Origin of the sequence: Mycobacterium sp. B14F4, assembly GCF_039871645.1 — a bacterium.
Lineage (GTDB): Bacteria > Actinomycetota > Actinomycetes > Mycobacteriales > Mycobacteriaceae > Mycobacterium.
On the sequence record NZ_JBDPMF010000002.1, the window covers coordinates 618624 to 674799 of the forward strand.

A 56176-nucleotide genomic window follows, 5' to 3' on the forward strand; every position below is an offset into this window, starting at 1 on the left:
CGTTGATCACCCCGATCGCGGTGTCCGACAGCGCCAGGTCGGTCTTGATCGGCTCGGCCAGGACCGCGGGCAAGAACCGGTCGGCGTAGTTGAGGGTGCCGACGATCGCGAGCAGCGCGACGGCAGCCCAGGCCCGTCGCGGAGGGTGGGTGTCGTCGGTCACCGGATCCAGTGCGGTAGCCATATCGAGTGGACAGCTTCGCAAACTTGTCCCAAATCTGGGATTGATTCGGTCACGAGCGGGTAACTATGCAGCATGCCCGAACGACACGAAGCCACTGCCATCGCCGTCTGCGGAGGTTGCGGCTACCCGACACTCGGGCCGAACCTGTGCTTCTACTGCCAGGCGGTCGCCGACCCGACCGCCGCCTGACGTCGGCTAATTGACCGGCGCACCGAGGAGCGGGTGCTCGGCGTAAGCGTCCGGTGCGTCGAAGTGCCACCACTCGCCCTGATAGACGCGAAGCCCGCCTAGCGCCATCGCATCGCGCAACCGGGCCCGGTTGGCCTGCGCGGCGGGGCCGACCCCTTCGGTGGCGTAGGCGTTGGCGCGCGGGGTGAACTCGTCGAAGCCTGTGCCCATGTCGACGAGCGCGCCGTCGCGGGCCAGCGTCACGTCGACCGACAGACCGGCCTCGTGGCTGCGGGCGTGGTCGGTCGGGCGCGACACCCAGCCCGGCTCGGACACCGCGTCATACATCCGTACCTGAACCTCGTGGGGCCGGTAGCAGTCCCAGAACACCAGCACGTCGCCGCTGGTCCCGAGCGCATCGGCCGCGGCGGCCAAACCCGGCCCGATCGACTCGTGCACCAGGCAGCGCGCGTCGGCCGGGTACATCTGCTCGCCGACGAAGTTGTCCGCGGTGGCGTAGCGCAGATCGATGACCGCGTCGGGCACGACGGTGCGGACGTCGACCAGGCCCGCGGCGGCCGCCGTATCCGATACCGGCGGCACCGGCTCGTCCGGCGTCGCGGCCGCCGGCCACGCCAACCATGCCGCGGCGCAGGCCAGCAGGGCGGCCAGGACGTTGCGCATCTCTCGTTTCCTCTGCGTCGGAGTAGTGGCCCTACGCTAGTCCGCGTTCTCGCCTTGGGCCGACCGCCTGCGGCAGGGCGGTCGCCACGTTCGTGGTCGTCCCGCCCAGCCCCGCGGCGCGGCGGATCTCGGCGAAGGCCCCGATGAAGGCCTCGGTCGCTTCGTGGACGTCGTCGAAGGCCCGGTCGTCGCACAGCACGGAGATGTTGAGCTGGTCGACGTAGCTCCACACGGTCACGTTCATCGCGGACCCGGCGGCCAGCGGGCCCACCGAGTAGATCTCGGTGACGACCGCTCCGGCGATGCGGCCGCGGTGACGCGGGCCCGGCACGTTGGAGACGATCACGTTGAACAACTGATTCGGCCCGTGCCGCCGCGATGTCCAGTTGAATGTCAGGCGCACCGCCGCCGCCGGTACGTACTGCAGGAACCTGCTCACCGTCTCGGGGCCGAGAAGTTCGTTGTCTTCCTTGGCGATTCGAGTCGCCGTCTGGATCAGCCGGACACGCGCCAACGGATCGTCGAGCTGGACCGGCAGCGAGACCAGCATCGTGCTCAGTTTGTTGCCCGCGATGCGGTCGGGCGAGATATCGGTCGCCGCAGGCACTTCGGCGATCAGCGCCTCGTCGGCGTGTCCGTCGCGATCGAGGAGCAGCCGGCGCAGACCGCCCGCGGCGATCGCCAGCACGAGGTCGTTGATCGTCACGGCGAGGCACCTGCTCGCGGCCTTGACCTCGTCGAGCGACAACGTCGCGGTCGCGAACGCCCTTCCGGCGGAGATCCTTCGGTTGAGGAACGTGGGCGGGGGCTTGAACGGCCTGGCGAGGTCGGGGTCACGCAAACGATGGCGAGCGTGCCACTGGAGCCGATAGATGCCCGCGACGCCATCCCGGACGGCGGCGGGCAATTCCCTGAGCTGCCGCAGATGGTCTCGACCCGCGTTGCGCAGAAGCTCCACCGCGCCGGGCGGGGCGACCGCCCTGGGAACGGCGTGCTCGGGATGCGCGACGTCCGGCCATTCCATCGCCCGCGCCATCAGGTTGGCCGAGGCGATGCCGTCGGCCAGCGCGTGGTGCACCTTCCCGATCACCGCGACCCTGTCGTCGGCGAGGCCTTCGGCGTAGTACAGCCGCCACAGCGGCCGACGGTGGTCCAGCGGCGTGCCTGCGATCTCGCCGACCAGCGCGTCCAGCCCGGCCCGCCCGCCGGGCGCAGGGACGGTCACCCGTCGTAAGTGGTAATCGAGGTCGATCTCGGCGTCTTCCCGCCACATCGGCCGGTGCAGGCGGAGCGGTACGTCGACGAGTTCGTACCGCAGCGGGTCGAGGATCCACAGCCGCGAGCGGAACGTCTCGCGGAACGCGTCGAACGTCGGCGGGCCCTCGAACTGCGCCGTGTCGACCACCGCGATCTTGAGCGTGTGCTGGTGCACGTTCGGGGTCTCGCTGTACAGCAGGAACGCATCCCAGCCGGTAAGTCGCTTCACATCGGCTAGCCGCCCTGGGCGCGCTGCAACCGGTGTTGCGGAAGACGGTCGTGCACGGACCGGATCGCCGACCGCAGTCCGGCGACGAACTTCTCGGAAGCGAAGGTGCAGCCCGCGTGCCCGGCTTCCACCTCGACGGTTTCGGCGTCGGGTATCCGGCTGGCCAGCCAACGCTGTCGCTGCACGCCGAATGCGCGGTCGCGCGTGGTCACCAGCACCGCCGTCGGCACGTCGACCTGATGAACCCACGTCGTGGAGTCGAACCGGATGACCTCGGCCACGGCCCGGGTGATGGCGCCGGGCGACGTACTGCGGACCTGCCCGAGGATCCACTGGTGGTCGCGCAGCCGACCGGGCGCCACCGCCGCGGCGGGTTCGAGTCGCCGGGCCGGCGGACTGAGCGACTCGAGCAGCGCGGCGAACAGCCCGGTCGCGATCTTCTCGTAACTCGCGCGGTTGACCGCCGCGGCGGCGGCGCACAACACCAGGCCGTCCACCCGGTCCCGGTGCCGCTGCCAGACCAGCTGCGCGATCAGCGATCCCATCGAGTACCCGACGGGCACGAACGTGTCGATATCCAGCACATCGGCGAGGGCCGCGACATCGTCGGCGCAGTCCTCGAGAAGAAAGCGCGGCGTGGTGACACCCTGGCCGTGACCGCGTTGGTCGAGGACGACGACCCGGCCGAACTCCTGCAGATGTGTCAGCGCGGGATACCAGGTCATCACGCCCGTGCACGCCACCGAGTGCAGCAGTACGAAGGTCGGGCCGTCGTGCGGTCCGGAGTCGACGATGTAGGTGGTGCCGCGGCCGGGCAGCTCGACCACCCGGCCGGCCGGGATGTCTGCGACCGAGGCCAACGCGGGCAACGACGGTAACCGCGGGATCATCAGGTGTTGGGGCCAGTACCAAGCGATACCGCCATTACAGCACGAGGATGCGCGCGGGCACGCCCTTTCCGGCCGCTGAGCGCCTGCACAGCGCGGCGGGCATACACTGCCAGCGTGCGCGACGTGCTCGACGAGTTGCTGTCGGTGTGGCGGGCCGGCGGCACGGCCGGTGTGGCCACCGTCGTGCGCACGATCCGCTCGGCGCCGCGCCAGCCCGGCGCGACGATGGTGGTCTCCCCCGACGGCACGGTCGCCGGCTCGGTGTCGGGCGGGTGCGTCGAGGCCGCGGTCTACGAGCTGGCGCACGAGGTGGTCACGGCGGGCCGTCCGGAACTGCAGCGCTACGGCGTCAGCGACGACGACGCCTTCGCCGTCGGGCTCACCTGCGGCGGCATCATCGACATCTTCGCCGAGCCGATGTCGCGTGACACGTTCCCGCAGTTGGAGGCGATCGCCGACGACATCGCCGCGCACCGGCCGACGGCCATCGCGACGGTCATCGCGCACCCCGAAGCGCAGCGCGTCGGGCGCCGGCTGGTGATCGGGCCCCACTCGGTGTCCGGGTCGCTCGGATCGGCGCGCTCGGACGCCGCGGTCACCGACGACGCGCGTGGTCTGCTGGCCGCGGGCCGCACGGCCGTGCTGTCCTACGGCCCCGACGGTCAGCGCCAGGAGTCCGGCATGGAGGTGTTCGTCGCCAGCCATGCGCCGCGCCCACGGATGCTGGTGTTCGGCGCGATCGACTTCGCGAGCGCCCTGACGCGGCAGGCCGCGCTGCTCGGCTACCGGGTCACGGTGTGCGACGCCCGGCCGGTGTTCGCCACACCCGCCCGGTTCCCCGGCGCCGAGGAGGTGGTCGTGATGTGGCCGGACCGCTATCTGGCCGAGCAGGCCGACCGGGGCCTCATCGACTCGCGCACCGCGATCTGCGTGCTGACCCACGACCCGAAGTTCGACGTGCCCGTGCTGGCGGTCGCGCTGCGTCTCGACGTCGGCTACATCGGGGTGATGGGCTCGCGGCGTACGCACGACGACCGGATGGCGCGGCTGCGCGAGGCGGGGTTGACCGATGCCGAACTCTCGCGGCTGGCGAGCCCGATCGGGCTCGATCTGGGCGCGCGCACACCCGAGGAAACCGCGGTGTCGATCGCCGCGGAGATCATCGCGCGCAGGTGGGGCGGCGGCGGCCGGCCGCTGACCGACACGGCCGGCCGGATCCACCACGACGGATGAGACAACGAAGGCTTAACGGGTTGATCGCATGCGTCTGATGCGGGCAATCCACCCGTCAAGCGCCGCAGGCACCGGCACACTGCGACCGATGAGACATCGGGTGTGGAAATGTCGTTCTCGAATGCGATAACGTCACTCTTAAGGTCGATCGGAAAGGCGACGAGGTGACTTCAGCTTCTGGGGGGACGGTTGCGACCCGCTACGCGGGCACTCGCGTTCCCCGCGTCGAGGACAACCGCCTGCTGACCGGTCACGGCACGTTCGTCGACGACGTCGTGCGCCCCGGCATGCTGCACGCCTGCTTCGTCCGCAGCCCCTTCGCCCGCGCCGGGATCAGGGGTATCGACGCGTCGGCCGCGCTGGGCATGCCCGGCGTGCACGCCGTGTTCACCGCCGAGGATCTCAATCCCGACGTCAAGGAGGCCTGGCACGCGGTCGCGGGTAAGGACATCGCGGACACCCCGCGCCCGCCGCTGGCCGAGGGTGAGGTGAAGTTCGTCGGCGACCCCGTCGCGCTCGTCATCGCCGACAGCCGATACATCGCCGAGGACGCGGTCGACGCGGTGGAGGTCGACTACGAACCGCTGCCCGCCGTCGCCGATTTCACCCAAGCCGTCGGTTCCGATGTCGTCGTGCACGAGGCCTACCCGGACAACGTCGCGGGCGGCATGGGCGGCGCCCCGCCGGACGAGGACACCTTCGCCAACGCGGCCTGCGTCGCCTCGGCCAACGTCTATCAGCAGATCTACGCGCCGGTGCCGATCGAGTGCCGCGGCATGGTCGTCGAGTGGACGCCGGCAACCGAGGAGCTGACCATGTGGGCGTCGACGCAGACGCCGCACGAGTTGCGCGCCTTCTGCGCAAGGCTGTTGGGCATTCCCGCCCACAACGTCCGGGTCATCATGCGCGACACCGGCGGCGGGTTCGGCCAGAAGGTCGTGCCGATGCGCGAGGACATGTGCATCATGCTCGCCGCGCGCAAGGTGCCGTCCGCGGCGTCGAACGCGCTATCGGGCGTAGCGCTGAAGTGGATCGAGGACCGGCGCGAGAACCTGATGTCGGCCGGGCAGGCCCGCCACGTCGACGGCACCGCCCGCATGGCTCTTGATGAGGACGGCACCATCCTCGCGGTCGACATCGACTTCGCCTACGACATCGGCGCGTATCCGACGCCGTACCCGGTGCTCACGACGGCGGCGGTGGGCATGTTCTTCCCCGGTCCCTACCGGGTGCCCAAGGCCAGCTTCAACTACAAGACGGTGTTCTCCAACACGGCGGGCCTGGCCGCCTACCGCGGCCCGTGGCAGTACGAAACCCTCGCTCGCGAGGTGCTTTTCGACATCGCGGCCCGCAAGCTGGACATGGATCCGGTCGAGTTGCGCCGCCGCAACATCCTGCGCGGCGACGAGATGCCGTACTTCAACCCCAACGGCATGCCGTACGATCACGTCGCCCCGGCCGACACCTTCGAGCAGGCCGTGAAGATCCTCGACCACGAGGGTTTCCGCAAGGAGCAGGCCGACGCACTGGCCGAGGGCCGCTACCTCGGGCTGGGCTTCTCGGCCTACATCGAGCCGACGGGCGCGGCGACGGGCCACCTGGGCACCGAGGGCTGCACCATCCGGATGGAGCCCACCGGCAAGATCAACGTCTACGTCAACGGCGGGTCGACCGGAAACAGCATCGAGACCACCGTTGTTCAGCTGACGGCGGACGCGCTCGGTGCCGTCATCGGCGACGTCTCGACGATCCAGGGCGACACCGCGGTGACGCCCTACGGTGCGGGAACACAGGGCAGCCGCAGCGGCCCGATGACCGCGGGTGCGGTGGCCGAGGCGGGCGCGATGCTGCGCAAGCAGATCGTGGCGATGGCGGCACCGCGGCTGGAGGTCGACGAGGCCGAGGTCGAGCTGGCGGGGTCGCGGGCGATCGCACGCGGAAATCCCGACAAGAGCGTGAGTTTCGCCGACCTTGCGTTCCGCGCGCACTACGAGCCGCAGCAGTTGCCGCCCGGCGTCTCCTCGTCGCTGGAGGCGACCGCACGGTTCGCCTCGCCGCCCGAAGCAATGATCCACTGGGCCAACGCCACTCACGCGTGCACCTGTGAGGTCGATCCGGAGACCGGGCATGTCACGCTGACCCGCTACATCGTCAGCGAGGACGTCGGCCCGATGATCAACCCGAACGTGGTCGAGGGTCAGATCGCCGGCGGCACCGTGCAGGGCATCGGCGGGGCGCTGCTGGAGGACATGGTTTACGACGCGGACGGCAACCCGTTGTCGTCGACGTTCGTCGACTACCTGCTGCCGACGGCCACCGAGGTGCCGGACATCGAGTACGGGCACGTGGAGATCCCGGGGCCGGGGGTCGGCGGCTACAAGGGCGTCGGCGAGGGCGGCGCAATCGGTTCGACGCCTGCCGTGATCAACGCGATCAACGACGCCCTGGCGCCGCTCGGCGTCACGATCACCCGCCTGCCCGCCAGCCCTGCCGCGATCGTCGAGGCGATCGAGCAAGCCAAGAAGTGAGGGAACAACCTGTGGATGAAAAATGGAGTTGAACAACGAGTTCCAGGTCGCCGTGCCCGCCGCGAAGACCTGGGAGGTGCTGACCGACGTCGAGCGGGTCGCGCCGTGCCTGCCCGGCGCCACGCTGCTATCGGTGGACGGCGACGAGTTCACCGGCGCGGTTAAGGTCAAAGTCGGCCCGATCACGGTGTCCTACAAGGGAGTTGCGGCCTTCCAGGAGAAGGACGCGGCCGCGCAGCGGGTTGTGCTCAAGGCCGAGGGCAAGGAGACGCGAGGCAACGGCAACGCCGCAGCGATCGTCACCGCGCAACTCAAGGACGAGGGCGACTCCACCAGCGTGGTCATCAACACCGACCTGACGATCTCCGGCAAGGCCGCGCAGTTCGGCCGGGGGGTGCTCGCCGATGTGGCGTCTAACCTGATCGGCCAGTTCGCCAAGTCGCTGGAGGCCAGCGTTCTCGGGGACGCGGCACCGGCGACCACAGCGCCGACCACGGAGGCGGCCGCGGCCGCCGCCCAACCGGACGCCGGTGACAGCATCGACATGCTGAAAGTCGTTGCGGTGCCGATGGCCAAGCGTGCGGCACCGGTGGCGGTCGGACTGGCTGCCGGCCTGGCGGTCGGGTTCCTGCTCGGTCGGCGACGCAAGAAGGCGCCCGCGGCGATGCTGGCCGATGATCTGCAGGCGGCGCTTCTGCGATTGTTGTCATGAAGGCCGCCCCGTTCGCCTATCACCGTCCCGACTCTGCGAAAGAGGCGGTGGACATGCTCGCGGAGTTCGGCGAGGACGCGAAGATCCTCGCCGGCGGGCAGAGCCTGGTGCCGATGCTCGCGATGCGGCTGACACACTTCGAGAACCTCGTCGACATCTCGCGGATCGAGGAACTGCGCAGCATCGATCCGGTCGACGGCGCGGTGCTGGTGGCCGCGGGTACGCCGCACTCGTACGTCGGCATGGACGACGAGGTGGCCGAGTCGGTTCCGCTGCTGACGCTGGCCACCCCCTATATCGGGCACTTCCAGATCCGCACCCGGGGAACGCTGGGCGGCGCGATCGCGCACGCCGATCCGGCCGCGGAGTACGCGGCGGTCGCGCTGGCGCTCGACGCGCAGATGCATGTGCTGTCGTCGACGGGGTCGCGCCGGATCGAGGCGAAAGACTTCTTCACCGGCCTGTGGGAGACGTCGCTGCAGCCCGGTGAGATGCTGACCGCCGTGCACTTCCCGGTGTGGGGCGGGCGTTCCGGCTTCGGGCTCGACGAGTTCGCGCGCCGCCACGGTGATTTCGCGATCGCCGGCGCGGCCGTGGCGGTCGAGCTGGACGACGACGACCGCGTGAAGCGTTGCGGTATCGGGCTTCTGGGTCTCGGATCGACGCCGCTGCGCGGTACCGGGGCCGAGGAGGCGGTGACCGGCCGGCCGGTGAGCGACATCAGCGCGGAGGAGGTCGGGCGGCTCGCGCTGTCCGGGCTCGACGACATTCCGTCCGACCTGCAGGGGTCGGCCGCCTACCGGGCCAAGGTGGGGGCGACCATGGTCGCCCGCGCGTGGTCTTCAGCCATCACGGAGGCAACCGATGCATGAGACCCCGGTCGAGATGACCGTCAACGGGCGCGCGTACCGGGCGACCGTCGAACCGCGGATGACGCTGGCGGACTTCCTGCGCGAGAAGTGCGGGTTGACCGGGACGCATCTGGGCTGTGAACACGGGGCGTGCGGCGCGTGCACCGTGCTGCTCGACGGCGACGCGGTGCGCGCCTGCCTGCTCTTCGCGGTGCAGGCCGAGGGTATGGAGGTCACGACGGTCGAGGGCATCGCGGGACCGGACGGGGAGCTGTCGCCGGTGCAGGCCGCGATGCGCGAATGCCACGGCCTGCAGTGCGGTTTCTGCACACCGGGTTTCGTCACCACCATCACCGCGCTGCTGCGCGACAACCCCAAGCCCACCGACGAGGAGATCCGCGAGGGGCTGAGCGGAAACTTCTGCCGCTGCACCGGCTACCAGGGAATCGTGAATGCCGTACACCGTGCGGCCGAGATGACCTAGGCTTCTCGGTCGCCGGGGGGAGGCTAGTGGGGAGCACATGGGTACGAAGCGGTTCTTCGGCGCGGCCGCGATCGTGGTCGCGCTCGCGACGGCGTTCGCGACACCTGTCTTCGCGCAGACGCAGGAGCAGATCGATCAGGCGTTTCTGACCGCGCTGCGCGATCGTGGCGTGCCGGTCAAGGACGATGCCGAGGCGCTCGAGTTGGCGCACGCGACATGCGATCTTCTCAACGACGGCGGCAGCCTCGACGGAGCCCTGCAACTCATCCGCAGCACCGAGAAGAAGTGGTCGCAGGAGGACGCCGTGAACTTCGGCGGCCTGGCCGTCTACGCCTACTGCCGGGAGCACCTGCCGGAGTAGCGCCTCCGGAACGCGAGCACGCGTCGTACATATCGGGGCAGCCTCGACGTCGGGTAGCGCCTCGGCCAGTCGTCGGACCGAAGACAGGCGTCGGTGCCACCGTCGACGAAGATGACGCTGCCGCAGAGGAACTCCGCGGCGTCGGACATCATGAACACCATCCAATCGGCCAAGTGCCCCGGATCGCCGAAACCGCCTGTCGGCACCGGGAAAGACCGGATCGCACGCGCCGTGCGGGGGTCGGCGAGCTGCTTCTGCAGCAACGGCGTATCGATGGCTCCGGGCGCGAGGACGTTCATCCGGATCCCGGCGTCCGCCCACTGCGGTGCCACCGCGTGCCGTCGCACCCAGCGGGTCAACGCGATCTTCGACGCCGCGTAGGCCAGTGGTGGTGCGAGCGGACCGAATCCGCGCAAGGCACGAGTCGCCTTCGTCGCGTCGTGTGCCAACAGCGCACGCACCGCCCGGCGCGGCACCAACGGTGTCGTCGTCGCCGAATTGCTGCCGATCACGACGACTTTGGCGGTTCCGGCGGTGGCCAGTGCGGGGCGCCAGGTGTCGAGCAACTCGATTGCACCGAAGAAGTTGATCTCGAAGATCGAGCGGCACTGTCCGGCACCGGAGCGCGGGCCGATCCCGGCGGCGAGCACGGCCCCATCGAGTCGGCCGTCGCACCGCGACAGCACCTCGGCGGCCGCCGCTTCTCGTCCGGGCCGGGTGGAGAGGTCCGCGATGACCTCCGCGTCCCCGAGGTCGACGCCGATGACGGAGTGCCCCGCCCGGCGCAGTCGCTCGGCGGCCTCGTGCCCCATGCCGGAGGCCGACCCGGTGACCGCGTATGTGCCCATGGTCGGTCCTAGTCCTGGTGTCGCAACACGCACCGCGTGCCGTCGTAGATGGTGGCCATGCATTTCGTGCAGTGCACACACAGCCCTTCGCGGGCGCTACCCGCACGGAACTTGTTGACCAGCTCCGGTTCTCGCAGCAGGGCACGCGCCATGGCCACGAACTCGAACCCGTCGGCGAGCGCGTTCGACACGGTCGACATCGTGTTGACACCGCCGAGCAGGATCAGCGGCATCGACAGCGCTTCGCGGAACTGACGGGCCAGCGGGAGGAAGAACGCCTCCTCGAACGGGTAGGTGCGAAACATCCGGCGCCCGACGACCCGCAGCCCCAGGCCGACGACGGCCGGCTGGGAGGCGATGAACTCGGCCATCGGTACCTCACCGCGGAAGTAGTACATCGGATTGAGCAGCGAACTGCCGCCGGTCAACTCCAATGCATCGACATGGCCGTCGGATTCGATGAGACGTGCCGTCGGCAGGCTGTCGGTCAGCCAGAGGCCGCCCCGGACACCGTCGTCCATGTTGAATTTCGCGGTGACCGCCACGGAGTCACCGGCCCGGGCGCGTACCCGTTCGAGGACTCGGCGCGCCAGCTCGGCCCGCCGGACCGTGTCACCGCCGAAGCGGTCCCTGCGCTTGTTGAGGTTCGGGCTCATGAACGAGCTGAGCAGATAGCCGTGGCCGAGGTGCACTTCGATGGCGTCGAAGCCCGCATCGACGGCGTTGCGGGCCGCCTCGCCGAAGTCGTCGAGCACGCGGTCGAGTTGTCCGGTCGTGGCCGCTCGCACCAATCCCATTGCGGGCGCGCTGAACCGGGTCGACGGCGCCAGCGTCGGCATCCGGTTCGACCGGGTGTTCGCGACCAGACCTGCGTGACCGATCTGTGCGCACACCAACGCGTCGTGAGCGTGAACGGCATCGGTCAGGCGACGCAGCGCTGCGGCGCGTCGCGCGTCGCGCACCATGGTGTCGCGGTGCACGCGTCCGTCGGGTGAAACCGCGCAGTACGCGACCGTCGTCATCGCGGCGCCGCCGCAGGCCACCTCGGTATGGAATTCGACGAGCTCGTCGGTGACCTCACCGCGTGGCATCCGGCCCTCGAAGGTCGCCGCCTTGATGAAGCGGTTCTTCAGCGTCAGGGGGCCCAGCGCCATGGGGGTGAAGGCTGCCGTCGATTTCGATACCATTGGCACCGTAATATAGCAGCCTCGGGTCACGGGAGAGGGGAAACCATGCGGATCGCCGTCACCGGAGGAATCGGCTACGTCGGCGCCCACTGTGTGCGGGCGATGCTTGCCCGCGGCCACCGGGTGCGGCTGTTGGTCCCCCCGGACGCGCAGGACGCGGACGTGCCGGCGCGTCTCGCCGAGCTCGGCGAGGTGGAGGTGGTGCTCGGGGACGTCAGGGAGACCGCCGCGGTCGACCTCCTGCTCGGCGGCTGCGACGCGGTGCTGCACGCCGCAGGCGTGGTCGGCACCGACAAGCGCCGCAGCGAGCTGATGTGGCAGATCAACGCCTACGCGACGGAGTCGGTGCTGACCCGCGCGAGCGAGGCCGGGCTCGACCCGGTCGTGTCGGTGAGCAGCTACAGCGCGTTGTTCCCGCCTCCGGACGGTGTCATCGGACCGGATACTCCCACTGCGACCGGTCGCAGCCCCTATGCGCAGACCAAGGCCTACGCCGATCGCGCCGCGCGGCGACTGCAGAGCCGCGGCGCGCCCGTCGTCGTCACCTATCCCTCGAGCGTCGTGGGGCCCGCGTTTCACACCGCACCGGGCGTCACGGAGCGGGGCTGGGCGCCGATCGTGCGGTGGGGCGTCGCCCCCAGACTGCGTGGGGGTATGCAGATGATCGACGTCCGCGACGTCGCCGACGTGCATGCGGCGCTGATGACACCGGGCCGCGGGCCGCGGCGCTATGTCTGTGGCGGCACGCTGATCACCTTCGACGACATGATCGCCGCACTGGAGCGCGGCGCCGGGCGGCGCTTCAAGCGGATACCGCTGCCCCAGAATGTGTTTCGTGGCCTCAGCCGAATCAGCGAGGCGATGTCGGGCGTCGTCGACCTGGGGGACGGCCTGTCCTACGAGGCGGCGCTGCTGCTCACCGCGGCCACCCCCACCGACGACTCGGCCACGCTCGCGGACCTCGGCGTGGTCTGGCGCTCGCCGGTCGAGGCCATCGTCGCCTCACTCTCGACCCACCGCATCGCCGAGGATGCCGGCGATCCGGCGGTGTAGTTCGTCGGTGTCATCCTCGACAGCGACGGTGGTCAAGAAGAGGGCGGCGCCGGCAGCCATCGCGATGACGGCCCTGGCGTCGCGGTCCGCATCGGCCGAATCGGGAACTTCGGCGGTGAACAGCGCAACCGCCGGACCACTGAAATCGGCCCACAGCCGGCGACGCAAGTCCTGGTTCTCCGCCATCGCCAACAGGAGGCCGGGAGCCGCGGCCCGCACTTCCGGGCGCGCGAACAGCTGACGGCTGCCGCGGGCGACCCAGTCGACCCAGCCGAGCCGGTCGGTGTTGGCGAACGGAGCGAGATCCGGTGTCGCCCCGAGGATCGCGTGCAGCACCAGTTCGGCCTTGGACGACCAGCGGCGGTTCAGGCTCGAACGGCTGACACCCGACCGTGCAGCGATCAACCGCAGGCTGAGCTCGTCCCACCCGATCTCGACGAGCAGTTGACGCGTCACCGCGAAGACCCGCGTGTCGATCGATGCGTCGCGGGGGCGTCCTGCCGACTTGGCGTCGTCCACGTCAGCAATTGAACCTCAGGCCACCCGGCTAGCCCACTCGAGCGCTGTGCAGTCCATAGGGAACGGCGGCCACGATCGTGACGGAAAGCTCTGCACCGCTGGGCAGGCGGAAGGTGCGTTGCTCACCCGACCGTGCGCCGAGAACGGCGGCGCCCAACGGGGAGTTGATGGAGTAGACCTCCAGGTCGCCGTGCTCGGTGCCACGCACGCCGAGAAGGAATGTCTCGGTCTCGCCGGTGTCGTCGTAGCGGACCGTGACGACCATGCCCGGTTCGGCGATCCCGTCGTCCGGCGGATCCTCGCCCACGACAGCGTTGATCAGTAGGTCGTGGATCTGCTGGATGCGGGTCTGGCGCGCCCGCTGGATGGCGGTCGCGTTCTCGTCGGCAATGCCGTCGCCGGACGCTGTCGCGCACAACTGGCGCAGGGTGGCGAGTTCGTGTTGCAGCCGTGCGTGGGCATCCGGTGAGATCCAGGCGCGTTGTGTGCTTGTCATTACTTGCCTTCCATTGTTCGGTGGGACCCGATGCCCCTCGACGAGAGGGGTTGCCGTCAGGGGCGGGCCAGCCGGGCAGCTCCGCCCCTGACGACTCGCGGCGCCCGTGCGGGCGGGAGTCTGTGGCGGTTACGCGATCGCGCGGCGCAGCGGATCGAAAGGCTGCAGCGCTTCGGGTTGCTTGCCGGTGGTGATCTGCTCGGCCAGCAGGCGGCCGGTCACCGGACCATGGGCCAGGCCCCACATGCCGTGCCCTCCGGCGACATACACATTGCGTGCCATCTCCCCGACGAGCGCTCGGCCGTCGGTGGTGACGGGACGCGAACCGACCCAGATGTCGGTGCGCTCGGCCCACCGGACTCCGTCCAGGAGCGGGCCGGCCGATGCGGATCGCCCCGACCCGTTCGGCGAACACCGGATCGTGTGGCTCGCGGAACTCCATCGTGCCCGCCACGCGCAGGGCTCCGCGGTGGGGCGTACACGCCACCCGCACGTCGGGTAGGTAGATGGGCCCCGGAATCGAGCGGTCAACGGGAACGGTGAACGAGTAACCCCGCCCGGCTCGAACTGGCACCGAAACCCGGCGGCCTGCCAACCGTGACAACCACGCGCCGGTGGCGATGGCTGCCACATCGGCGGTCAGCGGTTCGCCGGCCGAGGGCTGCACCATCGCACCGTTGCCGTGACTGAAGACGCCCCGCACATCCTCAGTGAGCAGGGTGGCTCCCCGCCGTTCGACCGCGTCCCCCAGGGCCTGCACGAAACGGCCCGGATCGACGAACCGCTGGCCGTTGACGCTGATTCCCGCGGTGATCACCGGTGAGGCGAGCGGCACCTGTTCACGAAGGGCCTCACCGGAGTGCCCGGTGACGGAAAGGCTCTGCCCTGCCTCCTCGAGCGCGCGAAGCTCACGCATCATGGCCTCGGCGTCACCGGTGTCGCGGAACAGCGCGGTGATCGGGGTATCGGTCACGGGCGCGTCGACCCCGTTGCCGACGAGCACGTCGAAGGCCTCGACGCACTCCTCGTTGAGGGGCAGGTTGGCACGCACCGCGCGGTGCCACGACGACCGGCGGCAGTTGGCGGCGAATTGGGCGAGGAACAGCCACAGCGAACTGTCGGCGGTCAGCGGGATGTGCAGCGGGGCGTTGCGATCACGCAGCGCGCGCAGCCCGTGGCGCACCACCTTCGGCGAGTTCAGCGGCAGAGTCAGGGCCGGCGAGATCCATCCCGCGTTGCCCGAGGAGGCGCCGGCCGCCACGCCGCTGCGGTCCACCACCGTGACGTCGACACCACGCTCCTGCAGGAACCACGCCGTCGACAACCCGACGATGCCGGCGCCGACCACGACCGCAGACCGGGGTCCACCGCCGATACGCTCGTCGCCGACCATGAGTACACCTCCGCTGTTGACACCTGCACTGACAACCCCATGGTCGTGCGCCGGGTGGCGGGCGCGGTTGCCCTGGCGGAACAACTCGTGGCGGCGCCGTTGGGGCGATCCGACAACGGCGACAGGGCCGCCGCGGGTTCGGGACCTACCGGTCGGTGTCGCCGGCCGCGAGTTCGATCATCATCGCCAGCCGCTTCTGCGCATCGCCCAGTTGAAGGTCGGTGATCTCGCTCATCTTGCGCAGCCGGTACCTGACGGTGTTCTCGTGCACCCCCAGGCGCGTGCCCGCCTCGGCCGGGTCGCCCAGAGCCTCCAGCCAGGCCCTCAGCGTCGACACATAGTCGGTGTTGTTGGCGCGGTCGTGGCGTCGCAACTCGGCGACCGGTCCCCGGTCCGGGGTTCGGCCCGACTGCGCCGCTGTCCGAAGACGCTGCAGCAGGATCTCGTCCCACGACTCGTCGTAGGCGGGAGGCACGGCCGAGGCCTTGACTTCGTGTAGCGCCAGACACTCGTCGGCTTCCTGACGCGCCGCGGGCAGATCCGTTGCCATCGCTGGCTTGCTGATACCTGCCAATACTGTCACCTGATCGGGCAGAGCCGCTTGCAGGGCTGCGATCCATCGTCGGGCCGCGACCGGTTCCTCGCCGGGCAGTAACGTGTAGACCGTATTGCCCGCCAACGCGCTCCGGCCGGGGCGCGACCATCCGAAGCCGGTGGTCGCCCGCTCGAATGCCAGCAGCAGAGCCGCGTCACGGTCCGCACCGATCGACGCCTGGAGGGCGATGACCCGCATCATTTTGTGCGGCAGGCCGAGCCGACTCGCGGAGGCCGCGGCGTCGGCGCTGCCTTCGAGCAGTCGGATCACCAGTTCGGATTCGACCTGGCGTTCCAGATCCGCACTGGCCCGGGACCGCAAGAGGTGCAGGGCCACGGTGCGGGCGCCGTCGGCCAACGCCGTGCGCTCCGATCCGGTCAGCGGTCTCGCGCAGGACACCCACACCGATCCCATCAGTTCCCGCCCGGACCGCACGGCGACGACCATACGTCCGGCGAATCCCTGGTCGGGGTCCGAGTCGACGAACAGTGGCTCGTCGGATGCGGCAAGATGCGCGAAGACGCTGCGGGATTCGAAGAATGCGCGCAAGCGCTCCGGCGCCTGCCTGCCCATGATCGTCGCGACACGTGCCGGGTCGGCATTCTCTTGCATCGTGGAGTAGGCGAGCACCCTCGACAACGGGTCCTCGATGGTCACGGCGCCGCCGGTAGACTCGGCCAGACTGTCGGCGAGCGCGAAGAGATCCGTTGGCCCACGGCCTGATTCGGTCTCGCGACCTTCCAGCACCAACCCGTAGACGACTGCGGCGAGCTCGCTCCAGGACACCATTGAATCGACGGCCATCACGGCAACACCCTCGGCCATTCCCGCGAACGTCGTCCCATCCTCGCCGTCGCGAAGAAGTACCACCGCCGCACGCGCAGACACCGCCCACTGCAAGGCCTCGTCGACCGAGCGGGCTCCGATGGCCAGAAGCACGTCCCCGGTTACGGTGCGATCGGCGGTTACCTCATGCATGACGACGCTGCCCAGTTCTCTGGAACGGGGTATCGGGCAGAAACGCAAGCGGACGCCATAGCTTCCGAGCACGTTCACGAGCCGGTCTAGTGTGACCACACGCCGCGCCCGATACGTGCGAATGTTGTTGCGGCCATGACGGCTGCGTCGTGCCACACGGGGCTAGATACTCCCCGGCATTCCGGGCATGCCGCTACCCGTCGACGGCGCCATGGGCGGAGGAGGCGGCGCGGGTGGAGCCGATGGGAGGGCGTACGGGCCACCCTGGCATTCGAGTGCCCAGTGCATCGCCGCGCATCTCGGATCGTTCGGACCGGTGGGAGTGTCGGAGCCAGAGCTCTGGAGTGGAACGGGCGTACCGGAAGCTCCTGCGAATCCGGGCGCCGCGCTCGCCAGCGTCGCTGCAGCCATTACGAGGAGTGCTTCGGCGACAGCCAGTTTCGCGATCGCACTGCGGCCGCGCGAAGCCATCACCCGAGTCATCCACCACCCCTTACGTGCATAGCTCGCCACGAGCGTCGCCGCCATCGTCGCATGCCACGTCGGCGTACGGGCCTGAACAGAAGACGCAGAGACTCGCCTCACGATGCCCATCCCGGCCCATCCCGAGTTTTCAGAAGAACGCAGAGACCTCTGCGGCATGCGACCAGCGCGCCGCGCCTCGCAAGGGTTGCACTGCGGCCTTCAGGTCACGATCGATAGCCGGGATTGATCCGATCGAGTCGCCGCAAGAGACCGGGCCACGCGAGGCCACCACCCGCGCCTTTGAGCACGGCGGTCACGTTGTCTTTCACGCCGGAGAGGATCGACTTGTCCACCGAGACGAGCGCGCCGCGGCCGGACTGCGCGAGGAGTTGAATCTCGCAGGCACGCTGCAAGATGTACAGGTAGAGAAACGCATCGGCGATGGTCGGTCCCACGGTGAGAAGGCCGTGGTTTCGCAGGATGAGCGACGTCTTGTCACCGAGATCACCTACCAGCCGCGGCTTTTCGTCGTCGCGCAGCGCGATGCCCTCGTAGTCGTGGTACCCGAGAGAAGCGAGCGCGATGGTCGACTGCTGAGAGATGGGCAGGAGGCCCGATTCTTGAGCGGACACCGCGACTCCGGCGGGCGTGTGTACGTGGAGCACGCAGACGATGTCGGGACGCGCGGCGTGGACGGCGCTGTGGATCACAAAGCCCGCCGGGTTGATCGGGTGCGGCGAATCGCCCACCTTCTCCCCGTGCTGGTCGACCTTCACCAGGCTCGATGCGGTGATTTCGTCGAACAGCATCCCGTAGGGATTGATCAAGAAGTGGTGCTCGGGACCTGGCACCCGCGCGGAGATGTGGGTGAAGATCAAATCGTCCCAACCGAAATGTGCGACGAGGCGGTAGCACGCGGCCAGGTCGACCCGCAATGTCGACTCCTCGGACATGCGCGGAGCTTATCGGTATGAGAAGTCGACGACTCGCTTTCAGCCCGAACTTGTCAGCCGCGCCCGGGCCCATCCTCGCCATCGGGGAGAACCCCTACGGGCTGGCGACGACTCCGCGCAGCCCCTCGGCACCGAACAGCGGCTCGAGCATCGACGAGTAATCGGGGCCGCGGCGCACCAGCTGCCCGCCGTCGACGTTGATCACCTGACCGGTGATGAAGCTCGACGCGTCGCTGAGCAGGAACAGCGATGCGTTCGCGATGTCGGAGACCTCGCCGGGGCGCGGCAACGGCGTGCACGCCGCGTAGTCGGCGCTCAACTCGGGCGAACCCAGCACGGGCGCAACGAGTTCGGTACGGATCAGGCCCGGCCTGATGCAGTTCACCCGCACCCACGAGGCACCGAGTTCGTCGGCGGCCAACTGCATCATGTGGTCGATGCCCGCCTTGGATACGCCGTAGGCGCCGAACCATCGGTGCGTATTGCTCGCCGCGATGGACGAAATGCCGATGAACGATCCGCCACCGCCACGCACCATCTCCCGCGCGGAGTGCTTGAGCACGTACATGGTGCCGTTGATGTTCAGGTCGACGGTGCGCCGCCACAGCTCCGAGTCGATCTGCGTGATCGGCCCGATCGTCTCGCTGCCACCCGCGCAGTGCACGACGCCGTACAGCCGGCCGTTCCATGCGGTGGCCGCCTCAACGACCCGCGCCACCTCGTCCTCGTTCGTGACGTCGGCCGGCTCGTAGAGCACCGAGCCGGGGCCGCCCTGCGCCGTGATCTCGTCGGCGGCCGCGGACAGCTTGTCGGCGTTGCGCCCCACGAGCATCGCGTTGCCGCCGGCCGCCACCACCGCGGCGGCGACACCCTTGCCGATTCCGCTACCCCCACCGGTGACCAGTACCGTCCGACCCGCCAAGGACAACTCCACCGCAGACCCCTTCGCCATGTAACTAGAACAGGTTCTAGTTATACGTCACGGTTCGTCGCGGCGGGCCGGCTTCGGCGCGCCGAGCGTGCGCCAGTCGGGCACGTTCGGCGGCAGGCCGACCGGATACCGGTTCTCGTTGTGCGCCGCCCAGTGCGCATGCCCGAGCTCGTGGATGTGGAATGCGTGCCGCAGCGCCTCGGTGAAACCCATCGCGTCGGCCGCGGCGTTGACCGAGTCCTTGACCAGCAACGCCGCCATGGTCGGCCGCTCGGCGATACGGCGGGCGAACTCCAGCGTCTTGTCCTCGAGTTCGCCGCGCGGAAAGATCTTCGACACCATGCCGAGCCGGTAGGCCTCGTCGGCGTCGATCGAATCACCGGTCAGCAGAAGCTCTTTTGCCTTGCGAGCCCCGAATTCCCATGGGTGCGCGTAATACTCCACGCCGGGCATCCCCATCCGGACACCGACGACGTCGCTGAATTTCGCGTCATCCGCGGCAACTATCAAATCGCACGCCCAGATCAGCATCAGCCCCGCCGAGATGGCGTTGCCCTGCACCTGGGCGATGGTGATCTTGCGCAGATCGCGCCAGCGGCGGGTGTTCTCGAAGAAGAAGTGCCACTCCTGAAGGTACGTCCGCTCGGCGATGGCAGGCACGGTGGCGCCGTGCGAGCGGAACGTCGGGTGCTGTCCCGGCCCCGGCTGACGCTCCAGCATCGCCTCCTCCGAGCCGAGATCGTGCCCGGCGGAGAAGTTCTTGCCGCGCGCCGCCAGGATCACCACCCGGACGCGATCGTCGGCCTCGGCGCGGCCGAACGCCTCGTCCAACTGCACCAGCAGCGTTCTCGACTGCGCATTCTGCGCATTCGGACGGTTCAGCCAGATGCGCGCGATCTGCCCGTCGTCGAGCGTCTCGTACGTCACCTGTTGCGTCGCATCGCCTCCGGCAGCTGCGTCTGTCAGATCTGGGCTCGCCATCGCGGACCACCTCGCTCATGTCTATCCGGCATCCTGCACATTACGGTGCGGCTCAAAAGTGTCATGCAGCGGTGCCACAGCCGACTGACAGCTAACCAGGAGCCATCGTGGCGCTGCTTGCGCGAGCCTCGCTATCTGCCTGAACCGGAGTGCCCTCGGGGCGCGGACCGGCAGTCAACCGGTCGTCGGGACTAGCGCACAGCAAATCGAGAGAACAGCACACGGCGTCACAGCGGGTTCCGGTGCCCCGGATGGCCCTGGCGGGTGGGTTCCCAGCGGCGATCCTGACCGCACCCGTCGGCACTCCCGGAACTGGGTCCGAACTCGCTGTCACCGTCGCCGACGATTCCCGGAAAGCCCGATATGCCGGCGATCGACGGAATTCGGCTGCGGCGGCCGGTGTTCGGCGTCGTGCGTCGGCCCCGCCGAAGGGCAGCAGACTCAGACGCCTCTCTTGCAGCCGCACACGTCCATCGGCTCGAGCCCGTGATCCGAAGGCCCCCGGGGGTCGGAACCCGCCGGAACATCTGCAGATTCACAGGCATGCTCTCTAGAATCGCGGGATGACGAATTCCTCGTTCTCGCTGCGGCGACTTGTCCTGATCGGCGGCTTCTTCGTGGCGGCCGCCGCCGCCCCCGTGGCGGGCATCCACGCGACGCCCGCGCCGGGTTCCCCGGTGGCGCAAGGATGTCAATCAGGTGAAGAACAGGATCAATTCACCACGACCTGTATGCCCTTCCTGGTGCCGAATTCGCCTCCGCTGTTCACCACCACCGCAGCGAACCCGGATGTCCCGGAAATCGACGGCATTCCGTGCATCGGGCACAATTCGGGCGCCTGCCTGGGCTTGGCCGAGAACGAAGCCGCCGCCGGGCCGCCCGCACAGCCGCGCTCGACCATCAGCTCGAGCCCCTAGCCGCGCTCTCGGGGAACTGTCGGAAGCTGTGCAGAAAGCTGCCAGCTTCCCTAGAATCCTTGCCGACGACACGGTCAATAACTACAGAAAGCGTGACGATGGCGACCATGAAGTTCCCAGCACAACGACTCATTCTTGCCGGTGGCTTTGCGGTTGCGATCGCCGCCGCTCCGGTGATCGCGGTGTTCGCGGCGCCCACGCCCGACGTGGCACCGGTGGCCCAGGGCTGCACGGGCGGCGAAGAGCCGGATCCCTTCACCACCAACTGTGTGCCGCACACCGTCCCCAACTCCGGTTCGGTCTTCACGACACAACCCGGCAACCCGGACGTTCCCGAGGTGATGGGCATCCCCTGCATCGGCCACAACTCCGGCAGCTGCATCGGACTGGCCGAGGAGCAGCAGGCCATGACGGTGACGCCACCCCCGGCCCCAGTCTTCGGCGACGGCCGTAATCCATAGTCAGGGCCGGTGACCAGCGGCGACAGCGCCGTCGCCTAGAGTTGTCTCATGCCTGCGAAATCTGATCCCGCCGAACTCGGCGACGTCGAACCACTCGCCGACAGCACCGCACGCCAGGCGCGGCGCGTCGTCGCCGCCTACGCGAACGATGCCGACGAATGTCGGATCTTCCTCTCGATGCTCGGCATTGGACCGTCGAAACTCGAGGCGTAAGTGAGTCAGGGGGGCGGTCGGCAGGCCGGCTCCGGTGACGCCGACTTCGTGGTGGTCGCCAACCGGCTGCCGATCGACATGGAGCGGCTGCCCGACGGCAGCACCACCTGGAAGCGAAGCCCGGGCGGGTTGGTGACCGCCCTGGAGCCGCTACTGCGCCGTCGGCGGGGAGCTTGGATCGGCTGGCCGGGCGTGCCGGATGCGGGTGACGAGCCGATCGAGCAGGACGACATGCACCTGTGCCCGGTCAACCTCTCCGCCGACGAAGTCGCCGACTACTACGAGGGCTTCTCGAACGCCACGCTGTGGCCGCTGTACCACGACGTGATCGTCAAGCCCATTTACCACCGCCAGTGGTGGGACACCTACGTCGAGGTGAACCGGCGCTTCGCCGAGGCGACCGCGAAGAGTGCCGCACAGGGTGCGACGGTCTGGGTGCAGGACTATCAACTCCAATTGGTCCCGAAGATGCTGCGGATGCTGCGCCCGGACCTGACCATCGGCTTCTTCCTGCACATCCCGCTCCCACCGGTCGAACTGTTCATGCAGATGCCGTGGCGAACGGAGATCATCGAGGGCCTGCTCGGTGCCGATCTGGTCGGGTTCCACCTGCCGGGTGGTGCCCAGAACTTCCTGATCCTGGCGCGACGGCTGGTGGGCGCCAACACGTCTCGCGCGTCGATCGGCGTCCGGTCCCGCTTCGGTGAGGTCAATGTCGGCTTCCGCACCGTGAAGGTCGGCGCGTTTCCCATCTCCATCGACTCGACCGCTCTCGATCAGCAGTCCCGCTCACGCGCTATTCGTCAGCGCGCCAAGGAGATTCGCAGCGAACTGGGCAATCCACGCAAGATCCTGCTCGGTGTCGACCGGCTGGACTACACCAAGGGCATCGACGTCCGGCTCAAGGCCTTCTCCGAACTGCTCGACGAGAACCGGGTCAACCGCACCGACACCGTCTTCGTGCAATTGGCGACCCCGAGCCGTGAGCGCGTCGAGAGCTACAAGGAGATGCGCGAGGACATCGAGCGTCAGGTCGGCCACATCAACGGCGAGCACGCCGAAGTGGGCCACTCGATCGTGCACTACGTGCACCGGCCGGTCCCCCGCGAGGAGCTCATCGCGTTCTTCGTCGCTGCCGACGTGATGCTGGTGACGCCGCTGCGCGACGGCATGAACCTGGTCGCCAAGGAGTACGTGGCGTGCCGCAGCGATCTGGGCGGCGCGCTGGTGCTGAGCGAATTCACGGGCGCGGCGTGGGAATTACGACAGGCCTACCTCACCAACCCGCATCATCTCGACGGGGTCAAGGACGCCATCGAGGCGGCGCTGACGCAGTCACCGGAAGAGGGCAGGCGCCGGATGCGGGCGCTGCGCAGGCAGGTGCTGGCCCACGATGTCGACCGCTGGGCGCGGTCGTTCCTCGACGCGCTCTCGTCCACGCCGTCCGCCGAGCGGACAATCGAATCCGAGTCCGATCAGCCGGCTAGATCGGAGTGATGTACTGAATCAGCCACTTGCCGTCGATCCTCTGGTAGTCGACGCGCAACCGGCTGCCGTCGTAGACGGGCTTTTTCGACTCGTCGGTCACGGTGCGGTTCATGAAGACCATCACAGATGCTGAATTCCGTTGTGCCGTCATCACTCCGACGCCAACGACATTCGCCTGACTGACCAGCTGCCGCTCCCGCGCCTGCGGGATGATGTCCTTGGTCGCACGGCTCTCGAACTCCTGGCGGTAGTCCGGAGTCAGCAGCGGATAAACCTCGGTGAGGCTGCGCTCGACGGTCTGGTAGTCGTAGCCGAACACCTTCGGAATCTGCTGTTCCGCCAACGGTCCGAGCTCGTCGACCGCGGCCTGCTCGCCACGCTCCTCGACGCGATTCCAGTACAGCCAGCCGCCCACCCCGGCGAGCGCCACGAACGCGACCGCCAACAGCACCGACACCGTGCCGACGACACGACGCATCAGTTGCCCCCGTCGGGGTACTTGAGGTCGTAGCCCGTCATGTGGCCGTTGTCGTCCTCGTGCACGATGACCCTCAGCCGGTACGGCTGCGAGGGCTGGTTGTTGCCGTCCAGGTCGGTCACCGTCACGCGCGCCGACACCAGCACCGCGGCGTTCTTCGACACCTCGTCGATCTTCTCCAACGCCGCACCGTTGATCACCGCTTCGGCGCTGGCCTCTGTGCTTCGGAACAGAATCTTGAGGTTCTCGGTGTTTTCCCCCTCGGTCATCATCGCGCGTAACGGCCCGCTGGTGCTGTTGACGAAGCGGTCCACGCTGGCGTCGATGGTGTCCTGGTTGTAGCTGAACATGTTGACGACCAACTGTGTCGCGGTGTCGACGAAGCGCTGGTCACGCGTGCTGGCGGCGTCCGCATCGCGCTGTTGGACGACCATCACGGCGCTGACGGCGACCAGCACCGCGACCCCCACGACTGCCGCGGCCATGAACAGCGCCGCCACCAGCCTGCGGTTCGGCTGCCTGCGCGGTGGCGGCGCGGTCGGCTTGGCCACCCGGACCCGCGTCGTCGGCCCGTCGACGCGGACGGCGGCCGCCGTCTTCTCGCCGCTCGCAGGTCCGGCCGGGCGGGATGCACGCCGACGTCCATTGGGCCTCGGCGCTGTTGCCGTCGAAGCCGTGTCTTCCGTCATCACGCCTGCCTTGGAGCCAGCATCAGATCAACCCAGTTTTCTGCAGGCGCCAGTTTGTCAGTACCGGCCGCAAGTACGCCACTTCCGCCCTCGGGGTCGACGAACGTGCCGTTCTGGTCGTAGGTCGCGATGCTCGGCGCCATGCCGGTACCCGCAGCCATCGGCGCGGCCTCGGCGGGCAGCGGCGGCGGCGGTGCGACACCGGGCGGCGGCGGCGGTGCGGGGACGGGGCCCGCCGGAGGCGGCGGTGTCCTGCCGTACGGGGGCACGACCTGGTCCGGCGGCGAGAAGAACGGCCATGCAGGCGGCAGCGTCGGCTGGACCTCGTTCGGTGGCGTCGGCAGCGGGAACGGGGCATGCGGCGCCGGGCCCGGACCGGGCGGGACGCCAGGCGGCAGGTGTACCGCCGGAGCGCCGGGGTCGGGGTCCACCTGAGGTGGAATGTACGGAAACTTGTTGGGCGGCAGAATGTTTCGCCCATCCTCGGGCGTATCGTCCTCCATCACGTCCATCGGGGTGCCGAGCGGTACCGGCGGACCACGCCACGGGTTGTTTCCGATGGGGATATAACCGTTGGGATCACGACACAGCTGAATCGTCGGAGCCCTCTTGCCCGGGAACTCCTGGCACGGATAGTTGCGCGCGCCGCGCACCACGCTGGGATCGTTGTGCGGCACCTTGCAGTACAGGTCGGTCGGCAGTTCGCGCAGTGTCTCGTCGGCGGGTGAACGCATGTCGCTCGCCGGCACGAATCCGGTCAGGCATGGCGGCGGATCCTGCAGATGGATCTTGAAGTCGAGCTTGCCGCCCTCATCGGCGGGCAAACCGCCGCCCACGGTCAGCAGCGCGGCCATCAGCGCCGGGAACACCACCAGGGAGTGCTCCAAGGACTTGCGGTAGATGACGCCGATGCGCCCGAAGTTCGCCAGGTTGGCCGCGAGCACCGGGAAGGACGGCCGGATACCGCTGAACAACTCGTTCGCCTCGGCGGCGGTGCCCGGAACCGTCTGAAGCGTCGTGCGCAACTGCGGGTCGGCGTTGGCCACCTCGGTGGTGAGGCGAGCCAGCCCGTCGGCCAACGACCGGATGTCGTCGCCGCTGCGGATCTGCGCGTCGAGGAACGGCCCGACCTGATCGATGAGCTGTGTCGTCTGCCCGTAGTTGGCGTTCGCCTCATCCACCAGCAGCCGCGACGACTGGATCAACCTGGCCAGTTCCGGTCCGGATCCGTTGAACGCCTTGAAGGTTTCGCGCAACAGGTCCTGGATGCGGCTGTCGCCGACACTGCTGACCAGATCGTCGGCCTCCTGCAACAGGCCGGCGACATCCTGGCCGATCGCCGTGCGGTCGACGCCGATGTTGTCGCCGTCCCGCAGCGTCGCGCGCGACGGGTCCTCCGGCGGCACGAGGTCGATGTACTGCTCGCCCACGGCCGAGACGCTCTTCACGGTTGCGGTGACGTTCTGGGGCACCGGCGTCCCGCTGTTCAGCCGCATGTCGGCGATGACGCTGTCGTCATCGAGACCGACGGAGATCACCCTGCCGACGGTCACGCCGCGGTAGGTGACGTTCGCGTTCTCGTACAGGCCGCCGGCAGCGACGAAATTCGCGCTCACCTTGTAGGTGCCGATCCCGACGGCCGCGGGCAACTGCAGGTAGAAGATCGTGATCGCGCCGACGGTGAGCACGGTGACGATCGCGAAGATCGACAGCTGGAATCGGGTGAGCCGGGTCAGCATCTAGGGTCCCTCCCCGTGCTGCGTCGCCGTACCCGGCGGGATCTTGAACGGATCCGCGGCCTGTCCGGACAGATTCGCCAGCGAGCCGGTCATGAAGTCCGGCGGGGTGATGACTTCGTGCATGCGCTTCATGTTCGGGTCGAGGCCCCACGAGGTCGTGAAGACAGACTCGCCGACGCGGCGGATGGTGAGGTCGAATGTCGTGTAGACGTTGAGGTAGTCACCGCGGACCGCGTTCTTCAGGTACTTGTAGTGGAACGGGAACGTCGGCAGCAGCTCCAGGTCCTTGATGAAGTAGTCGGCATGGTCGTTGAATGCCTTGATCACCGGGAACAGGTCCTTGAAGTCCGCGGCGAAGTCGTCCTTGGTCTGCTCCAGGATCCGCGACGCCACGGTGGCGAAGCGCTGCAGCGCGCCGAATGCGTCGATGATGTTGGCGCGGTTGTCATTCAACACCTGCAAGGCGGCGGGCAGGCTGTCGAGCGTGCGGCCCAGCGAATCCCTGCTGCGCGCCAGCACACCCGCGAACCGGTTGAGTCCCTCCATCGCGGCGATGATGTCCGCCGTCTGCCGGTCGAGCGAGCTCGTCAGCTCGGCAAGCCTGGGGATCAGGTCAGTGAAGGTGCCCTGCCGCCCAGCGATCGCGTTGTAGGTCTCATCCGTGATGTCCTGTAGCGCACCGAGGTTACCCTTGTTCACCACTACGCCCAGCGAGGACAGCACCTCCTCGGTGGTCGGATAGCGACCAGTGCGGTCGAGCGGAATGTTGGAGCCGTTCTTGAGCTTCCCGATGCCGGGTTGATCGCCGGGCTCGGCCAACTCGATGTGCTGCGAGCCCAGAAGCGACGTCTGTGCCACCTTCGCGGTGGCGTTCTCCGGCAGGTCGACATTGCTGTCCAGGGACAGTTGCACCGCGGCGTAGAAGGTGCCGTCGGACCGCTGCACCGCCTCGATGCCCGAAACGCTGCCCACCGTGACGTCGTCGACCATCACCGGCGAGTTCTGCGGGAGCGTCGCCACATCGGGCAACTCGACGGTGATCTTGTACGCACCAGCGCCGTGGCCGGCCGTGCCCGGCATGTTGAGCGAGTTGAGCCCACCGAACGAACAGCCGGCCAGCAGCACCGCCAAGGTCGTCAGTGCGATCACCCTGCGGATCACGGCGCACCTCCGGACGGAAGAGGGGCAGGCATCGGCACCGGAGCCACCGGCGCGTTCGGGTCCGCGGGAGCGGGCGCTTCTGCGGGCAGGTTCTCGGCGGGACCACCGGCGTGCGACGTCTCCGCGGGCGCCGGGCCCGCGCCCGGCGCGGGCGGCACGATCAGCGAGCTGAGGTCCATATCGCCGGACAGCTGAGGCGGGGCGACGCCCGGGGCAGGCTGCCACTGCAGATACGGCACCGGCGTCTCCGCCTTGGCCTCGGTCTCCGGAGTGTCGTAGATGATCTGGCCCTTGTAAGCGGTGATGCTGTTGATCGGGTGGAACAGCAGCGGCGGGAAGTTCATCGCGATTCGCTTGAACACCGGCCCCATGCGCTGGCGGCAGATCTCGGTGCGCTTGTAGTTGTCGGGCGTCGGGGCGGCCTCGAATGCGCCACCACAGATGAACTGCACCGGGTTCGCGAAGTTCGGCAGCGTCAACAGACCACCGACGGTGCCCTGGGCCGGGTTGTAGATGTTGTAGAAGTTCGACAGGCCGTTGGGCGTGATGTGCAGGATCTGCTCGATGTCGTCGCTGCGCTCGGTCAAGATGCTGGTGAAATCCGCCAGCTTGGTGACCTGGTCGATCAGCGCCCCGTTGCTCTCGTTGAGGAAACCGCGCACGTCGGCCAGCGCCTGGTTCAGCGTGCCGAGCGTGTTGTCCAGATCGGCGCTGCTGTCGGCCAGCACCTGCGACACCGACGCGACGTGGTTGGAGAACTGCACGATCTGCTCGTTGCTGTTCGACAACGCGTTCACGAGGACTTGCAGGTTGCGGATGGTGCCGAACAGGTCGGTGCGCGAATCGCCGAGCCGGCCGGCGGTCCGCGAGAGCTCGCGCAGCGCCTGGCGGAACGAGTCGCCGTTGCCGTCGAAGGTGTCGGCGGCCTGGTTGACGAACGCGGTCAGCGGGCCCTGCATCGACCCCGGCTTGGGCCCGAGCTGCGCGCTCAGCTGCGTGAGCTGCTCCTTGACCTCGTCCCATTCGACCGGCACCGCGGTGCGGTCGAGCGCGATCTCGGCACCGTCGGCCATGGTCGCGCCGCCGGTGTAGGCGGGGGTGAGCTGAATGAACCGCGCGGCAACGAGATTCGGTGCGATGATGAGCGCCTTCGCGTCCGCGGGGACCCGGATGCCGTTGTCCAGCGTCATGGTCACCTTGACGTCGCTCGCCCGCGGGTCGATCGAATCGATCGTCCCCACGGGCACACCGACGATGCGGACCTCGTCCCCCGGATACAACCCCACCGCCGAGGTGAAGTACGCCGTCAACTTGCTGCCGGTCCGCGATGGCCACACCAGAAAGACGCCGACGACGAGGGTGATGACCAGCACGGCGATCAGCGCCGGCCGCAGCCAGCGACGGCGGTTCGGAGTCGAAGTCGGTTGCGTCATGGCGATTTCGGCCTAATGATCAGGCGCTCGGAAATGTAGCCGCGCAGATAATCGGCGAGGCTGTCCGGCAGCTTGCCGGGCTGGAAATAGAAGTCCAGCAGCACCTCTGCCAATGGGGCCGGCGGCAGGCCGTACAGGTTGATCTGGAAGCCGGGGCCCGAACCGACCACCTCGCCGAGTGCGGTGGCGTACGGCGGCAGCCGCTTGAGTGCCTCGCTGATGTGCTCGCGGCGTTCGAGTAGATTGTCCATCACCAGGTTCAGCTTCTCCAGTGCGGGCCTGAACTCTCGGCGGTTGTCGGCCACGAAGCCGGAAAGCTGTTCGGAGACATCGTCGATGCCGGCGATCAGGTTGCTCAGCGCCTGACGCCGTTCGTCGAGCGCGGCGAACAGCAGGTTGCCGTCGACGATCAGCTGGTTGACCTGACCGGCACGCTGGGCCAGTGTGTCGGAGACCCGCTTCGCATGTCCGAGAAGCTGTTCGAGCGCCTCGTCGCGTTTGTTCAGGCTGCGCGACAGGTTCGCCACGCCGTCCAGGGCACCGCGCAACTGCGGGGTCGCGTCACGCAGCGAGTCGGTCAGTGTCTGCAGCGCCTGCTCGAACCGCGGCTTGTCGAGCTCGCTGGCGTTCTGGCCGAGGTCCTGCAGGGCCGTGTTGAGGGTGTACGGAGTCGTGGTCCGGCCCAGGGGGATCACCGTCGCCTCCCCGCCACCCTGCGGGGTGACGGCAAGTGACTTCTCACCGAGCACCGTGTCGGTCTTGATCGCGACCATCGACTGGTCGCCGACCCTGACGTCACGGTCCACGGTAAAGGTCACCTTGGCGGTGTCACCGGCCAGTTCGACACCGGTCACCTTGCCGACGTTGATACCCGCCACGTTGACGTCGTTGCCGGGCGAGATACCGCCCGCATCGGTGAAGTACGCCTCGTACGGCTTGCCCTGCGGGAAGAAGGGCAGGCTGCTGTAGCCGAAGGACACCAGCACCAGGCAGACGATCAGGAAGATGCCGAAGATGCCGGTGCGCAACGGATTCGACTCTCCGGGCCTACCCGACATTGGGCGCGCACCTCCCCTTCGACGGATCCGGCGGACCACCCAGCGGAATCAGGATGTCGCTGCCCGCGGGTCCGTTGATCTTCATACGCGTCGAACAATAGAAGATGTTGAAGAACGAACCGTACGCACCAAGTGCGTTGAGCCGCAGGTAGTTCTCCGCGAGCGGCTCGATCACCTTGTTGACGTCGGCCTTACGCTCGTCGAGGCGCTGTGCGAGTGGGCGGACGTTCTCGATGACCCCCTGTATCGGCCTGCGCGACTGCTGCAGCATGTCGGTCAGGTCGTTCTCGGCCGACGCCAGCGGACCGATGGCGCCGGCGATGGGATCACGCCCTTCGGCGAGGCCGGTCACGAGCTTCTGGAGTTGGTCCACGCTGGCGTCGAACTGCGCGCCCTTCTCGTCGACCGTCGCCAGCACCGTGTTGAGATGGTTGATCACGTCGCCGATCAACTGGTCGCGGACCGCGAGGTTCTGAGTGAACGCGCTGGTGGTCGACAGCAGATTCGACAGCGCACCACCCTGACCCTGAAGCAGTTCGATGACCGCGTTGCTGACTTCGTTGACCTTCTGGCCGTCGAGCCCCTTGAGCACCGGCCGCAGCCCGCCGAGCAGCGCGTCGAGATCGAGCGCGGGCTGGGTGTTGTCCTTCGGCAGGGTGCTGCCGGGTGGCAGCTTGCGCAGCTCACCCGGCCCGGACGTGATCTCGAGATACCGGTCGCCCACGAGGTTCTCGTAGCGGACCACCGCCCGCGTCGAGGTGTACATCTCGTAGCGCTTGTCGATGTCGAAGGCCACGTCGACGGTGTTGTCCGGGTTGAGCTTCACGTCGTTCACGGTGCCGACGGGCACACCGGCGATCCGGACGTCCTGACCCGCCTTGAGCCGCGACGCGTCGGTGAAGGTCGCGTGATAGCCCTTCTCCGCCGTGAACCGGAACTCACCGAACACCACCACGAGCAGCACAGCGACCAGCACCATGGCCACCGTGAAGATGCCCACGTTGAGCAGCGTCCTGTCGCCCCGCATCAGAAGTCGTCCCTTTCCGCGAAGGCCCCGTTGAACAGCCACTGCAGCGTCGAGGGTGCGTCGAACTGCAACTCGGTGTTCGGCTGATACGGGACGTAGGCGTTGTCGGTCACGAGGAACGGTGTGCGGTACCAGGATCCGCCGAACTGCTTGCTCGGCACGTCCGGCAGACCGCGGCAGTTGGGACCGCCCGTCGCATTGACGATGGGCAGGCTCTCCGGATAGGTGTACGCCGGTGAACCGGGCAGGAAGTTGGACGCGACGAACAGGCCGGGCCGGATGCCGCCGATGACGGGAGCGAACCGGTCGACGGCCAGCGCGGTGCCCTTCAACAAGCAGCCGAACACCGGTGAATAGTCGCCCGCCACCTTCAGCGGCGCCCGCAACCGCTGGATCGCGGCGATGTAGTCGTTCTCCGCGGGCTCGAGCGTCTGGGTTCCGTTGTTGGCCAAGCCCGTGGCGGCCAACAGCGTCGCGTTGAGGTTGTCCTGCTCGTCGACGATCGTGTCGCTGATCGCGGGGGCGTTGTCGAAGATGCGCGCGAGATCCGGGCCTGCGTCACCGTAGATGTTGGCCACTACGGCGGTCTTGCGCAGATCCTCCTGCAACGTCGGCAGCTTCGGATTCAGTTGCTGCAGATAGTAATTGAGGCCGGCCAGCGTCGCGCCGAGGTCGTCGCCGTTACCGCGCAGCCCCTCGCCCAGCGCGCTCAGCGTGGCGTTCAGGTTGATCGGGTCGATCTTCTGCAGGACGTCCGAGAGGGTTTGGAACAGCGTGTTGACCTCGAGCTGGACATCCTTGGCCGCGACGGTGTCACCGGGCTCGAGCCGACCGCTCGGCTCCGCGGGCGGCAGGAACTCCACGGCCTTGGCGCCGAACACCGTCGTGCTGCCGATGCGCACCGTCGCGTTGGCCGGGATGTAGCGCATCTGGCTGCGGTCGATCGCCAGCGTCAGCTTGGCCTCGTCGCCGGCGTACTCGATCGCCTTCACCTCGCCGATCTGCACGCCGCGGTATTTGACCTTCGCGTCGCGATCCATCACCAGGCCCGCGCGCGGCGACGTCACGTTGACGGTGTCCACCGCGGTGAACGCCGCGGTGTACGACAGGTACGTGAACACGGTCGCGGCAATCAGAATCGCCACCAGGATCGCCGCGGCAATCCTCACGTGGCTGCGCTTCGCGTCTCCGTCTGCCATCGTCCTGCGCGCCTATCCGGAGAGGTTGAAGTTGCCGGACGCGCCGTACACGGCGAGTGAGATGAACAGGGTGATGGTCACGACGACGATCAGTGAGGTGCGCACCGCCTGGCCGACCGCGATACCGACGCCGACGGGGCCGCCCGACGCGGTGTAGCCGTAGTAGGTGTGCACCAGCATGACCGCGATCGACATGACGATGGCCTGCAGGAAGGACCACAACAGGTCCGTCGGCACCAGGAAGGTGTTGAAGTAGTGGTCGTAGAGCCCCGCGGACTGCTTGTTGACGAAGACCGTGGTGAACCGGGCCGCGAAGAACGCCGCGAGCACGGACAGGGAGTACAGCGGGATGATCGCGACCATGCCGGCCATCAGCCGCGTCGACACCAGATACGACACCGAGTGCACGGCCATCGCCTCGACGGCGTCGATCTCCTCGGCAACCCGCATCGCGCCGAGCTGCGCGGTGGTGCCCGCGCCGATGGTGGCGGCCAGGGCGATACCGGCGATGACCGGCGCGACGATGCGGACGTTGAGGAAGGCCGACAGGAAGCCGGTGAGTGCCTCGATTCCGATGTTGCCCAGCGACGAATAACCCTGCACGGCGATGACGCCGCCCGAGGCCAGGGTGAGGAACGCCGCAACGCCGACCGTGCCGCCGATCATCACCAGGGCGCCGGTGCCCATGGTCATCTCGGCGATGTTGCGGATGGTCTCCTTGCGGTACCGGGTCACCGCGTTGGGCAGGTAGCGAATCGTCTCGCCGTAGAACAACGCCTGTTCACCGACGGTGTCGACAGCCTTCGGCATGCCGCTGAAGAAGCGGCGGAAGCGGACCGTGACGTCGTAACTCATGATCGTCTGTACTTCGCGCGAGCGCTCATCACCGCACCAACACCCGGACGCCGATCGCCGTCATGATCACGTTGATCACGAACAGACAGATGAAGGCGTAGACGACGGTCTCGTTGACCGCGATGCCGACGCCCTTGGGGCCGCCTTTGACCGTCAGCCCGCGGTAGCAGCCCACCAGCCCGGCCACGACGCCGAACAGCAGGGCCTTGATCTCGGCCATGACGAGCTCGCCGAGCCCGGTCAGCACCGTCAGCCCGTTGATGAAGGCCCCGGGGTTGACGCCCTGCAGGAAGACGGAGAACACGTAGCCGCCGGAGAGGCCGATCAGGCAGACCAGGCCGTTGAGCATCAGCGCGACGAAGGTCGATGCCAGCACGCGGGGCACCACCAGCCGCTGAATCGGGTCGATGCCCAGCACGCGCATCGCGTCGATCTCTTCGCGGATGGTGCGGGCGCCGAGGTCGGCGCAGATCGCGGTGGCGCCGGCGCCGGCCACCACCAGCACGGTGACGACGGGCCCCAGCTGGGTGATGGTGCCGAACGCCGTGCCCGCGCCCGAGAGGTCGGCGGCGCCGATCTCGCGAAGGAGGATGTTGAGCGTGAACGCGACCAGCACGGTGAAGGGAATCGCGACCAGCAGCGTCGGGATCAGTGACACCCGCGCGATCATCCAGGTCTGGTCGAGGAACTCCCGGAACTGGAACGGGCGCCGAAAGGTTTTGGCGAAAGTGTCGAAGGACATTTCGACGAACCCGCCCACGGCCCGAGCCGGTGCCGCGAGCTGTTCGATCAACCTCGGCTCCATTCTCGGGGCGCGGAGTGTTCGGCGCGTGCGCTGTGGCGAAGAAGTGAAACTCGTTGCCGCGGCAGGCTTCCCACCCCTTGTCTAAGCGTTGCTCTTAGTGAGCCGGATCATACTAACTAGAACACGTTCGCAGTGTCAAAGAACTGTAAAAGTAGTCGGAATGGTGATCTTTGCGCTGGTCAGGACGGGTGTGATCTGGGCCATTCTAGAACGCGTTCTAGTACAACCCCCAGCTGACAACCCAGACTGCCAGTCTTGCTAGTCCATCAGTGCGGTGGCCGAGAAACACTTCTGTGGGTCACGGCCAGCAAAGTACTCGCGCAACGTCGTCGACAGGTCTGACGGATCCCAGGCGTCCGACTCGGCGTTGAATCGGGCCTCCGCGGTCGGCGCTGCCACCAACGTCACCGTTGGACCGTAGACGATGAACAGCTGTCCGTTAACCCCTTCCGACGCCGGTGAAGCCAGGAAGCGCACGAGATTGACGACGTGCTCGGGCGACAGCGGGTCGATCTGGCCGTCCGCGAGCTCCGGTGCCTCGCCGAACACGTCGGCGGTCATGGCGGTGCGGGCGCGCGGCGCGATGGCGTTGGCCCGCACACCGTACTTCTCCAGCGCGCGCGCCATGGTCAGCGTCAGCGCGGTGATGCCGGCCTTGGCGGCGCCGTAGTTGGCCTGGCCGACGGGCCCGACCAGGCCCGCCTCGGAGGACGTGTTGATGACGCGGCCGTACACCTGACCGTCGTTCTCCTTGGCCTTGGCGCGCCAGTAGGTCGCCGCGTTGCGGGTCAGCAGGAAGTGTCCTCGCAGGTGCACCGCGATCACGGCGTCCCAGTCCTCGTCGGACATGTTGAACAGCATCCGGTCCCGGGTGATGCCCGCGTTGTTGACGACGATGCTCAGCCCGCCGAGGCCGTCGGCCGTCTCGACGAGTTCGTCGGCCGTCGACCGCTCGCTGATGTCGCCGGCGACCGCGACGCCCTTGACGCCCGCCGCGGAGATCTCGTCGAGCACGTCGGACTTGTCGAGTGCGGCGGCGATGTCGTTGACCACGACGGTGGCGCCGGAGCGGGCGAGCCCGACGGCCTCCGCACGGCCCAGGCCCGCGGCCGCACCGGTTACCACCGCGACGCGTCCGTAAAGGTCGTTCGCGGAATCGTTAGACGTCAATTTATGAATACCTCTAGTCTCTGCGGATCAACGCTGCGCGAGGGCACTCGGCGATGGCCTGCTCGGCCAGGTCCTCCTGGTCGGCAGGCACCGGGTCGGCCTTCACAACGGCGTAGTCCTCGTCGTCGAGCTCGAACAGGTCGGGGGCGATTCCCACGCACACTGCGTTTCCCTCACAACGATCACGGTCAACCTCTACGCGCATCACAACCTCCTCGCGATCGGGTCCACCCCCGATGCCAGTCTGGCACCGGCCTGGACCCTCAGACTAGAACGTGTTACAACCGGGGGTGAACCCGGGCTGGACCACCGGTTGCAGCTCGAATGCTAGATCGTGCCCCTGGAGAAGTTAGGACAAGGCGATGCGGATCGGCTACACGCCAGAGCAGGACGAGTTGCGCCGCGAGCTGCGGGCCTACTTCACCAAGCTGATGACCCCCGAGCGGGCCGAGGCGCTGGCGTCGAACGACGGCGAGATGGGACGCGGCAACGTCTACCGCGAGACCGTCGCGCAGATGGGCAAGGACGGATGGCTGACGCTGTCCTGGCCCGAGGAGTTCGGCGGCCAGGCCCGCCCGCCGATGGACGGGCTGATCTTCAACGACGAGGCCGCGATCGCGAACGTTCCGGTGCCGTTCCTGACCATCAACAGTGTCGCCCCGACGATCATGGCGTTCGGCACCGAGGAACAGAAGAAGTTCTTCCTGCCCAAGATCGCCTCGGGCGACCTGCACTTCTCGATCGGCTACTCCGAGCCGGGTGCGGGCACCGACCTGGCGTCGCTGCGCACCACCGCGGTCCGCGACGGCGACGACTACGTGATCAACGGCCAGAAGATGTGGACGAGCCTGATCGCCTACGCCGACTACGTCTGGCTGGCCGCGCGCACCAACCCCGACGCCAAGAAGCACCGCGGCATCTCGATGCTGATCGTGCCCACCACCGCCGAGGGCTTCTCCTGGACGCCGGTGCACACCATGGCGGGCGTCGACACCAGCGCGACGTACTACCAGGACGTGCGCGTGCCGGTGACCAACCTGGTCGGCGAGGAGAACGCCGGCTGGAAGCTGGTCACCAACCAGCTCAACCACGAGCGGGTGGCACTGGTCTCGGCACAGCCGATCTTCATGGCGCTCAACGGGGTTCGCGAGTGGGCCCAGAACACCAAGGATGTGCACGGCAACCGGCTGATCGACTCGGAGTGGGTGCAGCTGAACCTGGCCCGGGTGCACGCCAAGGCCGAGGTGCTCAAGCTCATCAACTGGGAGCTCGCGTCCTCCGACGAGGCGTCGCCGTCGCCCGCGGACGCGTCGGCGGCCAAGGTGTACGGCACCGAACTGGCCACCGAGGCCTACCGACTGCTGATGGAGGTGCTCGGCACCGCCGCGACGCTGCGCCCCGATACCCCCGGCGCGCTGCTGCGCGGGCGTGTCGAGCGCATGCACCGCAGCTGCCTGATCCTGACGTTCGGTGGCGGCACCAACGAGATTCAGCGCGACATCATCGGCATGGTCGCGCTCGGCCTGCCCCGAGTGAACCGGTAAGGAATCGTCGACATGGATTTCAAGACAACCGAAGCGTCGGAGGATCTCGGCGGGCTGGTCCGCACCATCGCCGAGTCCGTCGTCACGCCGGAGCGCCAGCGCGAGCTCGACGGGCTCGAGCAACGTTTCGACCGCGAGTTGTGGGGCAAGCTGATCGAGGCCGACGTGCTGTCGGCAGCGGCGCCGGAAGCGTTGGGCGGCGGCGGATTCGGCGTGCTCGAGCAGGTCGCCGTGCTGGTCGCGCTCGGCCGGCAGCTCTCGGCGGTGCCGTACCTGGAGTCCGCCGTGCTCGGCGCAGGCGCGCTGGCCGAGTTCGGCGCGGAGCCGCTGCAGCAGCAGTGGGCGGTGCCCGCGGTGACGGGCGACAAGATCCTCACCGTGGCGCTCGACGGTGAGATGGGTCAGGGTCCGGTGCAGGCTCAGGCCGGCGGTGCGGGTTACCGGCTCACCGGCTCGCGCACCCAGGTCGCGTACGGTCCGGTGGCCGATGCGTTCCTGGTGCCGGCCGAGACCGACTCGGGCACCAAGGTTCTCCTCGTGGCGGCCGCGGACGCCGGTGTGACGGTGGAGTCGCTGGGCACGACGGGGCGCGGCAGCATCGGGCATCTCGAGCTGCAAGGTGTCGAGGTCGGTGCCGACCGCGTCGTCGGTGATGCCGATGCGCTCGCCTGGTTGACGGTGCGTGCGACATTGGGCCGCAGCGCCTTTCAGCTCGGCGTGCTGGAACGGGCGCTGGAGCTCACCGCGGAGTACGCCCGCGAGCGCGAACAGTTCGACCGGCCGATCGGAAGCTTTCAGGCCGTGTCGTCGCGGCTGGCCGACGGCTACATCGACGTCAAGGCGTTGCGCCTGACGCTGACCCAGGCGGCCTGGCGGCTCTCCGAGGACCTGTCCGCCGACGTCGACGTCAACACCGCGGCGTTCTGGGCCGCCGATGCCGGCCACCGCGTCGCTCACACCACGGTTCATGTGCACGGCGGCGTCGGCATCGACACCGACCATCCGGTGCACCGCTACTTCCTGGCGGCCAAGCAGACGGAGTTCGCGGTCGGCGGCGCCACCGGACAGTTGCTGCGCATCGGCCGGGAGCTGGCCGACACGCCCGTCTAGCCGTGGGCCTGCCCACCGTCGCGGACCTGCTGACGCCGCTGATCCACGTCGACGATCGCGGGGTGTACTTCACCGACGAGCCTCTCGGGCGAGGAGAAGACGACACCGTTTCGTTCACCTCGTGGCGTGAGCATCTTCGGCACGGCGCCGCCGTCGCCGCCGCCCTGCGGGCGCGACTCGATCCCGGGCGCCCGCCCCATGTCGGTGTGCTGCTGCAGAACACGCCGTTCTTCTCGGCGGTGCTCGTCGCCGCGGGGCTGACCGGCATCGTGCCGGTGGGGCTGAACCCGGTGCGTCGCGGCGCGGCGCTGCAGCGCGACGTCACGCATGCCGATTGCCAAGTCGTGCTGGCGGATTCGGCGTCTCTCGAAGTGGTCGGCGACATCGACCACGTCAACGTCGACTCGGCGGAGTGGGCGGCCGAGGTGGCGGCATTCGCCGACGAACCCGTCGTGGTGCGAGAGGCCGACCCCGGCGATCTGTTCATGCTGATCTACACGTCGGGCACCAGCGGTGATCCCAAGGCGGTCAAGTGCAGTCAGGGCAAAGTGGCGATCGCAGGCGTCACGATGACGCAACGCTTCTCGCTTGGCCCCGATGACGTCTGCTACGTCTCGATGCCGTTGTTCCACTCGAACGCGGTGCTGGTGGGCTGGTCGGTGGCACTGGCCTCGCGAAGCTCACTGGCGTTGCGGCGCAAGTTCTCCGCATCGCAGTTCCTGCCCGATGTGCGACGGTTCGGTGCGACGTATGCGAACTACGTCGGCAAGCCGCTGTCGTACGTGCTCGCCACCCCCGAGCGACCCGATGACGCCGACAACCCACTGCGCGCCGTCTACGGCAACGAGGGGGCGCCCGCGGACATCGAGCGGTTCGCTCAGCGGTTCGACACGGTGGTGATGGACGGATTCGGTTCCACCGAGGGTGGTATCGCGATCGCCCGCACGCCCGACACCCCGCCGGGCTCGCTCGGTCCGCTGCCGCCCGGCACGCAGATCGTCGACGTCGACACGGGTGAGCCGTGTCCGTCCGGGGTGACCGGCGAGTTGGTGAACGCCGCGGACGCAGGGCGTTTCGAGGGGTATTACAACGACCCGCAGGCCGATGCGGACCGCATGCGCGACGGCGTTTACCACAGCGGCGATCTGGCCTACCGCGACCAGAACGGCTATGCGTACTTCGCGGGCCGCCTCGGCGACTGGATGCGGGTGGACGGCGAGAACCTGGGCTCGGCGCCGATCGAGCGGGTGCTGCTGCGGCACCCCGACGTCGTCGAGGTGGCGGTGTACGGCATCCCGGCACCCGACGTCGGCGACCGCGTGATGGCGGCACTGACCTTGACCGAAGGCGCCGCGTTCGACCCGGACGAATTCCGCGAATTCCTCAGCGCGCAGGACGATCTCGGCCCGAAACAGTGGCCGTCTTTCGTCAGGATCAGCAGCGCGTTGCCGCGAACCGAGACGTTCAAGGTGATCAAGCGGCAGTTGCAGGCGGAGGGGACCGACTGTCCGGACCCGGTGTACGAGATCCGGCGCTAGCCTGGCCGTCGTGGGGTATCGCGAATTCGCCACGCCCGCGGCGTTGAACGGTCTGATCGAATGCGTGTGGGTGACCCAGGGGCCGCCGGGGCCCGTACGGGTGCTGCCGGACGGCTGCATGGACCTTATCCGCATGGATGGGCGCATCGTCGTGGCGGGCCCGGACACCGCCGCCTCGACGGCGATGCGCGGCCCAGAGGCGTTCGTCGGGTTGCGCTTTCGGCCCGGCGTTCTGCCGCGGTTACTCGGTACGCCCGCCTCCGCGCTCCGCGACGAACGGGTGCCACTGGCCGATGTGCGTCCGGTACCCGGGCACGTCCGGTCACTGATCGAGTTGACGGCCCGGATGGCCGCCGAAGAGCCACGACCCCGGACGGCACCGTGGCCCATGCCTTTACTCGACCTGGTGACCGCGAGGCTGGCCGCCGGAGCAACCGTGGACCGGGTGGCCGCAGAAGTCGGCTGGTCACGGCGCACGCTGCACCGTCAGTGCCTCGCGGTCTATGGATACGGTCCCGCGACCCTACGGCGCATTCTGCGGTTCCGCCGGGCAGCGCGATTGCTCAAAGCCGGTGTGCCGGTGGCCGACGTCGCGGCCAGGACCGGCTATGCGGATCAACCGCATCTGCACCGCGAGGTTCGCGCGCTGGCCGGAGTGCCCTCGACGGAGTTGCGTCAGGAAGCGAGCGGCGCGAAGAGGTCGACCCAGTTGCCGTCCGGGTCCGCGACGGTCGCGTAGCGCTGGCCCCACGGAGCGTCGTAAGGCGGCAGCGCGCCGGTGTGGCCGGCCGACGTCACCTTTTCGAAGAGCGCGTCCACGTCGGCCGGGGTACCGAGGCCCAGCGCCAGCGCCAGGCGGCTGTCGGAGGCCGGCGGCGGCGCCCACCCGGGATGCATGCCCGCGATGGTGTCCTCGACATCGAACGACAGGGTGTTGCCGCCCGGCAGGGAGAGGGCGACGTGCGGAGGCTCGCCGGGATCGGGTACCTGCAGTCCGAGGAGACGGTAGAAGGCCAGCGACCGATGCAGGTCGGCGGTGAAGATCTGGAAGACCGCGGATGTCGGGCGAATGTCCATGTCGCCGACATTAGGTCGCCTGCCCGACCGCTGTCGTGAACAGATCGGACAGGCGATCACGGTTTGCCAGGAAACTCCGATCGAGTAGAAGTACTCAGCCGCGCAAGCGGTGATCGTGAATTACGCTTCGCTAGGCAATTCTTGAGCAGACAGGAGTCAGGTTTATGAGATTTTCGGCGATCACGGGGGCGGCCACGATGGCCGCCGCACTCACGCTCGTACTGACGGGCTGTGGCTCGGACACCGAGTCCGAACCCACCACCTCCGCCTCGGAGACGGCCACCACCAGCTCGACGACGAGCGCGAAGGCGGCGCCCTCGACGGCCAAGGTCGCCCCGCGCGAAGAGGACGCCGCGGGTCCGAATCCGACCATTGCGAGCTACATCGCCGAGAACAACATTCAGGAGACTCCGGTCAGGCGCGGCGACCCCGGTGCGCCGACCATCGATCTCCCCTTCCCCGAGGGTTGGGAGGACGCGGGTGCGGACACCCCGGAATGGGCGTACGGCGCAATCGTCTACAACGGGCCGGAGGCGGCCGAGTACACACCGAGCATCGTCGCGATCGTCTCGAAGCTGACCGGCAACGTCGACCCGCAGGCCATCATCGACCTCGCTCCGGGCGAGCTGCAGAACCTGCCCGGCTGGAGCGCGATGAACGAGGGCGAAACGAGCACGCTCGGCGAGTACCCGGCCTACCAGTTGGGCGGCACCTGGGAATCCGAGGGACAGACGAAGCTCGTCGCGCAGAAGACGGTCGTGATCCCCGGACCCGACGGGGTCTACGTCCTGCAGCTGAACGCGGACGCTCTGGAGGACCAGGCGGACCTCGTCGGCCCCGCGACGATGGCGATCGATGAGGAGACCACGATCAGCTTCTAGCCTTAGGCGCACCGAGTGTTGGGTTGTGTCACGTTTTTTCGACTCGAGCGTGCGTCAACCCAACACTCGACGAGAAGCGAGGCCGTCCAACACCTCTGCCAAGTTCTCCGGACGGGACAGGAACGGCGAATGACTACCGGGCATCTCGACGATGTCGGCACCCAGGCGCTCTTGGGCGACCCGCCTCGACCAGTCGGGGTTGACCATCAGATCCTCCGCGCAGACGACGTAGGCCGACGCAACCGCAGGGAAATAGTCGAGAGCCCGCCGATCCGGTGATGGTACGGGGCGGGGTCGCGAAGTTTGCTAGCTTTCGCGGATCCCGTCGAGTCGGCGCGAGGCCTCCTCGAAGCCCTGCACCAGTTCGGCGATGATGTCGGCGACGGGGCGGATCTCGTTCATCCGGCCGACGATCTGGCCCACCGGCATGGCGACGGTGTCCGGGTTGTCGGACTCGTTCATCCGCTGATGGGCCTCGCTGACGAGGATGTTCTGCAGCGGCATCGGCAGTGGCTCAGGCGCATCCGGTGCGTCCCACGCCTCGGTCCATTTCGTCTTCAACAGCCGCGCCGGCTTGCCGGTGTAGATCCGGCGTCGCACGGTGTCGGCGGAGGTGGCCCGCAACAGGCCCTCCTGGATCGTCGAGACGCCGCCCGGCTTGCGGTGTCCGAGATCGTATTCGGCCGACGTGAGGAACGCCGACCCCATCCAGACGCCCTGCGCGCCGAGCGCCAGCGCGGCGGCCACCTGCCTGCCGGTGCCGATGCCGCCTGCAGCGAGCACCGGCGCCTTACCCTCCAGCGCGTCAACGATTTCCGGCCACAACACCATCGAGCCGATCTCGCCGGTGTGCCCGCCGGCCTCATGGCCCTGGGCCACCACGATGTCCACGCCGTTCTCGACGTGCCGCTGCGCGTGCTTGGCGCTGCCGGCCAGCGCCGCGACCGGCACGCCCGCCGCGTGCACCTGGTCGATGACGTCCCTCGGCGGCGATCCGAGCGCGTTGGCGATCAGCTTGATCGGATGTTTGAGCGCGACCTCGACGTGCGAGCGCGCCACCGAGTGCAGCCAGCCGAGCACGCCCTCGTTGCGATCCTCGTCCTCAGGCAGCGGCGGAACACCCAGATCGGCAAGGGTTTTGGCGACGAAGTCGCGGTGGCTCTGCGGGATCAACTTGTCGATGTCGACGGCCGTGCCCTCCTGCGGCACCTTGGCGGGCATCACGACGTCGACGCCGTAGGGCAAGCCGAAAGTGTTCTCGTCCATCCAGCACAGGACGTTCTCGAGGTCGTCGGCGTCGTTAAACCGCACACAGCCCAGCACGCCGAGGCCGCCGGCCTTGCTGACCGCCGCGGCGACCTTCTCCGACGGCGTGAAGACGAAGATCGGGTACTCGATTCCGAACCGGTCACACAGTTCGGTGTGCATCTTCATTTCTCCCGTCGCTTCGCTCGCCCCATCAGGATGACGTCCCCACGTGGTTGGCGTGAACGTCGTCGGCGGGCCGCTCCTCGGTGGTGTCCTTGGCCCAGCGGTAGTCGGGCTTGCCGGCCGGTGTCCGGTGGATCTCGTCGACCCACCACACCTTGCGCGGCACCTTGTATCCGGCGACCTCCTGACGGACGAACGAATCAAGCTCCGCGAGCGTGGGATTCGTGCCGGGACGGCGGTGCACGACGGCCGCCACGCACTGGCCGTAGCGCTCGTCGGGCACCCCGACGACCAATGCGTCGAACACGTCCGGGTGGCCCTTGAGGGCGGCCTCGACCTCCTCGGGGTAGATCTTCTCGCCACCGCTGTTGATCGACTGCGAACCACGGCCCAGCATCGTGACGCTGCCGTCGGCCTCCACCTCGGCGTAGTCACCCGGGATCGCGTAGCGGACACCGTTGAACGTTTTGAACGTCTCGGCGGTCTTCTTCTCGTCCTTGTAGTAGCCGACCGGGATGTTGCCCTTCTTGGCGATCATCCCGCGCACCCCGGAGCCCGGCTTGACCTCGTTGCCGTCCTCGTCGAGAACCACTGTGCGGTGATCGATCGTCACCCGCGGCCCACCGGTGTGCGATTGGCCCTTGGCCACGATGCTGGTGCCGCCGAAGCCCGTCTCCGAGGAACCGATCGAGTCGGTGATCACCCGGTTGGGCAACAGTTCGAGGAACTTCTCCTTGATGCTCGTCGAGAACAACGCGGCGGTGCTGGCCAGCAGGAACAGGCTCGACAAATCGGGCTCCTGGCCGGAGTCGTGCAGCTTGGTCAACGCATCCAGCAGCGGGCGGGCCATCGCGTCGCCGGTGAAGAACAGCAGGTTCACCTTGTACTTCTCGATCGTCTGCCACACCTCGTCGGCGTCGAACTCCGGTGCCAGCACGGTGGTTTGGCCCGAGAAGAGCGACATCCAGGTCGCCGACTGCGTGGCGCCGTGGATCATCGGCGGGATCGGGTAGCGGACCATCGGCGGATTCTCCGCGGCGGCCTTGGCCAGGTCGTACTCGTCCTTGACGAACTCGCCCGTCACAAAGTCTGTGCCACCGAACAACACTCGGTAGATGTCCTCGTGACGCCACATCACGCCCTTGGGGAATCCGGTGGTGCCGCCGGTGTAGAGCAGGTAGATGTCGTCCTCGCTGCGCGGACCGAAATCGCGCTCGGGCGAACCCTGCTCCAGGGCGGAGTAGAACTCGACTCCACCGTAGCGGCCGAACTCGTCGTCGCTGCCGTCCTCCACGACCAGGACGGTCGTCACGTTCGGCGTCTCCGGAAGCACGTTGGCCACCCGGTCGGCGTACCGGCGCTCGTGTACCAGCGCGACCATGTCCGAGTTGTCGAAGAGGTACTTGAGCTCGCCCTCGACGTAGCGGAAGTTGACGTTGACCAGGATCGCGCCGGCCTTGACGATGCCCAGCATCGCGATCACGATCTCGATGCGGTTGCGGCAGTACAGCCCGACCTTGTCGTCCTTCTTGACGCCCTGGTCGATGAGGTAGTGAGCCAGGCGGTTGGCCTTCTCCTCCAACTGGGCGTAGGTGAGTTGTTCGTCGCCGCAGATCAGGGCGACACGGTCTGGCACAGCGTCGATGGCGTGCTCGGCGAGATCGGCAATGTTCAGGGCCACGGGACCTAAACTAGAACGTGTTACATTTCCAGACAAGTCTGTGGCATCGACGCTGGAAGGCGGACACCTGTGAGCGACCCACAAAAAGGCCCCGACGCCCTCGTTGAGCAGCGCGGACACACCTTGATCCTGACGTTGAACCGGCCCGAGGCGCGCAATGCGCTTTCCACCGAGATGCTCTCGATCATGGTCGAGGCCTGGGACCGCGTCGACAACGATCCGGAGATCCGCTCGTGCATCCTGACCGGTGCCGGCGGCTACTTCTGCGCGGGCATGGACCTCAAGGCCGCGACCGCCAAGCCGCCGGGCGACTCGTTCAAGGACGGCAGCTACGACCCGTCGCGCATCGACGGCCTGCTCAAGGGCCGCCGGCTGACCAAGCCGCTGATCGCGGCCGTGGAGGGCCCCGCCATCGCCGGCGGCACCGAGATCCTGCAGGGCACCGACATCCGCATCGCGGGCGAGAGCGCCAAGTTCGGCATCTCCGAGGCGAAGTGGAGCCTGTATCCGATGGGCGGATCGGCGGTGCGCCTGGTGCGCCAGATCCCCTACACCATCGCCTGCGATCTGCTGCTGACCGGGCGCCACATCACCGCCGCCGAGGCCAAGGAGTACGGGCTGATCGGCTACGTCGTGCCGGACGGCACCGCGCTGGACAAGGCTCTGGAGATCGCCGAGCTGATCAACAACAACGGTCCGCTGGCGGTGCAGGCGATCCTGCGGTCGATCCACGAGACCGAGGGCCTGCACGAGAACGACGCCTTCAAGATCGACACGAAGATCGGCATCGAGGTCTTCCTGTCCGAGGACGCCAAGGAGGGGCCGCGGGCGTTCAAGGAGAAGCGGGCGCCGAACTTCACGATGAAGTAGCGGCTGTCACGCCGCGGGCGTAACGCCACGGCGCGAATTCAGCGGATCCCGCAATGGCGTTACATTCGGCGACCGCTCGCCGCGTCAGCCGACCGGCTTCGTCGGCGTGAAGACAACCGGCATCTTCTCCAGTCCGGACACGAAGTTCGCGGGGCGCAGCGGCAGTTCGGCGTCGGACGCGAGCCGCAGGTCGGGCAGCCGCTGCAACAGCTTGGTCTGCATGATCGACAGCTCGAGACGGGCCAACTGGTTGCCGAGGCAGAAGTGCGTGCCGAACCCGAACGCCAGGTGGTTGTTCGGATAGCGCTCGATATCGAAGAGCTCAGGGCTCTCGAACACCTTCTCGTCGAAGTTGGCCGACTCGAACAGCAGGATCATCTTCTCGCCCTCTTTGAGAGCGGTCCCGTGAAAGTCGTTGTCGCGCTTGACGGTTCGCGCCATGTTCTTCACCGGCGCCGTCCAGCGCAGCATTTCCTCGATGGCGTTGGGCAGCAGGTCGAGATCGTTGATCAGTCGCTGATGCTGATCCGGGTGCGCCAACAGCTGGCGGGTCCCGCCGGAGAGCGTATGACGGGTCGTCTCGTCGCCGCCGATGAGCAGCAGCAGCACCTCGGTGACGATCTGGTGGTCCTCGAGTTTCGACCCCTCGACCTCCGCATGCACCAACACGCTGACCAGATCGTCGGTCGGCGTGGTCTTGCGCTCCTCGATCATGCCGGTCATGTACTGGCTGTAGGCGGCGAACGCATCCATCGTCAGCTGGAACTGCTCGGGGTCCGCGGTGCTGCTCAACGCGCCGACGAGGTCGTCGGACCACTTGAGGAACATCTCGCGCTCCTCGGGCCGGACTCCGAGCATGTCGCCGATGACGGCCATCGGCAGGGGCGCGGCGATGTCCCAGACGAAGTCGCACTCGCCGCGCTCGCACACGTTGTCGATCAGCGTGTCGCACAGCGAACTGATCGACCCCTCAAGGTCTTTCACGCGCTTGCGGGTGAAGCCGGCATTGACCAGCTTGCGCCGCAACAGATGCTGCGGATCGTCCATCTCGATCATCATCTCGACGCCCGGCTGGTCCGGCCGGATGCCGCCGGCATTGGAGAACAGTTCGGGGTTGCGCTCGGCCTCGATCACCGCGGCATATGTGGCCGCGGCGGCCAAACCGTTGCGGTCACGGAACACCGGCTCGTGCTCGCGCATCCACTTGTAGACCGACCGCGAGTCGCCGGCGTAGAACGTGCCGTCGGTGAGGTCGACGTCGGGCCTAGTGAGTGTCATGAGATCTCCTGGGCGTCTGCGAACGACATCTCCACGTTGCCAGCCGAACTGGAGACCATCGCGCGTTTGGGGAAGCCTAGCGACGCGAGGTCCTTGGCGTAGGGATGTTCGCCGAGCCGGACCCGCGCACCGCCCAACCGGAAGCGCACGTCGGACAGCTTCATCTCCCCAACGGTCTTGCGCACCACACCGTCGCGGTACGAGTACGTCGGGTGGGCCTGCGGTTTGGAGGTGAACGCCGACGGCACCTTGAATCCCGGCGAGAAGTCCATGCCGACGGCGAACTGCCCGTCGATGGTCACGTCGAACCCGAAGGTGTGGCCGTCGCGAACGGTGAAGTCGGCCATCACCTTCGGATAGCCCCAGATCTTGGTGCCCGCCTCGAGCGTGAACGCCTGGTCGACGGGCAAGTGGTGGACGAAAGCGCCGGCGTCCTGCAGCGCCCGCGGGCCCGAGGCGGTCGACCCTGGCGGATTGACCATCACGTTGGTGCCGTACTCGTAGTACTGGCCGAGGTCTCCGTCGATGTAGTGCATCAGCATCAGGACGACGACCGCCCGTCCCGGCAGGAAGCGGCACACCTGCAGACCGCTGTAGTCGATCATTCGTTGGGCGGCGTCTGCATCCACCGAGAACATCGCCGTGTGTTGCTCTGCTTTGCGGATCTTCACCGGCATCGTCAAGACGGTGCCCGCGATGGTGTGCTGGCTCATCGCGCCAATCTAGAACGCGTTCTAGACAACTAGCAAGAAGTGTCTACCCCTGGGCGCCGCGAGCCGCGGTCCGGCGAGCGCGCAACGGTGTACGTTTTGCGGCCGCAAAACCGTACAAAGTTGAGCGCTCGGGCCCGATTGGCTCAGACCAGGCCGGCGAGGTCGCGGATCTGCTCCGGTGAGCGCGCGCCGACGACCATCATCGTCACGCCCGCGGCCTCCCACGCCTTGATCTGCTCCTGCACATAGGCGAGGTCGCCGACGATCGCCGAGTCGTCGACCAACTCGTCGGGGATGATCTTGGCCGCTCGCTCTTTGCCGTCCTCGCTGCCTGATCGGAACAGCTTGGTCACGTCGTCGACGACCTCGGCGTACCCCATGCGGCGGTAGACGTCGGCGTGGAAGTTGGTGTCCTCGGCGCCCATGCCGCCCATGTACAGCGCCAGGTGGGGCTTCATCAGCTCCATCACCCCGGCGCGGTCGTCGGTGACGATCACCTGGGCCGTCGCGCAGATCTCGAAATCCTCGCGGCTGCGGCGCGCGCCCGGGCGGGCGAAGCCCTCGTCGAGCCACTCGTTGTACATGTCGGCGATGCGCGGCGAGTAGAAGATCGGCAGCCAGCCGTCGCAGATCTCGGCGGCCAGCGCGACGTTCTTCGGGCCCTCCGCGCCCAGCATGATCGGGATATCGGCGCGCAACGGGTGGGTGATCGGCTTGAGGTTCTTACCCAGACCAGTGGTGCCCTCGCCGGTCAGCGGCAGCGGGTAGTGCGGGCCGCCGCTGCGCACCGGCGCCTCGCGCTTCCACACCTGGCGCAGGATGTCGACGTACTCGCGGGTGCGGGCCAGCGGCTTGGGGAACTTCTGCCCGTACCAGCCCTCGACGACCTGCGGTCCGGAGACGCCAAGCCCGAGGATGTGGCGCCCGCCGGAGAGGTGGTCGAGCGTCAGCGCCGCCATCGCACATGCGGTGGGGGTGCGGGCGGACAACTGGATCACCGAGGTGCCGAGCCGCATGCGCTTGGTCTCGCGGCCCCACCAGGCCAGCGGGGTGTAGGCGTCCGAGCCCCACGCCTCGGCGGTGAACACGGTGTCGAAGCCGGCGTCCTCCGCGGCGGCGACCAGTTCGGCGTGGTTTTCCGGCGGCTGCGCGCCCCAGTACCCCAGCTGCAAACCCAGCTTCATGAGATCGCCTCCAGACCCGTTCTTGAAACCATTCTTAGAACCTGTTCTACTCGATGCCGTGACCACCAGCCAAAGCAGCCCGGTGCAGATCGATCCCCATCAGCGGCCACTTTCGGCTCCGCTGAGGCTCTCATTCGACTACACCCGTTCAGTCGGACCACTCCTCGGCCAGTTCTTCACCGCCCTGCGCGAACGACGCATCCTCGGCGTGCGCGGTTCGGACGGGCGGGTGCTTGTGCCGCCCGCGGAGTTCGACCCCGTCACCTACGAGCGATTGACCGAGATCGTACCGGTGGCAGGCGTCGGGACCGTGGTGTCGTGGACCTGGCAGCCCACCCCGCTGGAGGGCCAGCCGCTGGACCGGCCGTTCGCGTGGGCGCTGATCAAGCTCGACGGAGCCGACACCCCGATGCTGCACGCGGTCGATGCGGGCTCGGCCGACGCGATCAGCGCCGGCACCCGGGTGCACGCGCACTGGGTCGACGAGCCGGTTGGCGCGATCATTGACATCGCCTACTTCGCGCTCGGCGAGCGGGCCGAACCGGAGGGCGAGCACGACGACCGTGACCCGGTGACCGTGCAGGTGACGCCGTCCTCGATCGAGATCCAGCACACCGCGTCGCTCCCGGAGACCGTGTTCCTCAGGGCCCTCGAGGAGGGCAAGCTGCTGGGTGCGCGGACGAAGAAGGGCCGCAACGGCCAGCCCGGCAAGGTGTACTTCCCTCCCAAGGAGGCCGACCCGGCCACCGGTCTGGAACTCGACGAGTTCATCGAGCTGCCGGACAAGGGCACGGTGACGACGTTCGCGGTCATCAACATCCCGTTCGCCGGGCAGCGCATCAAGCCGCCGTACGTCGCGGCCTACGTGCTGCTGGACGGCGCCGACATCCCGTTCCTGCACCTGGTCACCGAGATCGAGGCAGCCGAGGTGCGGATGGGCATGCGTGTCGAGGCGGTGTGGAAGCCCCGCGAGGAATGGGGCCTGGGCATCGACAACATCGACCACTTCCGGCCGACTGGTGAGCCCGACGCCGAGTACGACTCCTACAAGCACCACCTGTAAAGGGCAGCACATGACTGACTTGAGAGATGTGGCTGTCGTGGGCTTCGCGCACGCACCGCACGTTCGCCGCACCGACGGAACCACCAACGGCGTCGAGATGCTGATGCCGTGTTTTCACCAGCTCTACGAAGAGCTGGGCCTGCAGCAGACCGACATCGGTTTCTGGTGTTCGGGCTCCTCGGATTACCTTGCGGGCCGGGCATTCTCGTTCATCTCGGCGATCGACTCGATCGGCGCGGTGCCGCCGATCAACGAGAGCCACGTCGAGATGGACGCGGCATGGGCGCTGTACGAGGCCTACATCAAGCTGCTGACCGGCGAGGTCGACACCGCGCTGGTGTACGGCTTCGGCAAGTCGAGCGCGGGAATCCTGCGCCGCGTGCTGGCGCTGCAAACCGACCCGTACACCGTTGCGCCGCTGTGGCCGGACGCGGTGTCGATGGCTGGCCTGCAGGCCCGGTTCGGACTGGACGCAGGCAAGTGGACCGCCGAGCAGATGGCTCAGGTGGCGCTCGACTCGATGGCGGTCGCACAACGTACCGACAGCGAGAAAGCTCCGACTGCCTCAGACGAGGCGAAGTGCATCTCCGAGCTGCTGTCCCGGCCGTACTTCGCGGATCCGTTGCGACGGCACGACATCGCCCCGATCACCGACGGCGCGTCGGCCATCGTGCTGGCGGCGGGCGACCGGGCCCGCGAGCTGCGGGAGAACCCGGCGTGGATCACCGGCCTCGAGCACCGCATCGAGACCCCGGTGCTCGGGGCCCGCGACCTGACCACCTCGCCGTCGACGGAGGCGTCGGCGCAGGCGGCCACCGGCGGCGACACCGGATCCATCGACGTCGCCGAGATCTACGCGCCGTTCACCCACCAGCACCTGATTCTCACCGAGGCGATCGGCCTCGGCGAGAAGACGAAAATGAACCCGTCGGGCGGCACGCTCGCAGCCAACCCGATGTTCTCGGCGGGCTTGGAGCGCATCGGCTTCGCCGCGCAGCACATCTTCTCCGGCTCGGCGCAGCGGGTGTTGGCACATGCCACGAGCGGCCCTGCGCTGCAACAGAATCTGGTCGCAGTCCTGGAAGGGAAATAAGAGCATGGCAGGCCAACTAGCGGCGGTGCTGGGCACCGGGCAGACGAAGTACGTCGCCAAGCGCCAGGACGTGTCGATGAACGGCCTGGTGCGCGAGGCCATCGACAGGGCGCTGGCCGACTCGGGATCGACGATGGACGACATCGACGCGGTCGTCGTCGGCAAGGCGCCGGACTTCTTCGAGGGCGTGATGATGCCCGAGCTGTTCATGGCCGACGCCGTCGGCGCCACGAACAAGCCGCTGATCCGCGTGCACACCGCAGGTTCGGTCGGCGGATCCACCGGCGTGGTGGCAGCGAGCCTGGTGCAGTCGGGCAAGTACCGTCGCGTGCTGGCGATGGCGTGGGAGAAGCAGTCAGAGTCGAACGCCATGTGGGCGTTGAGCATTCCGGTGCCGTTCACCAAGCCGGTCGGCGCCGGCGCGGGCGGGTACTTCGCACCGCACATTCGCGCCTACATGCGCCGTTCGGGTGCACCCGACCACATCGGCGCGATGGTGGCGGTCAAGGATCGGATCAACGGCGCCAAGAACCCGCTGGCGCACCTGCACCAGCCCGACATCACGCTGGACAAGGTGATGGCCTCGCAGATGCTGTGGGACCCGATCCGCTTCGACGAGACCTGTCCCTCGTCCGACGGTGCGTGCGCGCTGGTGATAGGCAACGAAGAGATCGCCGACAAGCAGGTGGCCGAAGGGAATCCCGTCGCGTGGATCCACGCCACCTCGCTGCGCACCGAACCGCTGGCATACGCGGGCCGCGACCAGGTCAACCCGCAGGCGGGCCGCGACGCCGCCAAGGCGCTGTGGAAGGCCGCGGGCATCACCAGTCCGATCGACGAGATCGACGCCGCCGAGATCTACGTTCCGTTCTCCTGGTTCGAGCCGATGTGGCTGGAGAATCTCGGCTTCATGCCCGAGGGTGAGGGCTGGAAGCTGACCGAGGCCGGCGAAACCGCCATCGGCGGCAGGCTTCCGGTCAATCCGTCGGGCGGCGTGCTCTCGTCCAACCCGATCGGCGCGTCGGGCATGATCCGCTTCGCCGAGGCCGCGATCCAGGTGATGGGCAAGGCCGGTGACCACCAGGTGCCGAACGCCCGCAAGGCGCTCGGCCACGCCTACGGCGGCGGGTCGCAGTACTACTCCATGTGGGTGGTCAGTTCTGATAAGCCAGGGGACAAATCCGCATGATGCAGTACACGTGCAGCGTGGCGATGGGCCCGGTCGAGGAGCTCATCGAGATCGCCCGCACCGCGGAGGAAGTCGGCTTCGACTCGATCGCGCTGCCGGACTCGCTGTTCTACATGGAGAAGCAGTCGGCCGACTATCCGTACACGCCGGACGGCTCGCGCATGTGGAACGCCGAGACCCCGTGGGTCGACCCGTTGATCGCCGCAGGCGCGATGGGCGCGGTCACGTCGACCCTGCGCTTCTACACCAACGTGATGAAGCTGGGCTCACGCAACCCGCTGCTGCTGGCGCGCCAAGTCGGCTCGGTAGCCAACCTGACCAACAACCGGTTCGGGTTCGGTGTCGGGATCGGGTGGGCGCCCGAGGAATTCGAGTGGTGCGGCCAGCCGTACGCCAAGCGCGGCAAGCGCGTCGACGAGATGATCGAGGTGATCAAACTCGTGCTCTCCGGAGGCATGGTCGAGTTCCACGGTGAGTTCTACGACTTCGACAAGCTGCAGATGAGCCCGGCGCCGAGCGAGCCGGTTCCGTTCTACGTCGGCGGTCACACCGAGGTGGCGCTGAAGCGCGCGGCGCGTGTCGGCGACGGTTGGACCAGCGCGATGATGACCGGCGAGCAGTTGGCCGAGACCATCGGCAGGATCAAGTCGTTGTTGGCCGAATACGGCCGCGCCGACGTACCTTTCGAGTATCAGGCCGTGTGCATCGACAAGTTCGGCGTCGATGGGCACCGCGAGCTCGCCGAGGCCGGCGTCACCGACAACATCGTCATCCCGTGGGTCTTCGAGGGGCTGGGCTTCGATGCGGCACTGGAGAAGAAGAAGGATGCGATGAAGCGGTTCGCCGACACCTACATCCACTCCGGCTGGCAGGAGTGACAGTCACCGATCCCCAGGCCCCGGTGCATCTGGCGGGCAGGCGTTCCCGTGAGGCGGCGATCGCTCACGACAAGCAGGCCTGGCTGGACAACTTCGCCGACGACGCGGTCGTGGAGGACCCGATCGGCCCGTCGCACTTCGATCCCGAAGGCAAGGGGCATCGCGGCAAGGAGGCCATCGCCGCCTTCTACGACAAGGCGATCGCGCCGAGCGACCTGACCTTCAACTTCACCCAGACCTACCAGTGCGGCAACGAGGAAGCCAACGTCGGCAACATCGTCATCCGGGCCGCCGGTTACGAGGTTACCGCCGAGGGCGTGTTCACCTATCGCGTCAACGACGAGGGCAAGATCGTCGCGCTGCGGGCATACTGGGAACTCGACCGTGCGACCGCCAGCGCGCGAAAGCTCTAACGGGACAGACGATCAGCCGCGGCGGTGGTGAGGTTCAGCGTCATCCGCTTGGCACGCATGCTCACGTCATGAAGTAGGTTCCGTCCGCGCGACGCGATGATCGGCTCGACCGCGATCCGGTCGCCCACCCGGACGGTTCCGGCGCGACCGACGGTGCAGTAGACCCCCAGGCATCGCTGCGCACGGGCGGCCACGGCGCGGGTGACCCGGCGATCGACTTCGAGCCCGGGCTGCGCGCGGCTGGGCACGACGCAGCGGACTGTCTGCGACATCACCTTGAGGTTGACGTCCCCCAGCGTGACCTGCGCACCCACCCATTGCGACTCGGGAAGTTCGGCATCCGAATTACTCACCGCCACAAGCACGTTGGGCCGAAAGCGGCGCACATCGAGTTCATCGCCGACTTCCGCACCGATGGTCGCCAAGCTGGTCGTGGTCATGACATGGACCGGAGCGAGGTCGACGAACATTCCGGGCGGAGTCGAGTAACGACCCAGCTTGATCAGATCCGCCATGGGAAACAGTGCGAAATCGGGCAGACTCTCTCCATCCGCGATTCCGAAGTCGGCGCGCACCGAGGCGGTAGAGACGGCATCCTTCTGCCTGTTGAGGTTCATGCGGTGCAGGCTGGTGTCGTCAGCGGGCGGCAGCGCGGTCAGCCGGACCTCGCGGCCGGCCAGTTCGGAGAGCTTCGCGTGCACCTCGGCATCAGCGCTCGACAGAACTGTGCCGTCGGGAAAGGTGATCTCGATCTCGGGGACGCGGCCCGGTCCCGCGTCGGGTGAAAGCGGTCCCACGTAGCGGGCCGTAGCAGTCAGCAACGCGGGGATGCGACGCGCCGACGCGGTGATGTCCTTTTCGAGATCGCGGACCGCCCAGAGTCGGTCGCCGAGCACACCGCGCGGACCGATCTCGGTCTGGTCCACCTTCACCCCGCCCAGCGATTTCACGGGGAAGCGCCATAGTTCGGCGACCGTTCCGCTGCTCATGCGCTCACGGTACGGCGCGCTAGTCGGGAATTGGCTGCAATCCCGTCATATAGCGGCGGGCCAGGTCCTGGTAGGCGCCGGGGTTCGTGTTGACCCAGACCTCGGCGCCGGTGCCCGCGATGGGGCCGCGCACCTTCGCGGGCGCGCCGGTCACCAGCACCTCGTCGGGGATCTTCGTGCCGCCCACGACCAGCGAATGGGCGGCGATCATGGTGCGGGCCCCGATGACGGCGCCGTCGAGCACGGTGCAGTGGTTGGCGAGCACGGCCTGTGCGCCGATGTGCACGCCGTGCACGACGCAGCCGTGCGCGACGGTGGCGCCGGGCCCGACGTCGACGGGGATGCCGGGCGGGGCGTGCAGGATGCAGCAGTCCTGGACGTTGGCTCCCTCGCGGACGACGATCGGGGCGAAGTCGGCCCGCAGCACGGCGTTGAACCACACGGAGGCGCCGGCCTCGACGTGCACATCCCCGACCAGCGTGGCGGTGGGCGCGACGAACGCGGCCGGATCGACGGTCGGTGTGCGGCCCTCGAAGGAGTACAACGGCATTGTCTGGTTATACAGCAGTTGGCTAACGATGAGCGCTTGCGCGAAGAGGCGAATTACCTGCTTTGATTGCGCGTCGAGAGGGAAAAACTGTAACGTGTTCTAGTTAGAGGACACAGAACGGGAGGCCCACCGTGACTACGGACGCGGGAATTCGCGAGATCGACACCGGCGCGCTGCCCGACCGGTACGCACGCGGCTGGCATTGCCTCGGGCCCGTGAAGGATTACCTGGACGGTAAACCGCACGGCGTGGAGATCTTCGGCACCATGCTGGTGGTGTTCGCCGACTCGCACGGCGACATCAAGATTCTCGACGGCTACTGCCGCCACATGGGTGGCAACCTGACCCAGGGCACCATCAAGGGCGACGAGGTGGCCTGCCCCTTCCACGACTGGCGCTGGGGCGGCGACGGCAAGTGCAAGCTGGTGCCCTACGCCAAGCGCACGCCGCGCCTGGCCCGCACCCGCGCCTGGGCAACCGACGTGCGCGGCGGTCTGCTGTTCGTCTGGCACGACCCCGAGGGCAACCCGCCGCCGCCCGAGGTCCGGATCCCCGAGATCCCGGAGTTCGAGAGCGGCGAGTGGACCGACTGGCGCTGGAACACGATGCTCATCGAGGGCAGCAACTGCCGCGAGATCATCGACAACGTCACCGACATGGCCCACTTCTTCTACATCCACTACGGGCTGCCGACGTACTTCAAGAACGTGTTCGAAGGCCACATCGCCAGCCAGTACCTGCACAACGTCGGCCGGCCCGACATCAGCGACATGGGCACCAGCTACGGCGAGGCGCATCTGGACTCCGAGGCCAGCTATTTCGGGCCGTCGTTCATGATCAACTGGCTGCACAACAACTACGGCGGCTACAAGGCCGAGTCGATTCTGATCAACTGCCACTACCCCGTCACGCAGGACTCGTTCGTGCTGCAGTGGGGTGTCATCGTCGAGAAGCCGAAGGGCCTCGACGAGAAGACCACCGAGCGGCTTGCCGAGGTGTTCACCGACGGGGTCAGCAAGGGTTTCCTGCAGGACGTCGAGATCTGGAAGCACAAGACCCGCATCGACAATCCGCTGCTCGTCGAGGAGGACGGCGCGGTCTACCAGATGCGGCGCTGGTATCAGCAGTTCTACGTCGACGTCGCCGACGTGACGCCGGACATGACCGACCGCTTCGAGATGGAGGTCGACACCACGGCCGCCAACGAGAAATGGAACGTCGAGGTCGAGGAGAACCTCAAGCGGCAAGCGTCGGAAAAGGACGAGGAGAAGGACACCGCCGAGCACGCCCAGTCATGACACAGCGCAAGGATGCACCCGACGTCGACCGGTTGGCCCGGGCGATGTTGATGCTGCACGGCGCACATGACGACGACGACCACGCACATACCGGCGGCGACACCACCACCGGAACATGGTCGAAAGCAAGGGCTTTCGGCACCGAACGTGCGGCGGCCCTTCACGAAGCCACCCAGCGGGACCGCGACCGCTACCTGACCTCCGGCCTGGTGTCGGTCGACTGCCGGTTCTGCCACGTGTCCGTCGACGTGAAGAAGCTCGGACCGGCCCATACGTCGGTGCAGTGGAACAGCGAGGCGTCGCGGCGCTGCGCCTACTTTAACGAGATCCGCGCGACCGGCGGCGATCCGGCGCGCGCGAAGGCCTGCCCGAAGCTCGCCGACAGCATCAAACACGCCGTCGCCGAAGGATGTCTCGAGGAACCTTCCTCGGCCCCTCCTCCCGGCGACGGCTGACCGTCCAGGGTCACCGAATCGTGAACTGCCGCCTCGCATGGGTCGTGTTCGCGTTGGTGGTGACGGGCTGCGCGCGGGTGGTCGACGGGCCGCCGCCGAAGGCGCAACCGCCGGTGGCGCCGATCACCGCGGGACAGGCCGTCGACCTTCTGAGCCCGGACGTCATCGGCGAGGACGGCAACCTCTTCGTCACCGTCGAACCCGAGCAGTGCGCGGGAGTGGCCCGCGAAGTGGACCCGCCGTTCATCTCCGACCATGCCCCGGCCGC

General features: G+C 67.7%; 57 protein-coding genes and 2 pseudogenes (2 of these 59 only partly in view). 25 read left to right on the forward strand and 34 right to left on the reverse strand.

The features are described from left to right. The 4 genes from ABGB19_RS08245 to ABGB19_RS08260 form a co-directional block, all read right to left on the reverse strand. On the reverse strand, positions 1-184 hold the start of the coding sequence (locus ABGB19_RS08245) for an MFS transporter (RefSeq protein ID WP_347685375.1). Its footprint begins 1115 nt before the window's first position; 184 of the gene's 1299 nt are visible here — the first part of the coding sequence; its start codon is at positions 182-184; the stop codon falls past the left edge of the window. A gap of 195 nt (positions 185-379) precedes the next feature. Further along, positions 380-1036 carry a M15 family metallopeptidase gene (locus ABGB19_RS08250; protein WP_347685376.1) on the reverse strand — a complete coding sequence of 219 codons (657 nt, stop codon included), beginning with the start codon at positions 1034-1036 and terminating at the stop codon, positions 380-382. Positions 1037-1067: 31 nt separating this feature from the next. Further along, entirely contained in the window at positions 1068-2522 is a 1455-nt protein-coding gene (locus tag ABGB19_RS08255; protein ID WP_347685377.1) for a wax ester/triacylglycerol synthase family O-acyltransferase, read from the reverse strand. A 5-nt stretch (positions 2523-2527) separates the two neighbouring features. After that, positions 2528-3382: an alpha/beta hydrolase gene (locus ABGB19_RS08260; protein WP_347685378.1), complete on the reverse strand. Its 855-nt coding sequence runs from the start codon at positions 3380-3382 to the stop codon at positions 2528-2530. Between the two features lie 144 nt (positions 3383-3526). On the opposite strand from ABGB19_RS08260, the gene ABGB19_RS08265 reads away from it, so the two are divergent. The 6 genes from ABGB19_RS08265 to ABGB19_RS08290 all read left to right on the forward strand — a co-directional run bounded on the left by ABGB19_RS08265 (position 3527) and on the right by ABGB19_RS08290 (position 9581). Then, the gene (locus ABGB19_RS08265) at positions 3527-4645 is read left to right on the forward strand and encodes an XdhC/CoxI family protein (RefSeq protein ID WP_347685379.1); all 1119 of its coding nucleotides are present in this window, start codon (positions 3527-3529) and stop codon (positions 4643-4645) included. Between the two features lie 164 nt (positions 4646-4809). Continuing rightward, positions 4810-7173 carry a xanthine dehydrogenase family protein molybdopterin-binding subunit gene (locus ABGB19_RS08270; RefSeq protein ID WP_347685380.1) on the forward strand — a complete coding sequence of 788 codons (2364 nt, stop codon included), beginning with the start codon at positions 4810-4812 and terminating at the stop codon, positions 7171-7173. Between the two features lie 22 nt (positions 7174-7195). After that, a complete protein-coding gene (locus tag ABGB19_RS08275) occupies positions 7196-7885 on the forward strand; it encodes an SRPBCC family protein (RefSeq protein ID WP_347685381.1) in 690 nt (229 codons plus the stop codon). Further along, complete coding sequence (locus ABGB19_RS08280) at positions 7882-8757, forward strand: FAD binding domain-containing protein (protein WP_347685382.1); 876 nt, start codon at positions 7882-7884, stop codon at positions 8755-8757. Before ABGB19_RS08275 ends, ABGB19_RS08280 begins: the two co-directional genes overlap by 4 nt. Next, positions 8750-9220, forward strand: coding sequence for a (2Fe-2S)-binding protein (locus tag ABGB19_RS08285; protein ID WP_347685383.1), 471 nt, complete (start codon positions 8750-8752; stop codon positions 9218-9220). Before ABGB19_RS08280 ends, ABGB19_RS08285 begins: the two co-directional genes overlap by 8 nt. Positions 9221-9257: 37 nt before the next feature. Further along, positions 9258-9581 (forward strand): DUF732 domain-containing protein, encoded by a 324-nt coding sequence (locus ABGB19_RS08290; RefSeq protein WP_347685384.1) that lies wholly within the window; start codon positions 9258-9260, stop codon positions 9579-9581. Here ABGB19_RS08290 and ABGB19_RS08295 read toward each other — a convergent pair. Further along, entirely contained in the window at positions 9554-10429 is an 876-nt protein-coding gene (locus ABGB19_RS08295) for an SDR family oxidoreductase (protein ID WP_347685385.1), read from the reverse strand. The genes ABGB19_RS08290 and ABGB19_RS08295 overlap by 28 nt on opposite strands. Before the next feature lie 8 nt (positions 10430-10437). After that, positions 10438-11616, reverse strand: a complete 1179-nt coding sequence (locus ABGB19_RS08300) for an NADH:flavin oxidoreductase (protein ID WP_347685665.1) — start codon at positions 11614-11616, stop codon at positions 10438-10440. 45 nt (positions 11617-11661) lie between these two features. On the opposite strand from ABGB19_RS08300, the gene ABGB19_RS08305 reads away from it, so the two are divergent. After that, positions 11662-12669 carry an NAD-dependent epimerase/dehydratase family protein gene (locus ABGB19_RS08305; RefSeq protein ID WP_347685386.1) on the forward strand — a complete coding sequence of 336 codons (1008 nt, stop codon included), beginning with the start codon at positions 11662-11664 and terminating at the stop codon, positions 12667-12669. On the opposite strand, the gene ABGB19_RS08310 is transcribed toward ABGB19_RS08305, so the two are convergent. From ABGB19_RS08310 to ABGB19_RS08340, 7 genes and pseudogenes are all read right to left on the reverse strand, one after another. Next, positions 12619-13188 carry a helix-turn-helix domain-containing protein gene (locus ABGB19_RS08310; protein WP_347685387.1) on the reverse strand — a complete coding sequence of 190 codons (570 nt, stop codon included), beginning with the start codon at positions 13186-13188 and terminating at the stop codon, positions 12619-12621. The two genes, ABGB19_RS08305 and ABGB19_RS08310, sit on opposite strands and share 51 nt — an antisense overlap. Positions 13189-13216: 28 nt before the next feature. After that, positions 13217-13684 (reverse strand): GreA/GreB family elongation factor, encoded by a 468-nt coding sequence (locus ABGB19_RS08315; protein ID WP_347685388.1) that lies wholly within the window; start codon positions 13682-13684, stop codon positions 13217-13219. 129 nt (positions 13685-13813) lie between these two features. Beyond that, positions 13814-15077: pseudogene (locus ABGB19_RS08320) on the reverse strand (FAD-binding oxidoreductase). A gap of 145 nt (positions 15078-15222) precedes the next feature. Further along, entirely contained in the window at positions 15223-16749 is a 1527-nt protein-coding gene (locus ABGB19_RS08325) for a helix-turn-helix domain-containing protein (RefSeq protein WP_347685389.1), read from the reverse strand. A gap of 590 nt (positions 16750-17339) precedes the next feature. Further along, positions 17340-18068, reverse strand: a complete 729-nt coding sequence (locus tag ABGB19_RS08330; protein WP_347685390.1) for a class II aldolase/adducin family protein — start codon at positions 18066-18068, stop codon at positions 17340-17342. Between the two features lie 94 nt (positions 18069-18162). After that, positions 18163-19002 (reverse strand): SDR family oxidoreductase, encoded by an 840-nt coding sequence (locus ABGB19_RS08335; RefSeq protein ID WP_347685666.1) that lies wholly within the window; start codon positions 19000-19002, stop codon positions 18163-18165. A gap of 45 nt (positions 19003-19047) precedes the next feature. After that, entirely contained in the window at positions 19048-19980 is a 933-nt protein-coding gene (locus tag ABGB19_RS08340) for an enoyl-CoA hydratase (RefSeq protein WP_347685391.1), read from the reverse strand. A 563-nt stretch (positions 19981-20543) separates the two neighbouring features. On the opposite strand from ABGB19_RS08340, the gene ABGB19_RS08345 reads away from it, so the two are divergent. The 4 genes from ABGB19_RS08345 to ABGB19_RS08360 all read left to right on the forward strand — a co-directional run bounded on the left by ABGB19_RS08345 (position 20544) and on the right by ABGB19_RS08360 (position 23068). Continuing rightward, on the forward strand, positions 20544-20897 hold the full coding sequence (locus ABGB19_RS08345) for a hypothetical protein (protein WP_347685392.1): 354 nt from the start codon (positions 20544-20546) through the stop codon (positions 20895-20897). A gap of 98 nt (positions 20898-20995) precedes the next feature. Next, positions 20996-21358, forward strand: a complete 363-nt coding sequence (locus tag ABGB19_RS08350) for a hypothetical protein (RefSeq protein ID WP_347685393.1) — start codon at positions 20996-20998, stop codon at positions 21356-21358. Positions 21359-21406: 48 nt separating this feature from the next. Continuing rightward, entirely contained in the window at positions 21407-21571 is a 165-nt protein-coding gene (locus tag ABGB19_RS08355; protein WP_107529025.1) for a hypothetical protein, read from the forward strand. Further along, the gene (locus tag ABGB19_RS08360) at positions 21572-23068 is read left to right on the forward strand and encodes a trehalose-6-phosphate synthase (protein ID WP_347685394.1); all 1497 of its coding nucleotides are present in this window, start codon (positions 21572-21574) and stop codon (positions 23066-23068) included. It abuts the gene before it with no gap. Here ABGB19_RS08360 and ABGB19_RS08365 read toward each other — a convergent pair. The 12 genes from ABGB19_RS08365 to ABGB19_RS08420 form a co-directional block, all read right to left on the reverse strand. Continuing rightward, positions 23055-23537, reverse strand: coding sequence for a mammalian cell entry protein (locus ABGB19_RS08365; RefSeq protein WP_347685395.1), 483 nt, complete (start codon positions 23535-23537; stop codon positions 23055-23057). The genes ABGB19_RS08360 and ABGB19_RS08365 overlap by 14 nt on opposite strands. Further along, positions 23537-24226, reverse strand: a complete 690-nt coding sequence (locus ABGB19_RS08370) for a mammalian cell entry protein (protein ID WP_347685396.1) — start codon at positions 24224-24226, stop codon at positions 23537-23539. Before ABGB19_RS08370 ends, ABGB19_RS08365 begins: the two co-directional genes overlap by 1 nt. Beyond that, positions 24226-25965, reverse strand: coding sequence for a virulence factor Mce family protein (locus tag ABGB19_RS08375; RefSeq protein ID WP_347685397.1), 1740 nt, complete (start codon positions 25963-25965; stop codon positions 24226-24228). The genes ABGB19_RS08370 and ABGB19_RS08375 overlap by 1 nt, the downstream gene beginning before the upstream one ends. Then, the gene (locus tag ABGB19_RS08380; RefSeq protein WP_347685398.1) at positions 25966-27126 is read right to left on the reverse strand and encodes an MCE family protein; all 1161 of its coding nucleotides are present in this window, start codon (positions 27124-27126) and stop codon (positions 25966-25968) included. Then, positions 27123-28559, reverse strand: a complete 1437-nt coding sequence (locus tag ABGB19_RS08385) for an MCE family protein (protein WP_347685399.1) — start codon at positions 28557-28559, stop codon at positions 27123-27125. Before ABGB19_RS08385 ends, ABGB19_RS08380 begins: the two co-directional genes overlap by 4 nt. After that, the gene (locus ABGB19_RS08390) at positions 28556-29617 is read right to left on the reverse strand and encodes a virulence factor Mce family protein (protein WP_347685400.1); all 1062 of its coding nucleotides are present in this window, start codon (positions 29615-29617) and stop codon (positions 28556-28558) included. Before ABGB19_RS08390 ends, ABGB19_RS08385 begins: the two co-directional genes overlap by 4 nt. After that, positions 29607-30644 carry an MCE family protein gene (locus tag ABGB19_RS08395; protein WP_347685401.1) on the reverse strand — a complete coding sequence of 346 codons (1038 nt, stop codon included), beginning with the start codon at positions 30642-30644 and terminating at the stop codon, positions 29607-29609. Before ABGB19_RS08395 ends, ABGB19_RS08390 begins: the two co-directional genes overlap by 11 nt. Further along, on the reverse strand, positions 30644-31843 hold the full coding sequence (locus ABGB19_RS08400) for an MCE family protein (RefSeq protein ID WP_347685402.1): 1200 nt from the start codon (positions 31841-31843) through the stop codon (positions 30644-30646). Before ABGB19_RS08400 ends, ABGB19_RS08395 begins: the two co-directional genes overlap by 1 nt. Positions 31844-31855: 12 nt before the next feature. Beyond that, positions 31856-32698 carry an ABC transporter permease gene (locus tag ABGB19_RS08405; RefSeq protein WP_347685403.1) on the reverse strand — a complete coding sequence of 281 codons (843 nt, stop codon included), beginning with the start codon at positions 32696-32698 and terminating at the stop codon, positions 31856-31858. 28 nt (positions 32699-32726) lie between these two features. Next, the gene (locus ABGB19_RS08410; RefSeq protein WP_347685404.1) at positions 32727-33491 is read right to left on the reverse strand and encodes an ABC transporter permease; all 765 of its coding nucleotides are present in this window, start codon (positions 33489-33491) and stop codon (positions 32727-32729) included. Between the two features lie 270 nt (positions 33492-33761). Further along, positions 33762-34673, reverse strand: a complete 912-nt coding sequence (locus tag ABGB19_RS08415) for a 3-oxoacyl-ACP reductase (RefSeq protein WP_347685405.1) — start codon at positions 34671-34673, stop codon at positions 33762-33764. 13 nt (positions 34674-34686) lie between these two features. After that, positions 34687-34878, reverse strand: coding sequence for a ferredoxin (locus ABGB19_RS08420; RefSeq protein WP_347685406.1), 192 nt, complete (start codon positions 34876-34878; stop codon positions 34687-34689). A gap of 157 nt (positions 34879-35035) precedes the next feature. Between ABGB19_RS08420 and ABGB19_RS08425 the strand changes: the two genes are divergently transcribed. The 4 genes from ABGB19_RS08425 to ABGB19_RS08440 are packed head-to-tail and all read left to right on the forward strand — an operon-like array spanning position 35036 to position 39604. Further along, the gene (locus ABGB19_RS08425) at positions 35036-36217 is read left to right on the forward strand and encodes an acyl-CoA dehydrogenase (RefSeq protein ID WP_347685407.1); all 1182 of its coding nucleotides are present in this window, start codon (positions 35036-35038) and stop codon (positions 36215-36217) included. A 12-nt stretch (positions 36218-36229) separates the two neighbouring features. Beyond that, positions 36230-37327, forward strand: a complete 1098-nt coding sequence (locus ABGB19_RS08430) for an acyl-CoA dehydrogenase family protein (protein ID WP_347685408.1) — start codon at positions 36230-36232, stop codon at positions 37325-37327. A 2-nt stretch (positions 37328-37329) separates the two neighbouring features. Further along, positions 37330-38865, forward strand: a complete 1536-nt coding sequence (gene fadD17 / locus ABGB19_RS08435; protein ID WP_347685409.1) for a long-chain-fatty-acid--CoA ligase FadD17 — start codon at positions 37330-37332, stop codon at positions 38863-38865. Between the two features lie 10 nt (positions 38866-38875). Further along, positions 38876-39604, forward strand: coding sequence for an AraC family transcriptional regulator (locus tag ABGB19_RS08440; protein WP_347685410.1), 729 nt, complete (start codon positions 38876-38878; stop codon positions 39602-39604). On the opposite strand, the gene ABGB19_RS08445 is transcribed toward ABGB19_RS08440, so the two are convergent. Beyond that, the gene (locus ABGB19_RS08445; protein ID WP_347685411.1) at positions 39541-39942 is read right to left on the reverse strand and encodes a VOC family protein; all 402 of its coding nucleotides are present in this window, start codon (positions 39940-39942) and stop codon (positions 39541-39543) included. The genes ABGB19_RS08440 and ABGB19_RS08445 overlap by 64 nt on opposite strands. A gap of 164 nt (positions 39943-40106) precedes the next feature. Between ABGB19_RS08445 and ABGB19_RS08450 the strand changes: the two genes are divergently transcribed. Further along, entirely contained in the window at positions 40107-40823 is a 717-nt protein-coding gene (locus ABGB19_RS08450) for an LpqN/LpqT family lipoprotein (protein WP_347685412.1), read from the forward strand. A gap of 54 nt (positions 40824-40877) precedes the next feature. Here the strand turns inward: ABGB19_RS08450 and ABGB19_RS08455 are convergent. The 3 genes and pseudogenes from ABGB19_RS08455 to ABGB19_RS08465 form a co-directional block, all read right to left on the reverse strand. After that, positions 40878-41099: pseudogene (locus ABGB19_RS08455) on the reverse strand (alpha/beta hydrolase); the annotation flags it as partial. Positions 41100-41129: 30 nt separating this feature from the next. After that, positions 41130-42251 (reverse strand): nitronate monooxygenase family protein, encoded by a 1122-nt coding sequence (locus ABGB19_RS08460; protein ID WP_347685413.1) that lies wholly within the window; start codon positions 42249-42251, stop codon positions 41130-41132. A 31-nt stretch (positions 42252-42282) separates the two neighbouring features. Continuing rightward, positions 42283-43935 carry an acyl-CoA synthetase gene (locus ABGB19_RS08465; RefSeq protein WP_347685414.1) on the reverse strand — a complete coding sequence of 551 codons (1653 nt, stop codon included), beginning with the start codon at positions 43933-43935 and terminating at the stop codon, positions 42283-42285. Between the two features lie 69 nt (positions 43936-44004). On the opposite strand from ABGB19_RS08465, the gene ABGB19_RS08470 reads away from it, so the two are divergent. Beyond that, positions 44005-44805 (forward strand): crotonase/enoyl-CoA hydratase family protein, encoded by an 801-nt coding sequence (locus tag ABGB19_RS08470; protein ID WP_347685415.1) that lies wholly within the window; start codon positions 44005-44007, stop codon positions 44803-44805. A gap of 84 nt (positions 44806-44889) precedes the next feature. On the opposite strand, the gene ABGB19_RS08475 is transcribed toward ABGB19_RS08470, so the two are convergent. The 3 genes from ABGB19_RS08475 to ABGB19_RS08485 all read right to left on the reverse strand — a co-directional run bounded on the left by ABGB19_RS08475 (position 44890) and on the right by ABGB19_RS08485 (position 47980). Further along, positions 44890-46083, reverse strand: coding sequence for a cytochrome P450 (locus tag ABGB19_RS08475; protein ID WP_347685416.1), 1194 nt, complete (start codon positions 46081-46083; stop codon positions 44890-44892). Beyond that, positions 46080-46796, reverse strand: coding sequence for an acetoacetate decarboxylase family protein (locus ABGB19_RS08480; protein ID WP_347685417.1), 717 nt, complete (start codon positions 46794-46796; stop codon positions 46080-46082). Before ABGB19_RS08480 ends, ABGB19_RS08475 begins: the two co-directional genes overlap by 4 nt. A gap of 143 nt (positions 46797-46939) precedes the next feature. After that, positions 46940-47980 (reverse strand): LLM class F420-dependent oxidoreductase, encoded by a 1041-nt coding sequence (locus ABGB19_RS08485; RefSeq protein ID WP_347685418.1) that lies wholly within the window; start codon positions 47978-47980, stop codon positions 46940-46942. A 58-nt stretch (positions 47981-48038) separates the two neighbouring features. On the opposite strand from ABGB19_RS08485, the gene ABGB19_RS08490 reads away from it, so the two are divergent. The 5 genes from ABGB19_RS08490 to ABGB19_RS08510 are packed head-to-tail and all read left to right on the forward strand — an operon-like array spanning position 48039 to position 52616. Next, positions 48039-49043, forward strand: a complete 1005-nt coding sequence (locus ABGB19_RS08490; RefSeq protein WP_347685419.1) for an OB-fold domain-containing protein — start codon at positions 48039-48041, stop codon at positions 49041-49043. A 10-nt stretch (positions 49044-49053) separates the two neighbouring features. Further along, a complete protein-coding gene (locus tag ABGB19_RS08495; RefSeq protein ID WP_347685420.1) occupies positions 49054-50136 on the forward strand; it encodes a thiolase domain-containing protein in 1083 nt (360 codons plus the stop codon). A gap of 4 nt (positions 50137-50140) precedes the next feature. Next, positions 50141-51325 (forward strand): thiolase domain-containing protein, encoded by a 1185-nt coding sequence (locus ABGB19_RS08500; protein WP_347685421.1) that lies wholly within the window; start codon positions 50141-50143, stop codon positions 51323-51325. Continuing rightward, the gene (locus ABGB19_RS08505) at positions 51325-52203 is read left to right on the forward strand and encodes a TIGR03619 family F420-dependent LLM class oxidoreductase (protein WP_347685667.1); all 879 of its coding nucleotides are present in this window, start codon (positions 51325-51327) and stop codon (positions 52201-52203) included. Before ABGB19_RS08500 ends, ABGB19_RS08505 begins: the two co-directional genes overlap by 1 nt. Next, a complete protein-coding gene (locus ABGB19_RS08510; protein ID WP_347685422.1) occupies positions 52200-52616 on the forward strand; it encodes a nuclear transport factor 2 family protein in 417 nt (138 codons plus the stop codon). Before ABGB19_RS08505 ends, ABGB19_RS08510 begins: the two co-directional genes overlap by 4 nt. Here ABGB19_RS08510 and ABGB19_RS08515 read toward each other — a convergent pair. Then, positions 52613-53605 (reverse strand): MOSC domain-containing protein, encoded by a 993-nt coding sequence (locus ABGB19_RS08515; protein ID WP_347685423.1) that lies wholly within the window; start codon positions 53603-53605, stop codon positions 52613-52615. The genes ABGB19_RS08510 and ABGB19_RS08515 overlap by 4 nt on opposite strands. A gap of 19 nt (positions 53606-53624) precedes the next feature. Further along, entirely contained in the window at positions 53625-54155 is a 531-nt protein-coding gene (locus tag ABGB19_RS08520) for a gamma carbonic anhydrase family protein (RefSeq protein WP_347685424.1), read from the reverse strand. 131 nt (positions 54156-54286) lie between these two features. On the opposite strand from ABGB19_RS08520, the gene ABGB19_RS08525 reads away from it, so the two are divergent. The 3 genes in view from ABGB19_RS08525 to ABGB19_RS08535 are tightly spaced (at most 20 nt apart) and all read left to right on the forward strand, a layout consistent with a single transcriptional unit that may run on beyond the window. Then, the gene (locus tag ABGB19_RS08525; RefSeq protein WP_347685425.1) at positions 54287-55453 is read left to right on the forward strand and encodes a Rieske 2Fe-2S domain-containing protein; all 1167 of its coding nucleotides are present in this window, start codon (positions 54287-54289) and stop codon (positions 55451-55453) included. Beyond that, entirely contained in the window at positions 55450-55908 is a 459-nt protein-coding gene (locus ABGB19_RS08530; protein ID WP_347685426.1) for a hypothetical protein, read from the forward strand. Before ABGB19_RS08525 ends, ABGB19_RS08530 begins: the two co-directional genes overlap by 4 nt. 20 nt (positions 55909-55928) lie before the next feature. Then, a protein-coding gene (locus tag ABGB19_RS08535; protein WP_347685427.1) for a sensor domain-containing protein crosses the window boundary here: on the forward strand, positions 55929-56176 show its 5' portion. The gene runs 394 nt beyond the window's last position; only the first 248 of its 642 coding nucleotides appear in the window; its start codon is at positions 55929-55931; its stop codon lies beyond the right edge, outside the window.

What these genes read in the sequence shown, in the direction of transcription:
- ABGB19_RS08250 (WP_347685376.1), bottom strand. Translation starts at nt 1,036, where the DNA reads ATGCGCAACGTCCTGGCCGCCCTGCTGGCCTGCGCCGCGGCATGGTTG.
- ABGB19_RS08275 (WP_347685381.1), top strand. Translation starts at nt 7,196, where the DNA reads ATGGAGTTGAACAACGAGTTCCAGGTCGCCGTGCCCGCCGCGAAGACC.
- ABGB19_RS08280 (WP_347685382.1), top strand. Translation starts at nt 7,882, where the DNA reads ATGAAGGCCGCCCCGTTCGCCTATCACCGTCCCGACTCTGCGAAAGAG.
- ABGB19_RS08285 (WP_347685383.1), top strand. Translation starts at nt 8,750, where the DNA reads ATGCATGAGACCCCGGTCGAGATGACCGTCAACGGGCGCGCGTACCGG.
- ABGB19_RS08290 (WP_347685384.1), top strand. Translation starts at nt 9,258, where the DNA reads ATGGGTACGAAGCGGTTCTTCGGCGCGGCCGCGATCGTGGTCGCGCTC.
- ABGB19_RS08295 (WP_347685385.1), bottom strand. Translation starts at nt 10,429, where the DNA reads ATGGGCACATACGCGGTCACCGGGTCGGCCTCCGGCATGGGGCACGAG.
- ABGB19_RS08300 (WP_347685665.1), bottom strand. Translation starts at nt 11,616, where the DNA reads ATGGTATCGAAATCGACGGCAGCCTTCACCCCCATGGCGCTGGGCCCC.
- ABGB19_RS08305 (WP_347685386.1), top strand. Translation starts at nt 11,662, where the DNA reads ATGCGGATCGCCGTCACCGGAGGAATCGGCTACGTCGGCGCCCACTGT.
- ABGB19_RS08315 (WP_347685388.1), bottom strand. Translation starts at nt 13,684, where the DNA reads ATGACAAGCACACAACGCGCCTGGATCTCACCGGATGCCCACGCACGG.
- ABGB19_RS08330 (WP_347685390.1), bottom strand. Translation starts at nt 18,068, where the DNA reads ATGTCCGAGGAGTCGACATTGCGGGTCGACCTGGCCGCGTGCTACCGC.
- ABGB19_RS08340 (WP_347685391.1), bottom strand. Translation starts at nt 19,980, where the DNA reads ATGGCGAGCCCAGATCTGACAGACGCAGCTGCCGGAGGCGATGCGACG.
- ABGB19_RS08345 (WP_347685392.1), top strand. Translation starts at nt 20,544, where the DNA reads ATGACGAATTCCTCGTTCTCGCTGCGGCGACTTGTCCTGATCGGCGGC.
- ABGB19_RS08350 (WP_347685393.1), top strand. Translation starts at nt 20,996, where the DNA reads ATGGCGACCATGAAGTTCCCAGCACAACGACTCATTCTTGCCGGTGGC.
- ABGB19_RS08355 (WP_107529025.1), top strand. Translation starts at nt 21,407, where the DNA reads ATGCCTGCGAAATCTGATCCCGCCGAACTCGGCGACGTCGAACCACTC.
- ABGB19_RS08365 (WP_347685395.1), bottom strand. Translation starts at nt 23,537, where the DNA reads ATGCGTCGTGTCGTCGGCACGGTGTCGGTGCTGTTGGCGGTCGCGTTC.
- ABGB19_RS08370 (WP_347685396.1), bottom strand. Translation starts at nt 24,226, where the DNA reads ATGACGGAAGACACGGCTTCGACGGCAACAGCGCCGAGGCCCAATGGA.
- ABGB19_RS08375 (WP_347685397.1), bottom strand. Translation starts at nt 25,965, where the DNA reads ATGCTGACCCGGCTCACCCGATTCCAGCTGTCGATCTTCGCGATCGTC.
- ABGB19_RS08385 (WP_347685399.1), bottom strand. Translation starts at nt 28,559, where the DNA reads ATGACGCAACCGACTTCGACTCCGAACCGCCGTCGCTGGCTGCGGCCG.
- ABGB19_RS08390 (WP_347685400.1), bottom strand. Translation starts at nt 29,617, where the DNA reads ATGTCGGGTAGGCCCGGAGAGTCGAATCCGTTGCGCACCGGCATCTTC.
- ABGB19_RS08395 (WP_347685401.1), bottom strand. Translation starts at nt 30,644, where the DNA reads ATGCGGGGCGACAGGACGCTGCTCAACGTGGGCATCTTCACGGTGGCC.
- ABGB19_RS08400 (WP_347685402.1), bottom strand. Translation starts at nt 31,843, where the DNA reads ATGGCAGACGGAGACGCGAAGCGCAGCCACGTGAGGATTGCCGCGGCG.
- ABGB19_RS08405 (WP_347685403.1), bottom strand. Translation starts at nt 32,698, where the DNA reads ATGAGTTACGACGTCACGGTCCGCTTCCGCCGCTTCTTCAGCGGCATG.
- ABGB19_RS08420 (WP_347685406.1), bottom strand. Translation starts at nt 34,878, where the DNA reads ATGCGCGTAGAGGTTGACCGTGATCGTTGTGAGGGAAACGCAGTGTGC.
- ABGB19_RS08425 (WP_347685407.1), top strand. Translation starts at nt 35,036, where the DNA reads ATGCGGATCGGCTACACGCCAGAGCAGGACGAGTTGCGCCGCGAGCTG.
- ABGB19_RS08430 (WP_347685408.1), top strand. Translation starts at nt 36,230, where the DNA reads ATGGATTTCAAGACAACCGAAGCGTCGGAGGATCTCGGCGGGCTGGTC.
- ABGB19_RS08445 (WP_347685411.1), bottom strand. Translation starts at nt 39,942, where the DNA reads ATGGACATTCGCCCGACATCCGCGGTCTTCCAGATCTTCACCGCCGAC.
- ABGB19_RS08450 (WP_347685412.1), top strand. Translation starts at nt 40,107, where the DNA reads ATGAGATTTTCGGCGATCACGGGGGCGGCCACGATGGCCGCCGCACTC.
- ABGB19_RS08460 (WP_347685413.1), bottom strand. Translation starts at nt 42,251, where the DNA reads ATGCACACCGAACTGTGTGACCGGTTCGGAATCGAGTACCCGATCTTC.
- ABGB19_RS08475 (WP_347685416.1), bottom strand. Translation starts at nt 46,083, where the DNA reads ATGACACTCACTAGGCCCGACGTCGACCTCACCGACGGCACGTTCTAC.
- ABGB19_RS08480 (WP_347685417.1), bottom strand. Translation starts at nt 46,796, where the DNA reads ATGAGCCAGCACACCATCGCGGGCACCGTCTTGACGATGCCGGTGAAG.
- ABGB19_RS08485 (WP_347685418.1), bottom strand. Translation starts at nt 47,980, where the DNA reads ATGAAGCTGGGTTTGCAGCTGGGGTACTGGGGCGCGCAGCCGCCGGAA.
- ABGB19_RS08495 (WP_347685420.1), top strand. Translation starts at nt 49,054, where the DNA reads ATGACTGACTTGAGAGATGTGGCTGTCGTGGGCTTCGCGCACGCACCG.
- ABGB19_RS08500 (WP_347685421.1), top strand. Translation starts at nt 50,141, where the DNA reads ATGGCAGGCCAACTAGCGGCGGTGCTGGGCACCGGGCAGACGAAGTAC.
- ABGB19_RS08505 (WP_347685667.1), top strand. Translation starts at nt 51,325, where the DNA reads ATGCAGTACACGTGCAGCGTGGCGATGGGCCCGGTCGAGGAGCTCATC.
- ABGB19_RS08515 (WP_347685423.1), bottom strand. Translation starts at nt 53,605, where the DNA reads ATGAGCAGCGGAACGGTCGCCGAACTATGGCGCTTCCCCGTGAAATCG.
- ABGB19_RS08520 (WP_347685424.1), bottom strand. Translation starts at nt 54,155, where the DNA reads ATGCCGTTGTACTCCTTCGAGGGCCGCACACCGACCGTCGATCCGGCC.
- ABGB19_RS08530 (WP_347685426.1), top strand. Translation starts at nt 55,450, where the DNA reads ATGACACAGCGCAAGGATGCACCCGACGTCGACCGGTTGGCCCGGGCG.